The following is a 43943-nucleotide window of genomic DNA, read 5'->3' as shown; positions in this document are numbered from 1 at the left end:
CTGGGGCTGTCAGAGTCGGCGTACTACGCGCGCAAGAAGCGGCCGAAGTCGGCCCGCCGGCTGCGCGACGAGCAGCTCATGCCGCTGATCGAACAGGTCCACGCCGAGTCCGGCGGCACCTACGGCGTCCGCAGGATCACCCGCGCACCGCGGCGCAAGGGTGTGCACGTGGCTCGCTGCACGGTCGAGCGGCTGATGGCCGAGCTGGGTCTGGAGGGCGTCATCCGCGGCCGGCGGCGCCGCACCACCGTGCCGGAGCCGTCGGCACCCAGGCCGCCGGACCTGGTCGACCGCGACTTCACCGCGAACCGGCCCGACCAGCTGTGGGTGGCCGACATGACCTATGTCCGCACCTGGACGGGCTGGGTGTACGTGGCGTTCGTCCTGGACGTCTTCTCCCGGACGATCGTCGGCTGGCAGGTCGCGAACCACATGCGCACCGAACTTCCGCTGGACGCACTGGAGATGGCGCTGTGGAGACGCCGGATCAAGAAGGGCCCCGGCCTGATCCATCACAGCGACCGCGGCTCGCAATACGTGTCCATTCGGTACACCGACCGGCTCGCCGAGATCGGCGCCGCCGCCTCGGCCGGTTCCGTCACTGACAGCTACGACAACGCGATGGCCGAGGCGCTCAACGGCACCTTCAAGGCCGAGCTGATCGAGATGCAAGGGCCGTGGCGGGACTTCGACCAGGTCGAGCGGGCGATCTTCCAGTGGGTCACCTGGTACAACGAGGAACGGCTCCACTCCGCCCTCGACTACGTACCACCCGCCGAGTACGAACGCGAATGGTGGCGACAACAGGAAGCCACCCCGCAGTCCGCCTGAAACAAGATCACAGGACTCTACGAAACGCGGGACATCTCAGGATACAGAGTGGCGGGATCTTGGGACGCGGCCATGAGTCACGATTGTGCCCCAGCCGCTACCTGCCGCGTACTCCGATTCGAGGCATCGCCGCGACCCAACCCGGACCGCCTACCGCCACCGACCACACTCGCGTCCTTCGACACGATCGATTCGGCGGCCTCATCCACGAATACACGCAGGCCGCATAGGGTGACACCGTTGACGCCGACGAGTGCCGTTCGGCCCGGAACACGCAGTCGCCCCGGATAGCGGCGGCGGCGCTCGGGAGCCGGCGGCAACAGGGGAGCCACCCGCTCCCACAGGCCGTCAGGAACAAGATCAGCACGCATCCGGGACAGCCTGCCGACCAAGATCAGCGAGAACACGACCCGCAGCTCAATTCATTCTGAAACGATCAGTTAACGCCCTCTGAGGTCGGAGGCAGGTTTGAGGGACTGTAGGCGCTGGGCGATGGGTAGGTGATGAAATGCTGTCTCATATCCGTGTGCTGAGTGCTGTGTGGAGACTTCACGGTGGCTAGACAGGGGGATCCGTGGCGGGCGACAAGGGCTTGTCCATCGGTCGTGCGGGGTTGCTGGGGCTTGGAGTCGGCGCCCCCTTGGTCGTGGGAACGCAGCTGTGGCCGAAGGTGGAGAGTCATCCCCTATTAGCCGTTGGACTCCTCTTCGCCTATGAAGCGGTTCTGGCTGTCCTCGCGTTCGTCTCAGCCGTTTCGAAGGAGCTGGAGAACCGGCTGGCGAAGCGGGTGGCTGACGGGACTGAGCGGCTGCTGTTGGGGCGCCTCACACGGTACGAGCGAAGGTATCGTCGGTATTTGGTCGTGCGGCACTCGGCCGGCGGCGTCAAGGGCCTGACCATCCAGGGGGCGCGGAACCCTCGCCTCGAGGACGTGTTCGTCGACGTGAGCCTGAGGTCAAGCCCATTGCACCAGGCGCAGAACGTCTCCCTCGCGGACGCCGAGCAGGAGGTTCCGGACGGCGAGCGTAGATCTCTCCAGGACATCCTGGACCATCCAGGCCTGCGGCCCCTGGTCGTCATCGGCGCTCCCGGTACGGGGAAAACAACGCTGCTGGAACACACCACGGTTGTGTACGCCCGACGCCGGGAGCGGCGGCGGGCGAAACGCTGGCTTCCGGTCTTTGTCACCCTGCGCGACCACGTTCAGCAGATAGTCGGAGGCGGCGTCGCTGGTGTGGGGTTGACAATGGCCGACGTCGCGCGACTGCCGCTCTCGGCCGCCGCTTTGGGGGACGCGCCCGCCGGATGGTTCGAGGATCACCTGGAGAACGGCCGCTGTGTGGTGCTGCTCGACGGCCTGGACGAGGTCGCCGACCCGCACACACGTCAGCGCTTGGTGCGGTGGGCAGAGACTCAGGCCGCCCGCTACCCGGACAACCGCTGGGTGCTCACCACCCGGCCACAGGGTTACGACGCCGCGCCAATGGACGGCGCCGAGGTGCTCGTGGTCCGCCGCTTCACGCCGGATCAAATCCGCCGCTTTGTGCACGGCTGGTACGGCGCCGTTGAACGCCTCTCGGGCAGCAGGGACACGGGCGCGGCAGCATACGCCTCGGCTGCAGATCTCATCGACCGGCTACGCGCCCAGCCCAGTCTCTACGATTTGTCCTCCAACCCCTTGCTGCTCACCATGCTCTGCAACGTGCACCGCTACCTCGGAGCGCTGCCCGGCACTAGGGCGGAGCTGTACGGCCAGATCTGCCAGGTGCTGCTGTGGCGCAGGCACCAGGCCAAGGGGCTCTGGGAGGACGCCGACGCGGGACCGACGCGTGAGACAGTGCTGCGGGAACTGGCGTACGGGATGATGGTCCATCGTACCCGTTCGCTGCCCGTTGGCGGTCCGCTCGCCACAGATCTGCTGGTTCCGGCGCTCGCCCGCGAACTCCCTGGTGTGTCTGCGGACGTCTTCCTGACGTCCGTCGCCCGCACCGGACTGCTGGTCGAACGCGAACCCGGACAATTCAGCTTCGCACACCAGACCTTCCAGGAGTACCTGGCAGCATCCCACATTCATCGAAACGGAATGAGCCACCTGCTGAAGCAGAGGATTAGCGACGCCTGGTGGCGCGAGAGCATTCTGCTGTGGTCGGCGGCCAACCCGCCCGTTCAAATCATCGAGGCGTGCCTTGAGTTGGATACGGCCGATGCACTGGGGCTCGCGCTCGACTGCTACGACGAGGCCCAGGAGAAGCCGCATGAGCTCGGTCAGCGCCTGGAGCAACTGCGCCTGGAAGCGCTGCAGTCGCCGGCGGACTCACCGCGTCGACGGATGATGACAGGAGCCACGGTCGCCCGTCATCTGCGCCAGGTCGTCTGGCTGGCGGACGGAGTACTGGTCAGCGCGCTGCCGGTCAACCACGACGTCTACCGTCTGTTCTCCGACGCCCACCCGGAGTTCCGCCCCGAAGGGTACGAGTGGGAGAGGGGGCCTACACGGTCACAGGACGCCAACACCATTTACGGCACCACGTTCCTCGGTATTCCGCCGGGTGCGCCGGAGGCCCTGGTCCGGTGGGTGAATGACGTGCTCGACGGCTCTGCCGTTTTCCGGCTGCCCACCTGGGACGAGGCATGCGATCCCGCCATGCGGCCGCTGCTGCCTCCGGCGTGCTCCCTATGGAGCCAGCCTCCGCGTGACTGGAGCAACCGCGAACCAGTCTGCTGGGCGCCGGAGGGCGTGTCTCATCCCTGGTCGGTGTCCCTGGAGCGGGTGTACGAGCGAGCCGTGAACGGAACCATCGCCATTGAGGACTTCGACAGAAGCACCGGGTTCCCGTATCAGCACACTGACCCACGGTTTCACGACTTACTAACTGATACAGCCCGTGAGGTTTACAGGCACGGTGTTCCCTTCGACCCCGTCATCACCTTCCCCTCGATCAACATCAGTTCGAGTCAGGCACTGATCCGCCCCTCGTCCCCTGAACTTCTCATAGAGCTCCTCACGTCCCTTCCCAACTTGGTGGCGGAACAAGCACGACGGCTCTTCGGCGGTCACGAACCCTCTTCGGCCAGGGGCGATCGCCGCCTGGCGAACAGCATCGCTGCCCTGGGAGCGGAGATGGTCGCCCGTGGTGTAGGAGCAGAGCCAGAAGCCGCTGATCTACTGAGGGTGGCGGCCATAGCCCTCGCAGACCGCAGTGGCGGGATTGAAGTCGAAGCCACGTGCCGTGACATCGCTCTCGGCATCACCACCCTTCAAGACCGCGCTGACGGCATCATCCCGGCACGCGAGGTGGTCCTCCTGGTACGCGCATGAGTGCCTCACAACCCTGTGCCGCTCGAAAAGTCATCGCTGCATGTCATGCTGCATATCTGTACTCGTTGATGAGGCCGCCGGGATCCGGGCGCGCAGGACTTTGCTGGTGCTGAGGCCATACGCCGCGGCGGGTTGTTCGTGGGCGTCGGGTGGTAGCTGATTGCGGGCCTGGTGGGGTCGGTGTTCGTTGTAGTGCCGCTCGTAGGCCGCGAGGACGTGGCGGGCGTGGGCCTCGTTCATGATGAGGACGCGGTCGAGGGCTTCGCGTCGGATGCTGCCGATCATGCGTTCGCAGTGCGCGTTCATGAGGGGAGCCTGTGGCGCACTTTTGAGGATCTTAGGCCCCGTCGTGCGGGCCACGGAGTGCCCCGGGGTATCGGCATAGCGTTTGGACACTACGGATGTCGAAAATCATCTGCGCAGCTCAGGCGGCGTGTGCTCGAATAATCACCGCTCCTGTTCAAGAGGCATATGTGTACTCGTTGATCGCACCGCCCCAGGAGGCGAGTGCGCAGGACTTTGCAGCTGGCCGGAATCAGGGCTGGAGGTGGTTGTCCGTGAGCTTGGGGAGGTAGTTGGCGTCGGGCCCGGTGGGGGCGGTGCGCGTTGTAGTGCCTCTGATACACGGCCAGGACCTGGCGCGCGTGACCTTCGCCAAGGATGAGCATGTGGTCGAGGACTTCTCGGCGGAGAATGCCGATCACTCGTTCGCAGTGGGCGCTGGCCTTCGGCGCACGGGCCGGCGTCTTGATGACCTCGATGTCCCCGGCCTGGAACACGGCGTCGACGGCGTCGGCGTACTTGCTGTCGCCGTCCCGGATGAGGAAGGGCAGCGTCCACCCGTATGCCCAGGTCGGTGGCGAGGTTGCGGGCCTGCTGGGTTGTGGGTGCCGGAAACGCTGTCAACCTATGCAACCTGCTTGTATTCGCGGATGAGGCCACCAAGTCGATCACGCCGGGAGACCGATGTGGAGGCGCTGGCTGGCCGCGGTTCAGGTGTGATCAGCGGGTCTGGTGGCCGTTGGCCGAGGGATCGGTGTGGCCGGTGTCTGTTGTAGTGCTCCGCGTACTCATTGACGACGAGGCGGAGATGTCGCTGTCCGGTGATCAGGATGCGGTCGGTGGCCTCGCGGCGACATGATCCGATCCAGCGTTCTGCGATTGAGTTCATCCGGGGTGCCTGGGGCAGTGTCGGGATGACCCGCACGCCGACCGCTTGGAAGACGGCGTCGAAGCTGTCGGTGAAGTACGCGCCGCGGTCCCGGATGAGGAACCTGATCGACTCCGCGCGGTCGCCGAGGTCCATAAGGTAGTTGCGTGCCTGCTGAGCTATCCACGGGCCAGTCGGGTGTCGGGTGATGCCGGCGATGTGCACCCGCCGGTTGCCATGGTCGATGAAGAACAGCACGAACCAGCGCCGCAAGAAGGCGGTCTCGATGTGAAAGAGGTCGGTGGCCACGATCGCGGAGGCCTGGGCCTTGAATAAGGTAGCCCAGGAGCGATCCGTGCGCTGCGCCGACGGGTCAATCCCGGCCTCCTTCAGGATCGACCAGACGGTCGAGGCGGCGACTTCGCGTCCCAGGCCGAGGAGTTCTCCTTGGATGCGGCGGTATCCCCATGCGGGGTTCTCCCGCGCCAAACGCACGACCAACTGCCGCAGCGCCTCTGGTTTCGGTGGTCGACCGGGACGACGGGAGAGATAGGTCCATTTCCAGGCGATGAGCCGTGCGTGCCAGCGCAGAATCGATCGCGGAGTGACCAGCAAGGCCACCTGGGTACGCCGTTCCTTGCTCACGATCCGGAGCAGAGCTGCCATGACGGCCCTGTCGCTCCAGGAGAACCGAGGCCGAGGCCGATTGCGCTGCGCGATGGCGAGCTGATGCCGGAGCATCAAGATCTCGACATCTTTCGCCGCACTCGAGCGGGCCAGGAGGACAAGCCACCGGAACGTCTGACAGGCGAGCAGGTAGATCAGCCGTATCACCACGCCCCGCATGTTGCCCCAGAACAGCTCGCAGCCACCCGAGCTCTGGCAAACTCGAACCAGCAGGTCAACCTGGGTGACATACTTTCCGGCACCCACAGGATCGGCAGCAGATCAGGAGAACCGTCAAGCTGCTCCAGCATCGCCGCAGACGGGTCCACACACAGCACCCTGTGCCGTGGGCGCAGAGCATCCGCGATGCCTTTGGCGAACAAGCCCGTGCCACATCCGACATCGGCCATCCGGTCGTCAGCGGTCAGCCGCAGCGCGGCAGCGATCCGCTGGGACATCCACTCCACGAAGTCAGGGCTGTATGCCCAGTTATCGTCGTATGTGCTGGCGAGGTTCTGGTAATGCTCCCCCATGTCGCGCCGCACTGACGCCTCCTGCCCGCCCCTTGATCGTTCACCCTGCTCTGCCGTCCCAGAGTACCCGGGTGAGCACTCCTGGCAACGAGGCGGTGAGAACGGCCCCGTAGTCTCCCCGCCACCGGCCAAGCGTTCGGGACGGTGCCGGGCGACGTACGGCACGCAAATCTCTCCGCGATGCCGTCGATCTGCGCACCGAAGGCGTGACGGGCAGGACTTCCTCCCGTGGACCGTCGCACCGCTATCTCGGTCGCGACTATCCGCCCGGCAACCGAGAGGTCGGTCAGGCGCCACTGATAGCTGTGATGTGTTACCTCTGAGCGCCAGTCGGCTTAAAGCGTGCCCTGGCCCCTATGATGCGGCGCCGGACGCGCTTCGAGCCGCCGGTCATCACGCTAGCCTGTCTGGCGCGGAGCGCGCTTAGGGGAGGGCGTCAGTGGCAGATCTGGATGTCAAGTCAGACCAGTTAGTGGGCATTTCTGGCGGGTTTAGCACCCATATGAACTTCCTCGTTGAGGTTGTCAACGCCTTGGTGGTGGCCCTGGAGAGCTCCAAAGGCATGGCTGGCGACGACGCAGGTGGTCGAAACTTCGCAAAGTTGTATAAGGATGCGGCCAGTGAAGCTGTGGCTCAGATGGCTTTCTCCACCTACACCATGGGGAATCTCTCTGCTTCAGTGATGAAGATGGCTTTCGATTTTCTGGCCGCCGACAGCAAGGTGGCCGCCTCTCTGATCGGCAAGTACTCACCCGATGAAGCCATCAGCAGACTCAGGGGGCCTGCCGCCAACAGCCAGTGCAACCCATTGGGTAGCGAGCAGGATCTACCTGAGGCTGTCGCTAAAGAGGATTGGCTTGACGACTTCACCACCCAGGGGCCGCGGGGAAATTCTGGAAAGGTCCGCGATACCGGCAAGGCCTGGCGCAAAGCGGGAGAGCTGCTGGACGAGACTCGCATCAGCGCCCAGACAGGGCAGAGAGTCTTGGTCAAGGACTGGTCAGGCAAAGCTGTCACCGCCTTCGTCGACTACTTCGATCTCTTCATCGGCAGGAGTGGCCGCCCGGCGCAAACCGCGCAAGGCGAGGCGCTTTTGGCAAACTTGGCCACGGCCTGCCATGAGATCGCCGATGCCTGCTATGCCTACGCTGGTCACAGGCCCTCGGGGAGTATCCGAACGGAAATCAGCGGTAGCGGAGCGATCTTGATTCCGGTTCGGTGACGTGCCCGTTTTTCCTGGTCAGCGGGCTCTACGGTCCTCAGCATGCCTGTTGAGTACCTGTCTGCTGAGCAAGAGGCCCGCTACGGCCGGTTCGCCACGGAACCTTCGCCCGGGGAGCTGGAACAGTTCTTCCGCCTGGACAAGAAGGCCCTGAGCCTGGCGCGAGCTAAGCGCCGTCCGGCGACGAGGTTGAGGTGGGCGGTGCAGTGGGGCACAGTGCGAATGCTCGGCACCTTCATGACTGAGGATCCCACGGCGGTCCCGGCCGCCGTGGTGCGGTTCGTTGCCGAGCAGCTCGGCGTCGACGACGAGCACTTCGCCGGGTATGGGGCGCGTTCGCAGACGGCCTACGAGCACGCGTGGGAGATCCGCGACGAGTACGGCTACCGGGACTTCGGTGCGGGTGAGGCGGAGCTGCGGGAGTTTCTGGCAGCACGGGTGTGGTCGTCGCTGGAGGGGCCGCGTGCTCTGTTCGACCGGGCGGTCGTGTGGCTGGTGAACAACAGGGTGCTGCTGCCCGGCGTGACGACGTTGGCCCGGATGGTGGCCGCGATCCGCCAGGAGGAAAACGACCGGCTGCATGCCTCGCTGTACGAGGCGGTGCCGTACGACTTGCGCACTGAGATGATCCGGTTGCTTGAAGTGCCTGAGAAGAAGCGGGTGTCGGAGCTGGAGCGGCTGCGGCTGGGCCCGATGCGGGTGTCGGGCAAGGCCATGGAGCTGGCTCTGGACCGTGCCCGCGAGGTTCGCGGTCTGGGTGCTGGAGCCGTCGACGTCGGGCGGGTCCCGGCTGCCCGGATGACCGGGCTGGCCCGGTACGGGCTGACCTCGAAGGCGCCGACGCTGAAGCGGCTGGAGGTTACGAGGCAGACCGCAACCCTCCTGGCGGCGGTGCGGCACCTGGAGACCGCGACGGTGGACGACGCGCTCGATCTGCTGCATGCGCTGATGGCCACCAAGCTGCTGGCGAAGGCCGAACGGATGGGCAACGTCGCCAAGCTCAAGGCCCTGCCACAGCTGAGGAAGGCGGCGAAGAAGGTCGCAGCGGCAGTCGACGTGCTGATGACGACGCCTCCGGCGACCGAGTCAGGCGAGATGGTCTCCGTGGTGGACGCGTGGTCGGCAATCGAGCAGGTCGTTCCGCGCGAGCAGCTGGCGGAGGCGCTTGCCACGATCGCTGCGGTGGTCCCGGACACGGACGGGGACGACGACGCGGAGTGGCGGGCTGAACTGGTCGCCCGCTACGGCACGGTCCGCGGCTTCATCCGCCTTCTGGTCGAGGTCATTGACTTCGGCGCGGTCGAGGCCGGCGCCCCGGTGGTGAAGGCGCTCAAGCAGCTGCCTGACTTGATCGGCCGTAAAAAGGTCGGTGTGGAAGAGGTCTCCATGGAGCTGGTGACCGGCTCGTGGCGGCGGTTGGTGTTCGCCAACCCCAACGTGCCGCACGGCCTGGTGGACAAGGCGGCGTACTCGTTCTGCGTCTTGGAGCACCTCCATCGCTCGCTGCGGCGGCGGGACGTGTTCGCAAGGGACGGCGACCGCTGGGGCGACCCCCGGGCGAAGCTGCTGGCCGGGGAGAAGTGGACGGCCGCCGAGGCGAAAGTGCTTACCGCGCTCGGCCTGGAGAGCGAGCCGGCCGGGCACCTCGCCGAACTCGTCTCCGCCCTGCACGCCGCGTACGTCCAGGTCGCCGCCGGGCTGCCGGGCAACAGCGCGTTGGAGGTCGTGGGCGGGAAGCTGAAGCTGGCCAAGCTCGGCAAGGCGGAGGAGCCCAGGCTCATGCCGCCGTTCCGTCAGCTGGTCAACGGCATGCTGCCGAAGGTGGACTTCCCGGAGTTGCTGCTGGAGGTCGCCGAGCTGACTGGCATGCCGGAGGCGTTCACGCACATCTCCGGTTCCGACTCCGGCATGGAGGGCTTCACTACCAGCCTGTGCGCGGTACTGCTGTCCGAGGCGTGCAACGTCGGGATGACACCGGTCATTAAGCCGGACGTCCCGGCGCTCACCCGGGGGCGCCTGGTCCAGGTCGACCAGGGCTACTTCCGTGCCGAGAACATCTCGGCGGCGAACGGCCTGTTCATCGAGGCGCAAGCGAAGATTGACGTCGTACGGGCGTGGGGTGGCGGCCTTGTCGCCTCCGCCGACGGAGTCCGGTTCACGGTCCCCGTGCAGACTCTGTACGCGGGTTCGAATCCCCGGTACTTCGGCCTGCGGCACAAGGGCGCCACCTGGCTGAACGTCGTCAACGACCAAGTGATGGGGCTCGGCGGGGTGGTCGTGCCGGGCACGCTGCGCGACTCGCTGTTCATCCTGGACGCCATCCACGCCCGCGACGGCGGCCCGAAGCCGGAGACAGTCATCACCGACACCGCGTCGTACTCCGACATCGTCTTCGGCCTGTTCGCCATCTGCGGTTACCAGTTCTCCCCCAGGATCGCCGACATTTCCGATGCCAGGCTGTGGCGGACGAACACCGCAGCCGACTACGGCCCGCTCCAGCCCGTCTCGAACCACACTATCCGTTTGGACCGCATCCGCGCCCACTGGGGCGACATGCTTCGCGTGGCCGGCTCCCTGACCCTGGGCGAGGTCCGTGGCCACGACCTGATCCGCATGCTCTCCCGCGACGGCAAGCCGACCGGGCTGGGCGACGCGTTCGCCCATTACGGTCGGATCTTCAAAACCCTGCACCTGCTCCAGTTCGTCTCCGACGAGGGATACCGGCGGATGATCGGCGCCCAGCTCAACGTCACCGAGGCCCGCCACCGCCTCGCCCGGAAAATCTTCTTCGGCCAGCGCGGCGAACTGCGCCAGCACTACCGCGAGGGCATGGAGGACCAGCTCGGCGCCCTCGGCCTGGCACTCAACGCTGTAGTGCTGTTCAACAGCCTTTACATCGACGCCGCCGTCAAGCAGCTCGCCGCCGACGGCTTCCCCGTCACCGACGAGCTGCTCGCCCGGCTCTCCCCTCTTCAGTACGACCACATAAACTTCCTCGGCCGCTATGCCTTCACCCGGCCCGCGGCGCCTGGCCTGCGCCCGTTGCGTGACCCCCACGCCCACGACGAGTCAGACGACGGCGAGGCCGAGTAACGGAGGCGTCGCACGATGCCTGATCACTTCCACCAGCACCAGGGTGGTGGCCGAGGCCATCCGCGCTCGCCGCACGGTTCCTGGCCGGGCTTTCCTCGAATGTGTACAGCGCCAGTAGGTGGCGGGCGAGGGCGAGTGCGGCAAGCAGCGCGACGAGCACGCACACGCCCCACCAGCCAGCCTGGCTCCAGACGCGTATCCCGAGCCAGGAACCTGCGCTGCCGCCCAGGTAGGCGCAGGTCATGTAGGCGGTGTTGAGCCGGCTGCGGGCGTCGACGCGCAGGGCGTAGACGCGGACTTGATTGGCGACCATGCCGGACTGCATCGCGGTGTCGAGGAGCAGCGTGCCGAGTGTCAGGAAGATCAGACCCAGCGTGCCGCCCTGGGCACCAAAGGTGAGGATCGCGGCCGAGACGAGGACACCAAGCATGCAGACCAGGTTCACTGGATCGGGGCCGTAGCGGTCCACCAGGCGGCCGGCGAGCGGGGTGCAGACCATGGTCGCCGCGCCGACCAAGGCGATCATTCCTACCGCCTGGGCACCCAGCCCGTAGGCCGGACCGGCGAGCAGGAGCGCCAGGCAGGTCCAGACTGCGGAGAACCCGGCGAAGACGGTTGCCTGGTAGAAGCACGAGCGGCGCAGGTCTGGCTCGATGCGCAGCAGGCGCAGCGGCTCGGCCAGGAGCGCTGTGTACGGCTGGCGGGAGGACGGGGTTGTGGTCGGCACCGCGAACGCCAAGACGGTGGCGAGTATCAGGGCCAGGACCGCGGCGATCAGGTAGGGGGCCCGCCAGCCCAGCCACTCACCGAGCGTGCCGCTGAAGGTCCGGGCCAGCAGCATGCCGCCGGTCGATCCGCTCAGCAGGGTGCCGATCACCGCTCCTTGGCGGTCGGCGGCCACGAGACCAGCCGCCAGGGGGCCGACGATCTGCGCGCCCACGGTGGTCAGGCCGACAAGGGTGCTGGCGGCAATGAGGGCCGGCAGAGCCGGTGCGCAGCCCGCTGCGAGTAGTGCCAGGCCGGTCAGGGCGAGGAGGACGACGAGGAACGAGCGGTGCGGGAGCCGGTCGCCAAGCGGCACCAGCAAGACCATCCCGGCCGTGTAGCCGGTCTGTGTGGCGGTCACCACGGCAGCGGCCGAATCGGGCGACACGTGCAGCCCGACGGCGATCAGTGGACCGATGGCCTGCGGAAAGTAGAGGTTGCCCACCGCCACGGCGCATGTGACAGCCAGGATCAAGACCATCCGGCGGCTCATCCTTCAGTCCACCGGCCCGCCCGCTACGTAAATGACCTGGCCGGAGACGAACCCCGCCCCGGGGCTTACGAGGAAGGAGGCGGTATGTGCGATGTCGTCAGGAAGGCCCACCCGGCCGACCGGGATGGACTGCTCCGCCCTGTGCCGGAACTCCTCGAAGCTCAGGCCGAGCCGCCGAGCCGAGGCCCTGGTCATGTCGCTCACGACGAATCCCGGCGCGATGGCGTTCGCGGTCACGCCATGCGGGCCGAGTTGGAGAGCGAGGGATTTGGTGAATCCGATCAAACCCGCCTTCGCGCTGGCGTAGTCGACGCGGCCAGCGTCACCGACAGCGGAGATGCTCGACATGTTGACGATGCGTCCCCATCCGGCCGTCACCATGTGCGGGCAGACGGCCCGGGCGGCGAAGAACGGGCCGCTGAGGTTGATCCCCAAGACCGTGTCCCACTGCTGCGTGGTCATGTCCACAAGGTCGGCCCGGGGTCCGATGCCAGCGTTGTTGACCAGCACCGTCGGCGGCCCGAACGCGGCGGCGATCCGGGCGACGGCCGCAGTGACCGCGGCCTCGTCGGCGACATCAGCGGCGACGGCCAGCGCTGCCCCGCCGACACTTGTGATGGCCTCCACGGTTTCGGCGCAGTCCGCCTCGTCCAGATCGATCACGCCAACCGCCAAGCCGTCGCCCGCCAGGCGCCTGGCAACAGCGGCGCCGATACCGCGGGCAGCACCGGTGACAACCGCCGTCCGCTGCACATGAGTTGTGGGTGTCATGGGAGGAAGTCCACGGCATCGACGTTGCGTCGCCAATCGATGTAGCGTATGGCTTAATGATCAGCTTTGTGCTCGGCGTCGAGGACCTCGCGGACACCCGCTTCGCCCTCTCACCCCTGCACGAAACCCTATTCAGCCTGCGGGTGTTACAGGATCCGGGCCTGTCCGCGCTGCACCTGCCGTGGCGCAGGTCCGTACTCGGCAGACTCGACACGCTCGACACCGGTCTACTGATGTCCCTGGTCGCCCAGCGGCGCACCCTCCCCGACTTCCTGACCCCGAATCCCGCGAGCTTCGCACCGGCCTTCGAAGAAGAACTCTCCGTCGTCCGCCAGTCGTCCTGCGCTCGGGTCCGTCACGACCTGCTGCTTGCGCACGCGCCCGACCCTGTTCCCGAAGCGCTCCGCGACGCCACCGCCGCCGAAGACGCACCTGTCGCCAGACTCCGCGACGCCATCTGCGATCTCCTGCGGCAGTACTGGGCGGTGGCCATCGAGCCGGTGTGGCCGCAGATGCGGCTGGTGCTGGAAGCCGACATGACCTACCGCGCCCGCCAGCTTGCCCTGGGGGGCGCGCGACTGCTGTTCGCCGACATGCACCCGAACCTGCGCTGGCAAGGCGGAGAGCTGTACATCCACAAGATGATCAGCAGGCACCGGGTGGCGGCATCTGGCCGGGGGCTGCTGCTCCTGCCGTCCGTGTTCGCACACAAGCCCGCGCCCCCCGTGAGCCCGGACGAGCCGCCGAGCCTCGTCTATCCCAGCCGGGGAGTAGCCACTCTGTGGGGCTCGGGGATGCCGACCGTCGTCTCAACCGCCCTGGTGTCTCTGCTCGGTTCACCCCGAGCAAGACTGCTCAGCCTCCTGGAAGAGCCGCTGCCCACCGTAGAACTCGCCCGCCGTCTCAGGGTCACCCCAAGCGCTGTCTCCCAACATCTGCGTGTCCTGCACTCCACAGGACTGGTCACACGGACACGTGACGGACGGCATGTGTTGTACCGGAGAAGCGCACTCGGCGACCGGCTCACGGCCACCGCTACCAGACCGCGAACTCACGACAGCTGAGGATCAGCAGTCCGCCTCCGCCCAACCCCGCCCGGCCGGGCGACTGCCCACTCCACCAAGCCGCTGACTGGTACCCCACCCGTCCACTGACCGGCTCGCCCTGTCGGCAAACGAACGAATGACGACAGGAGTGACAGGCGTCCAATGAACCTGGACTTTTCGGGTCCTGCCGGAGGCTCAGATCCAATCAGATCCGATTGCAGCTGATGACAGGGTTTGCTGACAGCTAGGGCCGAATGCGACCACGAGAACGGGGACCGGCATGGCCAACCTGGTCTACAAGCGGGTGTCGACCGACCAGCAGTCGACGGCCCGGCAGAACCTCGTCCTTCACGAGGCCGGGATCGACGACCCGGTCGTCTTCGAGGAGGACGCCGGCACTTCCAGCCGCCTCCACCCGCTTCAGCGGCCGAAGTTCAGCGAGCTGCTCACGTACGCGCGGCCCGGCGACACCGTGCACATCTCCGAGATGTTCCGCCTCGTACGCGGCACCCAGCACATCCTCGACGTGCTTGACGTCCTCCACCGCGACCGTCTCGCCCTGCGCATCCACGACGGCGCGTTCTCCGCCATGGACCTCACGGCCCGCCACCTGCGCACCGGAGAACTGCTGTCCACCGTGAAGTTCATGGTGCAGACCCTCGCCGCAGCCGGAGAACTCCAGCGCGACCTCCAACAGGAGCTGACCTACGACGGCCTGCGGGCCGCCGAGGCCAAAGGCAACAAGGGCGGGCGCCGTCCGGCCATCCCCTCCGACAAGACCGACGCCGTGCGTACCGCGTACCTGGAGGGCCGGTCCATCGCCGCCCTGGCCCGCGAACACGGCGTCAGCCGCGGCGCCATCCGGACGGCCGTCGCCGACCTGATGCCCGAGCACACCACCGCCGGCCACGAGGACGCCCCGGCACCGGAGCTGCCGGTCACCCTCGACATGCCCGGCAAGGTCGCCGACTTCCTCCGCACCACCGAGCTGGAGCCCGCCGAGCGGGCCGCGCTCGACCACGGGGTGACCGTACGGCGCGGCCGGGGCTACACCCTGCGTATCAGCGCCGTCCCTGCGGTACACCGCGGGCTCCTCGCTCGATGCCAGCCCCTCGATGGCGCCCACGGCCTGCCGGTCGTCCCGGCCCAGCGCAAGGCCCGCCGTGAGTACGAGAACCGCGTCAGCGCCCTCGGCACAGCCGGACCTTGATCCGGGTCAGCCACTACCGCTAATTACCGTTCGGATACTCCCCGAGGGCCTCACATCGACGACGCCAAAGCTGACTGGGAGGCAGGCGGCATGTCATGGGGTGACGGGTTGTTCGACAACGATAACGACCACGGTCTCAATGACGCCGTCTGCGCTGCTACGAAAATCAACGGTCTCGGGCGCATACCAGGCATTCTTGACGGCTCGGGGCGCAAAGTGAAGCTGCCTGAGCCCTCGGGCCCCTGGGACCCGGACCTCCCGTCGGTATTCCCGACGACTCCTCTACCCGTGCGCATTCCCCTGGTCCCGGCGGTAGCCAAGGCCCCTGGGAAAAACAGCATCTTGTACGCGATCTACGAGGGGCGTACGCCTCCGAAGCCAGGTCCGCCCCGCCCTGGCGTCAATCCGAAGGGACCGTTGCCGCCCGAGGGCACGAACCGGCTCAGCCCCAAAGAGCAGGCCGACTTCCGGAAGTGGATGTCCGGTCTGCACCGGCATGACTTCGCTAATAACAGGACCGAAAAAGATCCGGCAAACCGGTACCAGGCCGACACCGCGGGCTACCCTGAGTATGATCTGCCCCTGCCTCCCGTGGATGGTGAGAAGAGCATCCAGCAGGCCGACGGCCTGCGGGCGGCGGATGGATATGCCATTGATGCCAAATGCGTCAAGGATCCGGATTCCTGCAAGACCGCGCGCACCCTGGAGAAGCTTCAGCTTCCCGACGATGCCAAGAACCCCTGGGAGACTGGACCGCACAAGGCCGATCAGAAGGAGGTCCAGGACTATGGTCGTGCAATCAAGGCTGACGGCAGCAAGGTCAGAGGGCTTGAGATCATCACAAACGGTCCGGAGACCATGGCTTATTGGCAATATCTGATGGCGAAGGAAGGCGTACCGGGCAGCGTCCGCTATCACCCGGCCCATAACAACTGAGAAGGAGCGTTCAGTGACTCCCGATGAAGCCGCCAACGTCATCACGAACTACTACTTCGCCCCGATGAGGGGCGAACGGTGGAACATCACACCAGAGCAGTTCGCACAGGCAGCCCAGAGCCACTGGCCTGACTGCAGCACGCGCCTGATCGAAGACAATTCCGGAACCGCGCAGCGGACTCGGTTTGCCATGACATTCGAAGACGGCACCGAGCGCTCCGGAGAGTACAGTCTCCGGAGCAGACTGATCCTTAGCGGGTACGCAGCGTTGGACGCGGCCGAATTCGTCTCCTGGTTCCTCACCATGCTTGACCCCGAAGTAAGTATCTTGTTCAACAACCAGGAAGCGATCGAACGCGGCGACTACGATGACCACGTACTGCCGCGCGCTATGGGACTACGCCCGATGGCCGAAGCCTTGGCCACGCATCTGGCTGCAGCGATCGGAGATGAGTAAGAGTTTTGCGCCGCCGACCTCCATCGCCCGGCCATCCCCGCTCTGAGCCCTGCCCTGGTCGAAGGCGACTCCCTGGCGTACCTGGTTCTCCAACCGGTGGACGTTCAGGGCAGCAAGCGATATCGGCTGGGCGCCGCCGGGTACGGGCGGACCGGCCAGGAACTGGCCGAGCGACTGGGTGTGCAGCTGCGCGCCTGGGACGACGACCGAACCCTGCCACCGTCGATCACCGCCTACCCGGCGGGGACTCCCGACGAGAAGATAGCCAGCGGACACGTCATCGCCAAGCCATCAGGCCGCTTGGTGATCACGTACTGATCGTCCCCCTTGCCCTGGCACGGCAGTTGGCACAACGGATGCGTCCGCTGCCACGTCATGGCTGCGAACTTCACGCTCACCTGGTCGCTGCCTACGACGCTGACTTCAGGCAGCGCAGGGCGGGGTGAAAGTCACCACCCGCAAGGGCGAGCCGTGGATCACCGTCCCAAAGCTGGAGCCGCTCGCCGAGCCCACCGGCCTGGCGGCCCTCAAGGAGGAGGTCGCACGCCGCTGGGGCGTCCTGCCGGTGGAGTCCTCTGGCTCGCGCGGTCGGACGGGAGGGTCCTTTGGGTAAGACCGTCGACCACATTGGGGATGGGGTTGGGATGAGTGGCGTGACGGGACGTCGTCAGATGCAGACCGTGATGCGGGCGGTGGGCCGGCGTACCGCGTTGCGGTACTTATCTGTCGGCATCGGAGCCTCGGTTCTTGCCGCATGCAGCAACGGCTCTGGTGCCGGAGGGAGTACCGGTCTTGTCGGGCAGGCAGTCAGCGCCTTCGTGAAGGGCAAGTGGCGGGTCGAACTCTCCTCCGATAGGTATGGGAATCAAGGAGGGGTTGCTCTGGTCGAGATCACCGCGAGAAGCTGGACCGTCGAGCCGCAAGCGGAACACAGCTGGGAGCAGGATGACGTCTGGTCCTGGAGAGGCCAGTGGGCCATCCAGGGTAGTGAGTTGACTCTCAAGGGCCCCTGGCGCGCCGGTGAGTCGGGCCCCATGAGGCGATGGGTTGCACTGGACGTTCCTGGCAGGATCGTCGAAGCGAAGTCGATTCGGCTTCCCTGGAAGATTTTTAGTGGCGGTTCCCCCGACACTGACGAGCTGAGAGTCAAGTACGCAGAGAGTACGTTGCACATCGTCCATATCGATGGTGATGGGACCCGTACAGCGTTGACCTGTACGCGGGCGTAGGCCCCGGTCCGACCCCTCGGAACCTACCGACTGGTTACTTGCTCCCCGGTGTCTGAGCTAGGACTACGGGGCCAAGTAGCCGACCTCAACTCGGCCTCGGAAGAGTGAACCGTTGGGGGGTGATGTTTCACCCGCCGATCCCTTCCGCATACGTTCTCTTGTTGGACCCGACGAAGAGATAGGCAAGCCGTTGCCCGTGCTGAAAATGTCCGTTGCCTCCGCGCTGTCGGCCGCTGTCCTAGCATCGGGACTGGCACTCGGTACAGCAAGCCCGGCTAGCGCCGCCACCTGCCCCTCCGAGGCGTCCCCCGTTGCCCACGGCGGCAAGGCCCACTGGAAGATCGCCTGCACGAGTAGGGGGGTGAAGGTCTACGGCTGGGTCCAGGACACGGCCACGGACGGACGATGCGCGACCGTAACCGCCACATCCGACGGCGGTCCCGGGTGGATCGACATGGTAGAGGCGTGCGGCTCCGGTATCCGCACCAACTTCGACTGGTCCATCCCAGGTACCAAGGCGGCCAAGGTCTGGCTGCGCATTATCGACACGGACTGACTCCCTGCGATCTTGTGAAGCCTCGGGCTGCGCGTAGCGCGCGAGCGGCGCCTGCTTGACGATGTTCCCCCGCTGCTGCGTGTCAATATGCCGATCAGGCTGCTGAGCTGGGTATTTCTTGTGGATGGAGGGGTCGTTGGGGTGGCATGGTGTGGTACTCGTTGAGCAGGCCGCCGAGTAGCTGTCGCCGTCGGACTGCACAGCGGGCAGGGGGACGACGCTCGGGTGGTCGCCTGGGGCTCGTAGGTCGAGGCTGCGGTGGGCCCGTCCGGTGTTGTAGTGCTCGGCGTACGTGGTGAGGACGGTACGGAGGTGTAGTTCGCCGGTGATGAGGAGCCGGTCAGTGCACTCTGCGCGGGCCGTGCGTATCCATCGTTCGGCGAACGCGTTCGACCGCGGGCTTTGCGGCGGAGTCGGAATGACGGCTATGCCGTTGCCGGCGAAGACGGCGTCGAACGCTGCAGTGAACTTGCTGTCACGGTCCCGGATGAGGAACCGGAAGCACCCAGCTCTGTGCTCGAGGTCCATGAGCAGGTTACGGGCGAGCTGAGTGACCCATGCGCCCGTAGGGCGGGCGGTGACACCCAGGACATGAACGCGCCGAGTCTTGATCTCCATGACGAGGAGAACGTAGAGACGCTTGAGGAAGACGGTCTCCATGTGCATGAAGTCGCAGGCGAGCAGCGTGTGGGACTGCACAGGACGCGCCGGATCGTGGCGGCGGCGCCCCGATGACCGAGCCGAAGCAGCTCACCCTGGATCCTGACGTACCCCCAGGTCGGACTCTCCCTCGCCAGGCGCTGGATGAGTGCGACTGTCTCTTCCGGCAACGGTGGCCGACCGGATCCGACCGCCGTCTGGCGCCACTTCCAGCGCACCAGACGGCGGTGCCAGGCCAGCAGCGTGCCGGGGGTGACCAGCCGATGGCGACGTAAGACGGGTGGCAGGTGCCGCGCGAGACCGGAGAGCACGGCACGATCAGCCCATGAGAGCCGCGGCCGCTCCACCTGCCGGCGCAGCACAGCGACCTCATGACGAAGAGCAAGGATCTCGGCGTTGTTCGCCGCGGTCGATCGGCCCAACAAAAGGAAGCAGCCCAGCAGTCGGCAGAAGATCAGGTAGAGCAGTCGCAGACCCACGATCAGAGATCATGCCCATACATGGGTGATCACAAAGCCCCAGGTCAACCACCGTACAGCAATAAAGACACCCTTCAGGCCCAGCGGCCTTTTGTTGATCTCGCTCGGGCAAGGGGTCGTTTGCGAGAGGCCCCACTGATCAAGGACTCGCCCGATCCTCGATCACTCCTCGGCGGTCAACCCTTGCAGTGGGCCGGAGGCCAGGACTCTGGTGACGAAATTCGCCAACTGTGCCCGTATTCTTTCCCGCGGAATACGTGCTTCTCCGGCCAGGTACTCGACGAGGTCGGCTCGTGTGGCGGCGAGCAGGGCATGGGCGGTGAAGTCGCTGTCGGTCAGGCCGGGGATCTGCTCCAGTACGGCTCGGAGCAGGCTGTGCCACCGCTCGTAGTGCTCCGCCCGGTACGGGCTGCTGCTCCCGCCTTCCTCCAGGGCCAGCGCGAGGCGCCGGTTGTCGAGTTTGAAGCACAGGACCGCATCTAGCAGGGCGGGTACGCGATCGTGCGGTGGGGCCGCGGGTCCCAGGGGTGGTGGGCCGGTCTCGACGGCCTGCCTGATCGGTTCGAGCCGTGCCTCATACAGCGCGTGGAGCAGCCCGGCGCGATCGCCGAAGGCCCGGAAGAGTGTGCCCTTGCCGACGCCGGCCGCAGCCGCGACGTCGGCCATGGTGACGTCTTCGGGACTCTCGCGGCGGGTGAAGAGGGCGTCGGCGGCCGCGAGAACGGCCTCCCGGTTACGGATGGCGTCCTTACGAGACGACTGGCGTTCGGGCATGCCGCTCCTTCCCTTTGCAAAACGGACCCGTGGTCCATATCGTTGAAGCGGACCCAGGGTCCGGATTCTATGACTGGAGGATACCTATGTCCGCACCGACCTCTCCGGCGGATCTGTACCGCTACAGCCTGCGACTGCTGCTCGACAAGGACATTCCCGCGTGGGTCGCCTTGTGGGCCGAGGACGGCCTCATGGAGTTCCCCTTCGCCCCCGACGGCTGGCCCCGGCGTCTGGAGGGCAAGGCGGCCATCGCCGCCTACATGCGCCACTACCCCGACCACATCGACCTGCACGACTTCCCCGACCTGCGGATCCACCAGACCACCGATCCGGCGACGATCGTGGTGGAGATGCGCGGTGTCGGCCGCCTGGTGGAGAGCGACGCTCCCTTCGATATGACCTACATCGCCGTCGTGACCGTCCGGGACGGGCACATGTCCTCCTACCGCGACTACTGGAACCCCCTCGCCGTCCAGGAGTCCGGCGCCGACTTCGCCGGGAGCAGCCGATGACCACCGCCGGCACCACTCTGGTCATCGGCGCCACCGGCACCACCGGCAACCGCACCGCCGCACATCTGACGGCCGCGGGGCACCGCGTCAAAGCCGCCAGCCGCCGGGCCACCCCGGTCGCCGGCACCGTGCCGGTCCCCTTCGACTGGTACGACCCCGCCACCCACGCGGGCGCCCTCGACGGCGTCGACCGCGTCTACCTCATACCGCCCCTGGGCGACTCCGACCCCGCGGCAATCATGCTGCCGTTCCTCCATCAGGCCCGCATGGCCGGCGTGCACCGCGCGGTGCTGCTGAGTTCATCGGCCATCCCCGAGGGCGGCCCGGCGGTGGGAACGGTGCACAGGGCCCTGCCCGACCTGTTCGAACAGTGGGCGGTACTGCGGCCCTCGTGGTTCATGCAGAACTTCACCGGCACGCACGCGCACGCCCGCAGCATCCGCGACGAGGGCATCATCCGGACCGCCACCGGAAGCGGCCGGGTCGGCTTCGTCGACGCCGAGGACATCGCGGCCGTCGCCGTCCGCGCTCTGACCGACGAACAAGCCCCCAACACCGATCTCGTCCTCACCGGACCCGAGGCACTCAGTCACGACGACATCGCCGCGATTATCACTGAGGTCACCGGTCGGCCCGTGGCCCACCGCCGTCTGTCCTACGAGCAGATACGCGATCGCCTCACGACACAGGTGCCGGTGGAGTTCGCCGCAATGCTGGCTGGCATGGACCGTGCCATCGCCGAAGGGGCAGAGGACCGCATCACCGACACCGTCCAGCGCCTCACCGGTCGGCCCCCGCACACCTTCCGGGCCCTCGTTGAGAGGGAGATGCGATACAGCAGCTGATGTTCCAGGATGATCAGCAGTTCTGGTTCGAGACCCTGCGTAATCTCGGCCTGGCCGTCTACGGAGGCTCGGACGTCGGTGAAGTCGTCGCAACCGCCTCCCAGGTCACCTCCGGCGACTACGACGGCTGGCACGACGCCTGGCTGTCCACCGCCAAGCGTCTGGAGGCCGACGCCCATGCAAGCCACCCCGTCAGCGCGCGGGACGGGCTGCTGCGGGCCTCCACCTACTACCGGGCGGCCGAGTTCTTCCTGCATGGTGACCCTCGCGACCCGCGCATCGACCACGCCTACCAGCGCGGTGTCGCCTGCTTCCGTGATGCCATCGCCCACCTCCCGGGTATCACACCCGTGGAGATCCCATATGAGGACGCCAAATTGCACGGCTACTTCTACCGGGCGGCAGGCGAGGGGCCGAAACCGACGCTGGTGATGCACAACGGATTCAACTGCGCTGCCGAAGAGCTGCACTTCTTCGGCGCCGTCAGCGGACAGGAACGCGGCTACCACGTCCTGACCTTCGACGGCCCCGGGCAGCCCGCGGCCATCCACCGGGACGGGCTGGTCTTTCGACCGGACTGTGAGAACGTGGTCGGCCCCGTCCTGGACTTCCTCGCCCAGCACGCGCGAACCTGCCCAGCTTCCTCCAGGCCAAGGAGCGCCTGGTCAAGGCCCCCTACCCGGCTTGGTCGATGATCGGGGTGGACGGTCTGGCGAGCCCGGAACTGCTCGTCGAGATCCGCGCGACCGCCGCCTACCCCGACGGCCCGGCCCGATAGACCGATCAGACCCCGAAATGGGCCCGGCATCGCGAAGAAGTGGAGTTCCATGAAGACCGCGACTCGGCGAAGTCCCGAACTCTCCCCGCTCACGCGGCGTTCCGGCCTCGCCGATCTCGCGCTGCCGGCGTCCATGGTCGTGTCGTTCCTGGCCGCGTCGACCGCGCCGACCCCGCTCTATGCCACCTACGCGGCCGAATGGCACTTCTCGCCGCTCACCACCACGCTGATCTTCGGCGTCTACGCCGTCGTGATCCTGACCGCGCTGCTGGTGCTCGGCCGGGCCTCCGACCACCTCGGTCGCCGGCCGGTGCTGCTGGCCGCGCTGCTGGCGCAGATCATCGCCATGGTCCTGTTCAGCACCGCCGGCGGCGTCGGCGCGCTGGTGGCCGGGCGGGTGGTGCAGGGCATCGCGACCGGCGGCGCGCTGGGCACGCTCGGCGCGGCGATGCTGGACGTCCATCGCGAGCACGGGACACGGGTCAATGCCGCAGCACCCGGACTGGGCTCGGGCATTGGCGCCCTGCTGTCGGGGGTGGTGGTCCAGTACCTGCCTGCACCCACCCGGCTCGTCTACCTCGTGTTCGTCGGGGTCTTCCTCCTCCAGGCGCTAGGGGTGGCGCGGCTGCTGCCGGAAGCAGCCGGACGCCGGCCAGGCCTGCGCATGGCACTGGTGCCGCGGCTGTCGGTACCGCGGCGGCTGCGCGGCCCGCTGCTGACGGTGGCGCCGGTTCTGTTCGCGGTGTGGTCGCTCGGCGGCTTCTACGGCTCGCTCGCACCCGCGCTGACCAGCCGGCTGTCGGGTTCGACCTCGCCGGTGCTCGGCGGCCTGGGGCTGTTCGTCCTCACCGTGGTCTCGGCCTGACCACCGTCGCCCTCGGCCGCACCGCGCCCCGGACGGTAATGTACCTCGGCGTCGCCCTGCTCATATGAGCTCACTGGCAACCATGCCGGCCACCGAGACCTCCTCGCTCGCGGGCTTCTTCGCGGCAACCTTCGTGGCCGGGATCGGCTTCGGCGCCGGCATGCAAGGCGGGATGCGCACCGTACTGCCCCTGGTCGCCGAGCATGAGCGTCCGCGGGTGCTGTCGGTGCTCTACCTGATCTGCTACGTGGCCATGGGGCTGCCCGCGGTCGCCGCCGGGTCCTGGTCGTGCACGGCGGCGGCCTGGCGGCCGCCACCCGGGACTACGCCCTGTTCGTGGTGGCCTTCGCACTCGCAACGCTGATCGCGCTCATGCGCATCGGCCGCGCGGCACGCCCGGAGTGCGGGAGTTCTCCGCCGTGCGAGGGCGACGCCTGATTTCGCCGCTTGGCCTGCTCCTTCTCCAGATCCGGGTCATCCAGGAGGAGATACCGCTCCAGCTCCGCACGAGACGGCACTCCGTTGAACGCCGCGTACCGGGCTGCCTGTTGACCGGACAAGAACTCGACCGGCACCAGGGCCTCCGAACACGACAGCGTCGACCCGTGAAGGCTCCGCAGTACGATCATCCCAGGTCAAAGGGCCAATTTGAGAGGTGGTACTGCCCGGTGGGTCGTGACCTGCGGATCGTGATCGCCGAGGACGACCCGCTGCTGTGCGAGGGCCTGCCCTGCTACGGGCCGAGTCGATCAAGGTGGTGGCCACGGACGGCCTCGGTTGGCAGTGGCCTCGGGCGTGGGTCTTCGTGGGTGGGTCGTCCGCGAAGACATCGACCCGTCTCCCGGGACGGCCTGACGTCCGGTCCCTTTCACCGATAGCCGGCCCCCGCCCGCCCGCGGAGGCGATCCCGCCTCATACCGTCCGTCGTTTCCTCAGAGGACCTCCCAGTGCAGTTCGGCCCGCTCGACGACAGGGAGGCAACCGTCCAGGACGTCCCCGGTCTCCAGGGCGGTGGCAGTCGCTTCCAGCAGAGCCGGGAGCGAAGCCCACATCGGCTGCGACTCGAACGAGCACCCCAACTCGTGATCGGCCTTGCCGATCCTTCCCACCCAGCGGTGCTGCCGCTGGTCGATGACAAGGTGGTTGGCGGCGCCGTCGGCGGCAAAGGGAAACCACATGGAGTGCCACCACAGACCGTCGTCGCCGTTCGCCTCCCCTTCCTCCTCGTCCCCGAACACTTTGGCGTTGATCTGTGTGCAGGTATCCCACGTCTCGACGATGCCCCGGGTGTCCAGAAGCGACCAGAACGGCGGCAGCAGGTGCTGGTGACCCGTGCCGTCATGCCGCAGCAGGCACTCGGTCAGCGACTCGGGGAAAGGCCGTCCGACGGCCTGCTCAGCCGCGACGATCGCCGAGCGGTCCGCAGGTGGTGCGAGAGCGGCGAAGGTCCTCGGGGCGAGCTGGGCGAGCCATCTCTCGATACGGACCCAGGAAGCAGTTGTCGTCGAATCAGCCACACACCAATCCTGCCAGCCCGACTCCACCAGTCCGAAGCTGAGTTGCGTGGAACGCGCAGCGGGGCTCTGACCCCGGTCCCGGGACACGAGTCACGCGGCTTCGACCGGCTCCGGCTCACGTCCAACGGCCCCGAGCACGATGATCGTCATGCGTGGTCATATGGGTCGTGAACGCCCGTGTGGGAGGCACGGAAGGTGCGCCGGTGCGCCGGTGCGCGGAGGGGGCGACCCCCGCCTCCGCCGCCAGGTGTCGCCGCAGCGAGGTGGCGGTGGCGAAGCCGACCTCGTGGGCGACCCGTTCCACCGGCAGGTCGCTGGACTCCAGCAGGTGCCGCGCCCGCCGCAGCCGCTGCTGGGTCAGCCAGCGGCCGGGGCTCAGACCGGTCTCCTCCCTGAAGCGCCGTGCGAAGGTACGGGTACTCATCGCCGCGTGCGCGGCCAACCCGTCCAGCTACAGCGGCAGTTCCAGCCGCTGCAGCGCCCAGTCGCGGGTCGGTCCGGTGCCGGTTCCGCTCGCCGGCGGCAGCGGCCGCTCGATGTACTGGGTCTGCCCCCGCCTGCCGTCCCGGGGGTGACGGTCAGATCCGAGTCGGTACGCACCGGCTGCCCGTCCACGCTCGCGGACAGCACCTCGTAGCGGCCGTCGGCGGAACCCAGCACCCGGTGCGGGATGCCGAGTTCGAAAGGATAGACGCCGTCGAGTGCGAGGACGACGACCTTGTGGGCGCCGCGCCGCGGGTCCGGGTCTGGTTCGGGCGCACGCCATGGACTCCCCGAACCCTGCCGTCCCGGACGGTGCTCCCGTGATGCTCGCCCTGCACCAGACGGCCCTCGGCGGCCCCGAGGTTCTACGGCTGACCGAGCTTCCGCGGCCCACGCCCGGCATCGGGGAGAACCTCGTCGCCGTGCACGCGGCCGGACCAACCCCACGGACTTCATGCACCGCGCCCACAGTGGCTTCCTGCCGCCCCCACCGCTGACCCTCGGCTGGGAACGTCTCCGGCACCGTGGTGGAGATCGGCCACGGCGTCACCCTCTTCAAGCCCGGTGACGAGGTGTTCGGCATGCTCCCCTACCCGTACGGGGCCGGCTCCCACGCCGAGTACGTCACCAGCCCCACCCGCGCGTTCGCCGCCAAGCCCGCCGGGAACGACCACGTCCAGGCGGCCGCTCTGCCGCTGACCGCGCTCACCGCCTGGCAGGCCCTCGTCGACACCGGGGGCCTCCGGGCCGGGCAGCGGGTGCTGATCCATGCCGCGGTCGGCGGTGTCGGTCATCTCGCCGTACAGATCACCAAGGAGCGCGGCGCGCACGTCACCGGGACGGCGAGCGCCCTCAAGCACGACTTCCTGCGCGAGCTCGGCGCGGACGTCTGCGTCGACTACCGCTCCGCGGACTTCACCGACACCGACACCGACGCGTTACGACGTTGTCCTCGACGCCCTCGGCGGAGAGAACGCCATTCGTTCCGTGAGCGTGCTCCGCCCCGGCGGTGTCCTCATCACCCTGCTGCCGAGCGCCGAGGACACCCGGGCCGCGGCGGAGAAGGCACAGGTCTGCGCCGCGCACCTGGCCGTCGAGCACGACCAGGCCGGGATGCGCGCCGTCGCCGAACTCGTCGACCGGGGCAGGCTCCGCGCCCACGTCTCCGGCACCTTCCCCCTCGCCGAAGGCGCCCGGGCCCACGCCCTCGCGGAGACTGTTCGGCAGGGCGCCCAGTTCACTCCGGCGCGCGATGATCCACTGCCGCTCCAGCGTCCACGCCGGGCCAGTGGCACGTCGGTGCGAGAGCCCGCGCCGATACCGAACTCGAGCCGACCACCGGAGACGGCATCGACAGTGGCGGAGATCTTGGCCAGCATGGCCGGTGGGCGGAACCTGTTGCTGGTGACCATCACCCCGAGCCGCAACCGCTCGGTTCGGGCCGCGAGAGCGGACAGAAGCGTCCAGCCCTCGAAGGTGGGCCCGTTCGGGTCGCCACCGAGCGGCATGAGGTGGTCGAACAGCCAGGCGTGCTCGATCTGAGGGATGCCGTCCGCCTCGTGCCAGACCCGCAGGACGTCGTCGTAGGCGACCTGCGCCGGGGCGGTCATGATTCCGAAACTGGATTTACCGGCCGGTGCCAGGTGGTTGGTCACTTCGAGTCGATGCTTCCCAGCGGGTCGGCGGCCGCAGCCAGAGTCCGACGGGCGGTGGGCCACGCGTCGTTGTCCGGGCCCAGTGCGGTACGCAGATACGCCAGGGTGGCGTGGTGGACGAGCGCGACACGCTCGGGGCTTTCGTCGGTGGTGCGCGTGTCGTTGGCTCCCTGAATGCCGCCGAGTCCGTGTTCCGCGCCGAACAGGGTCAGCAGATCGGTGGCGCCCGGGCTGAGGCGGTAGCCGTCGGTGAACCAGTCCGGACCGCGCACCGTGAGCGGAGACTGGTCCGCGTCGCCGGCGACCATAAGACTGGGTGTCTTCAGCTCGGCGAAATCAGGGTTCATGAACGGGAAGTACTGGGTGGCGAGCGGGCTCAGGTCGGCGCCGCCGGTACCGGGCAGGCACAGCAGCACGGCCGCGCTGACTCGCGGGTCGGCCAAGCTCTCACCAGGAGTGCCGTCGGCGCCGACGACCCGTGCGCCCGCCAGGGTGCTGGCAGTCTGCGCACCCCAGGAATGTCCGGCTACCGCAATGCGGTCGTGGTCGATGCGGCCGGCCAGCCCGGGCACGGCGGCTTCAAGCATGTCGAGCTGGTCCAGGACGTGAGTGAGGTCGTCGGTGCGGATGCGCCAGATGAGCGGGGTGCGCGGGTCGTCGGGGGCGAGGCCGAGGGAGTCGAGATGTGTGGGCTGGATGACGACGAAGCCGCGGGCGGCCCAGAAGCCGACCAGAGGTGCGTAATCGTCCATGGTCAGGGTCATGCCGTGCGAGAAGACGACGACGGGCAGGTTGTGGCCGGTCGTGGGCGCCGTGACCCGTACCTGCACGTCCTGGCCGCGGTCCGGGGCGGGCAGCGCGATCGGGCTGACGGAGATGACTGAGGCGGTGAAGGCGTTGTCGCCATCGACTGACGTGGTGCCGCTCATGTGGTGAATACCTTTCTCAATATGCCCAGTGGGCTCGTGCAGCGCGACGTCGGGCATCATAGAAATACGGAGCAGCGCTCCGGATCAGAATACGGAGCAGCGCTCCGTTTTGCAATGGGAGGTGTTCACGATGTCCACAGCCGACACTCCGCCGGCAGCTGCAGCTCGCAAGCGAGCCGACGTCCACCGAAACGAGCAGAAGCTCCTGGCCGCAGCTGCGGCCGTGTTCGTCCGTATGGGGGTCCACGCTCCCGTACGGGAGATCGCAGCAGAATCAGGCCTCGGCATGGGCACCATCTACCGCCACTTCCCCACCCGGGCGGACTTGGTGGTCGCGGTCTTCCGCCACCAGGTTGACGCACTCGCCGCAGCCGCCCACCCGGCGCAGACTGCCGATGCCCCTTACGAAGTCCTGCGGCAGTGGGTCCACCGATTCGCCGACTTCCTCGTCACCAAACACGGCCTCGCCGAGGCGCTGCACTCGGACCAAGCCGGATTCGAGACCCTGCACAACGAGTTCGTCGAACGCCTGCTGCCCGTGCTCGACCAACTGCTGAAAGCGTCCGCCTCCGCTGGCTACACACGCGCCGACGTACGGGCCTACGACTTCATGCTGGCCATCGGCAACCTGTGCATCGGAATCGAAACCTTCCCCGACTACCAGGCCCGCCACATGATCGACCTGATGCTCGCCGGCCTTACCCAGCCCGCCCCGGCACCGACAGACAATGAGGTCAGCAACTCGGCCGTGAACGACCGAGCGTGTTGACCCGGCTTGCACTCGCCTCGGGGGATACCGTCGAGGACACCCAGAAGCGGCAGACCGGCTGCGTGATGGGCTTCGTCGGCCCCGTACGTGCAGCTCCGCTCCATCGGCGGCGGCAAGGAGTAGAACGCGGGACCGGACACCTTCCGGCCCATCACAGTGACCGAAGCGCTCAGCGCGGGTGTGGCCCTGGCCAACGCCCGGTTCCGAGGGGAGTGCCCGTGACGGCCGCCGAGCAGGCGACGGACCTGTCTGTCGAGTGCACGCTGGCACGCAGCCTGGCTACGAGGGCGTGCACGCCCAGTGCCGCCAGACCAAGGACGTGCCCCTGCCGTACGGTCGCGGAATCCCGCTCGCTCGCCGCTGCCCCTGACACCGTCAGGCCAACGAGCCCTCGTGAAGACCATCGCCCGGCATCGCCCTGTACGTGGCGGTCGTGACCGGCCCCGTCCTCGCCCTGGCGCTGGCGCGGACCCCGCACTGACGCACCCCCATGGCGGCCGCTCCGGGTCAGGGCCGTACCCAAGACAGGCGTCGGGGGTGGGTGAATCAGCCGCAGCCGACAGACGTCTCCAAGGCAGTCGTGCTGCCGTTCGCCACGTACGACGAGGAGTTGCAGATGCCGGTCTCCTGCACGACGGTCCGCTGCCGTGGATGCCGACGCACACCCCGACCGTCCACGACGGCAGTGTGTCGAATCCGCCGCTGCTCGTCGAGGGCCCAAAGGACTGATGCCGTGATGCCCGCCGTTCTCCTGATCGCGGCCCGCCACGCGCCCACGATCTGTGCCTCGCGCTGGACCTGCCGTTGATGCCCAAGCATGTCGAAGGCACCCGCGCGAAACTCAAACGCCTGGTAAGTCTCGGATTCCTCGACGAGACCGAACCCGGAGTGTTTGCACAGCCCCGGCATTCAGGCCCCGACAGGCGCCGCCGACCAGCAATCCTGATCCAGACCAACGGGCAAAACGTTAGAAGACGCGCCTATTGCCCGCTGAGCTCGCGCGTTGGCGTCAGGAACGAAGGGTGCGCAGGCCGGTGCGGATTCCGCTGACAAGGATCTCCGGCTGTTCCAGGGCCGCGAAGTGCCCGCCCTTGTCGGCCTCGCCGTAGTGGATCAGATTGCTGTAGGTGTCTTCGATCCAGCTGCGTGGCACGCGTGGGATGTCCCTCGGGAAGACGGTCACCGCGACCGGAAGCGTCACCTTCGGGCCGGCGAAAGTGAGCGATCTGTTCTCCCAGTAGATACGGCCGGACGACGCTGCGCTGTTGGTGAACCAGTAGAGGGAAATCGTGTCGAGCATGTCGTCGACGCTGAGAGCGTCCTCGGCGAGCCCGTGGTTGTCGGTCTTGGACTGGAACTTCTCATAGATCCAGGCCGCCTGGCCCGCGGGAGAGTCCGCCAGGGCGAATCCGACAGTCTCCGGCTTCGTGCCCTGAAGGTGGTTCGACCCGCCGAGATCACCAGCGTAGAGGGCGAGGGTCTCCACGGCGTAGCGCTGTTCGGGCGACAAGGTGTCGGGAATCTGTACGGGAAAGGCGTACTGGGTGTTCAGATGAATTCCGAGAAGCCCCTCAGGTTGCATGGCCCCGAGGGCGGTGGTGACGACGGCACCCCAATCGCCGCCTTGCGCGGCCCATCTCGTGTAGCCGAGACGCTTCATCAGCTCCACCCATGCGCTTGCGATGCGCGCTACAGTCCAGCCGGTCTTCGTGGGCTTCTGGGAGAATCCGAACCCGGGCAGCGACGGGACGACGACGTCGAATGAATCGGCGGCATCCCCTCCGAACGCAACCGGATCCGTCAGCGGGCCGATCAGCTTCAGGAACTCGACGATCGATCCCGGCCATCCATGCGTGAGTATCAGCGGCATCGCGTTGGGATACTTGGACCTGGCGTGGATGAAGTGGATGTCCAGCCCATCAATCTCGGTCAGGAACTGGGGGAAGCGATTGAGCTCGGACTCGAAGCGCCGCCAGTCGTAGCCGCGCTCCCAGTAGTCGACCAGGGACCTGGCGTTCTCCAGGCGAACCCCTTGCGACCAGTCGCCCACCGTTTCCGGATCCGGCCACCGGGTTCTGGCCAGTCGCTGCTTGACGTCGTCGATCTCCGATTCCCGGATCGAGACGGTGAACGGGCGGACGAGGGCCGAGGTCGGCGGCGTCGGTGCGGCCATTGCCTTCTTCTCTTCTCTTGAGCTTCGAAGCGCAGCGCAACTCTCCACTGCACACTGCTGTACAGCCAATCTCACTGTACACCGATGTGCAATACTGGTGCTGTGCCCACCGAGACCTCCCGCGTGCGCTCGATGATGGAGACACGCGATCGCATCCTCGACGTCGCCCTCACTGTGCTGGGAGAGAACCCCGACGCCGGAATGGGCGACATCGCCTCCGCTGCCGGCGTCGTCCGTCGCACGGTCTATGACCACTTCCCCTCGCGCCTCGACCTGGTTCGGACACTCACGGAACGGGCCGTCATCGAGATGACGGCCGTGCTCACTGAAGTCAACGCCTCCGGCGCGGAAGCGGACGCGACGTGGGTCGAATTCATCGCCCGCGTCTGGCCGGTGGCGCACCGGTACCGAGTGCTGTTGGCGCTGCGCCGTGGCGAGTACGGCGAGGCGATCCACGGCCTGCTCGGGCCGGTCGACGACCTCCTCGCCGACCTGGTGAAACGGGGCCAGGACGGCGACGTGTTCGCACGGCACCTGCCGGCGGGCATTCTGAGCCAGGTTGCCTACGGCGTCGTGTTCGCCATCGCGGACAGCGACCTGTCGAACGGGACCCTTGGCGCCCGAGCAGCGACGATCACGAGCCTGCTGATGCTGGGAGTTCCCGAGACGCGCGCAATCGCTCTCATGGGCGACCAGCACTGACCCGCAGCACTCGAGCGGAGCCGCGGACCGCCCCGCTCCGGACACGACATCGTCACCGCACCCCTGAAGGGTGTCAATATTCCGATCAAGCTGCTGAGCTGGGCGTTTCCTGTGGATGGTGAGGCAGTCGGGGCGGCAGGGTGTGGTACTCGTTGAGCAGTCCGCCAAGTGCTTGGCGGCGCCTGACCGTGGGCGCGGGCAGGTGGACAACGTTCGGGTCGTCGTCGGGTACCCGGAGCCCGAGGCTGCGGTGGGCGCGTCCCGCGTTGTAGTGCTCGGCATACGTGGTGAGGACCGTACTCAGGTGGCGTTCGCCGGTGATGAGGAGGCGGTCGGTGCACTCTGCGCGGGCTGTGCGTATCCATCGTTCGGCGAATGCGTTGGACCGGGGGCTTTGCGGTGGCGTCGGGATGACGGCTGTGCCGTTGCCGGCGAAGACGGCATCGAATGCGGCCGTGAACTTGCTGTCCCGGTCACGGATGAGGAACCGGAAGCACCCACCCCTGTCGCCGAGGTCCATGAGCAGATTGCGAGCGAGTTGGGTGACCCATGCGCCGGTAGGGGATCAGGATGCGGTCGGTGGTCTCTCGGCGACATGATCCGATCCAGCGTTCTGCGATTGAGTTCATCCGGGGTGCCTGGGGCAGTGTCGGGATGACCCGCACGCCGACCGCTTGGAAGACGGCGTCGAAACTGTCGGTGAGTACGGGCCGCGGTCCCGGATGAGGAACCTGATCGACTCCGCGCGGTCGCCGAGGTCCGTAAGGTAGTTGCGTGCCTGCTGAGCCATCCACGGGCCGGTCGGGTGTCGGGTGATGCCGGCGATGTGCACCCGCCGGTTGCCATGGTCGATGAAGAACAGCACGAACCAGCGCCGCAAGAAGGCGGTCTCGATGTGAAAGAGGTCGGTGGCCACGATCGCGGAGGCCTGGGCCTTGAATAAGGTAGCCCAGGAGCGATCCGTGCGCTGCGCCGACGGGTCAATCCCGGCCTGTGGGTGCCGGGAATTATGTCACCTGGGCTGACCTGCTGCTTCGGATCTGCCCAGATCTCGGGAGCAGCGAGCCGTTTTGAGGCAGCGTGCTGGTCATGGTGATACGGCTGATCTACCTGCTCGCCTGCCAAGCCTTCCGAGGGCTTGCCCTGCTCGCCCGCTCCAATGCCTCGAAGAACGCAGAGATCTTGATGCTCCGGCATCAACTCGCCATCGCACGCCGTACCCAGCCACGGCCCCGCTTCTCCTGGAGCGACAGAGCCGTCATGGCGGCACTGCTCCGGCTCGTCACCAAGCAGCAGCGTACCCAGGTGGCCTTGCTGGTCACTCCGCGATCGGTCCTTCGCTGGCACGCACGGCTCATCGCATGGAAGTGGAACTACCCCTCCCGTCATCCGGGCCGACCACCCAAACCAGAGGCCCTGCGCCAACTGGTCGTGCGTCTGGCGCGGGAGAACCCTGGATGGGGATACCGCCGCATCCACGGAGAGCTCCTCGGCCTGGGTCGCAAGGTCGCCGCCTCAACCGTCTGGTCCATTCTGAAGCAAGCAGGGATCGACCCGTCGCCGCGGCGTGTGGACTGCTCCTGGGCCGCTTTCCTCAAAGCCCAGGCCTCCGCGATCACAGCCACCGACCTGTTCCACATCGATACGGTCTTCCTGCGGCGCTGGTTCGTGCTGTTCTTCATCAACCACGGCACCCGGCGGGTGCACATCGCCGGCATCACCCGCCATCCGACCGGCCCCTGGATCAGGTCAGCAAGCACGGAACTACCTCATGGACCTCGGCGACCATGCCAAGTCGATCAAGTTCCTCATCCGGGATCGCGGCGCCTACTTCACCGACAGCTTCGACGCCGTATTCCAGGCGATCGGCACGCACGTCCTTCCCACACTGCCCCGAGTACCGCGCATGAACGCCATCGCGGAACGCTGGATCGGATCATGCCGACGCGAGGCAACCGACCGCATCCTGATCACAGGAGAGCGCCACCTACGCCTCGTCGTCAGTGAGTACGCAGATCACTACAACCAACACCGGCCACACCGAACCCTCGGACAACGGCCGCCGGACCGACTCACCGAACCCGAACCGCCCACCGCCACCGACAACACTCGCATCCATCGACGCGATCGACTCGGCGGCCTCATCCACGAATACACGCAGGTCGCATAGAGTGACACCGTTTCCGGCACCCACAGGCAACGAGGGAGAGCCGGCCTCAGGCACAGCTCAAATGACGAGGGTCACGCGCAGGAGGTACTGATGGAGAGGATAGGTTCCTCCCACAAAGAGGCACTGGTAGAAGACCCTGTACCCCTGCGGCGAGTAATAGGCCACGTAGTAATTGCCGCGGGCTACGCATTCCGGATAGAGGTACACGCCCACGTTGTACGTCCGCGACGCGTAGCTTGCTGCGTTGGGCGCGGCTACGGCTGCAGGAGCCGAAATGGCGACTCCTCCGAACGCGATGGCAAGCGCGGACAGTGCCGCGGCAATCCTTTTCTTCCTGGCCCTTGTTCCTTTGGTGCTCATGGGGGTGCCTCCAAACGCTCGTGCACGCCATGGCGTCCTGATGATGTGCCGCTGCGGCAGCACACTCCTTCTGCCACGGGTGATTGACAACTGTGACAGGAAAAGACGAGCTGGGGCTCTTTCCGGGACCGGAGCCCTGTGTTCCCCCGCATGGCCCGCTTCCGAGTCACTGAGATGCTGCAGCCCCACTGTCACATGCGCCGGGCGGCCTGGTCCTTAGCCGAGAGCGCAGACATCCTGCGCATTCAGCGCACGGTGGCCCGGACGTCGCTCGGCGAGACCCCGTACGTCCTGCGGCAGGCCCGACTGAAGTCCGCAGTACGGAAGAGGTCCATGGCCCCGGTGTCCGAGGTGGGATCCGGGGCCCACCGGGGTGAAGGCTGGCTGGCGGGAACTGCATGCGGCCGACCCCATGGCCACATGGCCCTGAACCTACTACTCAGCCAACTCCTTTGCCGGGCAATATCGTTGTATGTCAAGTCTCAGGGAGATGGCAGCGAAGGACGCCAGGGCGGCGGGGCCAGTGGTGGCGGTGGACACCGACGACATTGCGGTGCCGGACCGCTTCGGCTGGTGGAACGACATGGTCGGCCACGAGGTCATGCCTGTGTCGATCCGGAGTCCGCACGCAGACCGTTTCCGGGGCTGGGTAGAAGCCGTGGGGCTCTCGCACAGCCAGGTCGCGGCCTTCGACTTCTCCCCGATGACCGCCCGGCGCTCCCCCGCCCACATCCGCCGTGGAAACCCCGAGGACTACTTCCTGCTGTTGGTCCGGGAAAGCGCGGTCCGCCTGGAGCAGGCGCGCGGCGTCGCGTGCCTCGGTCCCGGCGATATGGCCCTGTTCTCCAGCTGGAGGCCGCTGACCTGTGACTTCCTGGACAATAGCGGCCCCGTCCGACTAACCCTCCTGCGCATCCCCCTCGCTCTCCTCCCCTTGGCCGGAGGCCGCGCCGACCGCCTTCTGGCCGAGCCGCTGCCCATCAAGTCCGGCTCCGGCGCCCTGCTGGGCCCGTATCTGACCTCCCTGCCGAAGGCCGCCCGCACCGCGGGCCCCGTCGAGCTTGCCCGGCTCGGCGCCATTGGGGTGGACCTGGCCGCGTCCCTTCTTGCGGCGCGGATCGGCGACCAGCACTCGCTCCCCGCCGAGACCCGCAGAACGGCACTCCTCGCCGGGATCAGCGCCTTTATCGACCACCACCTCACCGACCCGTTACTGGACCCGGCAGCCGTCGCCGCCCACCACCACATCTCGGTACGCACCCTCCATCAGCTCTTCCAGGGCGAGCCGGAGTCCGTCGCCGCCACCATCCGGCGCCGCCGTCTGGAGCGTTGCCACGCCGATCTGACCGAGCCCCGCCTGCGTCACCGCACGATCGGCGAGACCGCCCTGCGCTGGGGATTCCGCCACCCGGCGGACTTCAGCCGGGCCTTCCGCAGGACGTACGGGGTCTCGCCGAGCGAGGTCCGGGCCACCGTGCGCTGAATGCACAGGAAGTCTGCGCCTCTCGGCTGAAGACCACGCCGCCCGGTGCAGGCGACAGTGGGGCGTGCCGCGCTGAATGTGCTCATTGATCAGGCCACCAAGGATACGGGCCTGGAGTAGCCGTCCTGGGGTTTTCAAGCCGCTCAGCAGCGCGGTGTGGTGGTCAGCGAGTGGGGGTAGTTGCTCTCGGGCCTGATGCGGCCGATGCCCGTTGTAGTGTCCGGCGTAGGTGCTGAGAACGTGGAGAGCCTGACGCTCGCTCCAGAGCACCAGGTGGTCGAGGACCGCGCGCCGTAGCGTCCCGACAGCCCTCTCACCATGTGTGTTCATCCGCGGGGACTGCGGGGCGGTCTTGAGGATGGCGATGTGGAGGCGGCGTGTGCCGTGCTCGAGGAAGATCAGTGCGTAGACGCGGCGAAGATCCACCAGGTCGATGTGCAGGAAGTCGCAGGCGATGATGGCTCGGCCTGGGATGTCAGGAACTCACGCCCTGTCGGCCCGCCGCGGCGGGGAACAGGGTCGACCCCGGCTGCCGTCAAGATCTTCCATACCGTGGCCGCGCCGATCCTGTGCCCCAGCCGGGCGAGCTCCCCCTGGATCCTGCGGCAGCCCCAGCACAGGTTCTCCCGCGCCAGCCGCAGCACTAACTCCTTCACAACTTCCGCCGTCGCTGGCCGGCCCGGCTTGATCCGGCACGCACTGTAGCCCCACCTCCGTGCAACGAGACGCCGATGCCAGCCGAGCAAGGTCCCCGGTGTCACGGGGAACACCTGCGCCCAGCCACGCCGAGGTATCAGCGAAGACAACGCCGCGAACCACAACGGGTCCGCCCACTCATACCGCATCGGACTCGACAGTTGCCTGGGCAGCACCGCGTTCTCATGCCGGACCACGAGCAACTCGGCGTCTCTGGCCATCCGCCGACGCAGCAGCACCGCTGGGACCGACAGAAGCGTCCGCGTGACCTGATACACCTATGAGACGATCACTGCACATGGTCCCAACGAGCCCGCAGATCCCGCCAGACCGCCTACGACCTGCAGCGACGCATTTCTGAACGGCACACGATAAGGCGTACGGCTCCCGCGGGAACTGCGCCTACCTGCGCAGACGCGGCATAGGCTCCACCATCCCGGAGAAGGCTGACCAGGTCCGCAACCGCAAGAAGCTCGGCTCTCGCGGAGGCCGTCCGCCGAAGTTCGACAAAGCCGATTACAAGGAGCGCCACGCGGTGGAATGCGGCATCAACCGCCTCAAGCGCCACCGCGCGGTGGCCACGAGATACGACAAGCTCGCCGTCCGCTACGAGGCGACCCTGCTGATCGCAGCCCTCAACGAATGGCTCTGACCTGCAGATGGCCTTCCGGTCGTCGCTCACCAGTCCCGGGTGGCGATCAACTCCTCTACATCCACATCCGTGAACCCGTATGCTGACGCGACAAACCAGAAGTCCTCAGCGATCACCTCGCGCGCGACCGTCTCGATCTCACTCCCGGCTGCCTCGAACTCCGCTTCCAGACTGTTGAATTCCTCCGTTGCGGCCTGGGTGAGCGCATACAGAGCCTCCAGACCCGACGGCTGCTCAGCCTCAATCCGCTCGCAGAGCCGCAACAGGATCGACCTGCCCCGGTCGACGACGTGATCGGGGAAGTACGAGTCCGCATACATCTGCCGCAGGAACACGTGCCCTGCTACCTGCTGGTTCGTGATCGGCATGGCGCTTCCCCATCCCCGTAGAAGAACTGACGCGCCGATCATGCACGACACCACTGACAACGACGCCGCCCACGTACGCCAGGCCGGTCGCCCAGCACTTTCACAACAGGTCGTAGATTCAGCGAGTGTTCGAACGAGTGAGTGCTGAAGAGTCCGCGGCACTGGAGGCGCTCGCCGGGAAGGTCCGCAACGAGCTGGCGGCCGCGGGACTGCCCGTGCTTGCCCCGGGGCTGGACCCGGTCCTGGCCGGTGGCGCCGAGGTGGACATCGACGACGGTGCCGACGCGGCAGGCGGCGTGTTCGTGGCCTGGCAGGCAAGCCCTCGCCTGCGGGCTCGCGCGCGCCGCGCGTTCGGGCTGAAGCAACTGGACGAGCCGGTCCTGCGGCACTCCAGTGCGGTCGGGGCCGCGATGATGCAGGCGATGGCCGCGGTGTTGGCCTCGGCGGGCTTCAGTGTCGAGGACGCGCCCGACGAATACCGCCCGCAGCAGCTGCGGGTCCTTGCCGGACCGTCGTCCAAACAGCAGCCGGTCTGGTCGCTTCGCGACGACGGGTTGGCCTTGCCCGGCTGGCATGACGCTCCCGTCGGCGGTGCCGACTGAGACCACCGCGGATCACGGTGTCGTGAACCCGGACCAGGCGGAGGTGCCCGGCTGCAGGCTGTGGGTCTCACCGTGGCGGATCGGCTCGACCCGGTCGTGCTCACCCTGATGGTGCAGGATCGAAAGCGGGTCGCCCTCGGCGAAGCGGCCCACCGTCGCCGCGGTGCCCAGAGCCCGGTCGACGTCGGCGCTCCCGTGCAGCTTCGCCAGGGCGACAGCGTCGGCCATTTCGCCCAGGTCCGGCGGACGCCAGTCGCCGCGGCCTCGACCAGCCAGGCCGCGCCGCCCCCGGGCCGATCGCCAAGAACTGGGCCTCGGCCGGGTTCGTCGCCCAGGGCGTGCGCTCGCCGCGCGGGGCGTCTGAGTAGTGCTCATCGGCAATCCGCGGACTGTCCGGCGTCGAGCGAAAGTAGCGGGCGACCTCGATCGCGCTGCCCGCGACCATCGCGGTCACGATCAGTTCGTCGCCGTGGAAGCGGACCCAGACGCTCTCGTCGACGAACTCGTGCGGGACCGAGTAGCGGACCGACTCGACCGAGATCGTGGAGTCCTTGCCGACCCTTCGGATCTCGCCGAACGTGGCCTTGAACGGCTCCTCGGGCACCGGGTACAGCCGCAGCCACTCCTCGGCCGGGATCCGGCGGTGAACGCGGCCGTTCACCCCCGTCATGAAGTCCTCGCAGGCAGATCCGCCCATAGCAGGGCACGTCCCGCACAGCCACCTGCATGGGTTCTCGTCTACTCGGTTCGCTCTACCTCAACCATGCCTCACCATCGCCTCCTGTACTTGGTCCTGCTCGTCCATCTCAAGCTCAGCGAGTGACTGCTTTACGTTGGCGATCAGCCGACGCACTCTACGGATCGGCTCTGGTCCACTTTCCGTGGAGGCTCACGGAAAGTGATGTCGGTGGTGTGTGGTGGGATGGCCGGACTCTGCCGTCGATCTGCTGGGAGACCGTCGTGACGTCTTCGTACTCGTCCCTGACTCGTGCCCTGGCCGAGGCTTTGGTCGATGTCCTGTGGTTCATCGACGGCAGTGAAGACGAGCAGATGGATCAGGACGAAGCGGTCAAGGTCATGGAGGGCGTCGCCCACGTGGTCAGCACGCTGCCGAGTGATCAGCAGCAGGAGCTGATCGCCCTACTCGGGGAGATGGCAGCTGCCGAGACCAACCCCGCTCGCCGTGAGTTCCTGGAGGAGTTCCCGGAGGGCTTCGGGCTCATCGACGATCTGTCCTGAAGGATCTCAGCTTGCCGCGCAAGGCCGGCACCAAACTGTGCCGCGGCGGGTGATCCTCCACCCAGACTCATCACCATGAACTCGACGATGTTGGATAGCGGCATGGTGAGACGCAAGAAGGAGAAGAAGAAGCGGCCCGCCTGGGGCATTCCGAAGGGGATCTTCCTGTTTGCGACGCCGGAGGGCTGGCGCACCAGCGTCCTCACCGAAAGCGGAAATCTCTGTGGGCGGCTGGACGTGCCGATCCACACCGACCCGCAAGACGCGCGGGCTGCGGCAGCGGTGATGGTGACGGAACTCGCGCGCGACTTCCACGACACCGACGTGGAGGTGAGCTGGGATCCGCCCCTGGAGCCCTGGTCATGGACCGCCCAGGTCACCCTCGCCGCCGAAAACGAACCACTTTTGCCGGACGCTGAGAGCTGAACGACAAGCTCAGGAGTAGAGCAGGACGCGCTTGCGGAGGAGTTCGAAGCCGGCTCGGCCGAACATCTGGCGCTTGAGCATCTTGATCCGGTTGACATGGCCTTCGACGACTCCGGAGTTCCACGGCTGCGAGAGTCCGGCAGTGACGGCGTCGAGGTCGCGTTCCAGGTGCCGGGCGAAGCGCTGGAGGCTGGGCAAGTCGGCGTTGGTTGCCGCTTCGATCCATGCCGGCAGTTGGTGGCCTTGCAGCTGGGTCAGCATGTGGGCGAAGGAGCGCACATGCTCGGCGAGTGCGTCCAGTTCGGGGCAGTTGGCCAGCACGGCCTTGAGCTGGAGTCGGTCGCTCTGGGCCAAGGCGTCGGGGTGGGTGAGGATCCAGCGAGTGACGGCGCGGGCGGTTGGCGGCCGACGGCCGACCGGCTGGGGCTTGCCGCGTAGGTTCCGGCTGACGTAGGCGCGGACGTTGCCGTAGCTGTCCGGGTAGCCCTGCGCCTTGATCTCCTCCCACAGTTTCCAGGCGTTGGTGCAGCCTTCGTGCCATCTCTGGTCGAGGTAGGGCTTGTAGGCGTCGAGCTTGCTGGGGCGACTTTGCCACTGGCCGGTGAACAGCCGCTCCGGCTCGGTGGCGCGGGAGAAGCGGAGAACGGTGTTGAGGCCCATGCCGAGCTGCCGGGCGATGGCCCGCTTGCTGTGGCCGGCGGCCAGCAGGGCGTGGACAGTGGCATGCTTGGCGCGGGTGCGTTCGGCGAATCGGTGTCCCGTTGGCCACGGCGAGGATGCGGGCGATTCCGACACCTGGTCTGGCTCCTGCGGTGACTCAGGTGCGGGCCGCAGACAAGCGCGGTGCCGGTAGACACACTTCTCGGCGGCTTCGCCGAGGTTGTGCCAGAGGTGCCATCGGTCGGCGACCTGGAGGGCTTGCGGGGCGCACGGGTGGCGCCCTCCGCGTAGAAGAGGGCGCGGTCCCGGCAGATGATCTCGATCCCGGGTCGCTCGGACAGCCAGGCCGCGAGGGTGTCCGCTTCCCGGTCCGGCAGGAGGTCCACGGGCCGGCGTGTCTCGACGTCGACGAGTACGGTTCCGTAGATCCGGCCCTTGCGCTGGGCGTATTCGTCGACGCCGAGCACGCGGGGAGTGGCGATGGGCGGATCCGGAAGCGAGGTGATCAGCCTCAGCAGGGTGTTCCGGCTGACTCGGACCCCGAAGGCGTCCGACATTCGGGCGCCGGCCCGTCCCGCGAGCGCGAGACCGACCGAGACGAGCGTCGATCGCAGCCGTTCCGTCCGGCGAGCGAATCGACGGGTGAGGCCGGGCACCTGCTCGGCAAACGTCTGACGCGGGCAGGAGCCTTCCGCGCAGACGAACCGGCGCACCCGCAACGACATGACGACGAGCTTGCCCGACGTGGGTAGATCGCGGGGAAAGCGCAGGTAAGAGCCGTGTATTCGACTCGACCAGCACCCGCAGCCCGGACAGGCCGCCCGCTTGGCCGTGGACCGGGCCTCCACTCTTACGACAGCGTCTGCCACGTCGACCGACTCCACCGACATGTTCTCCACCGACCCGAACAGCAGCTCGTCCAGCTGCGGCCGCACGTTGTTCACGGCGCAGAACTGTCGATGCCCTCATTCTCGGGCAGGTCGATTTTTGGGCGATGTCACCCGCCTTCGAACGACGACCAACCGTCACGCTGCGTACGCGACCACAAGAAGTGGACCAGAACCTCAGAAGCGAGAGCACTTGTCGGTGGGTTTCGGCATCACTCGGTGTCCGTAGAGCGCATGAAAGTCGATGAGAAGTAAGAGCACCCGCTGTGGTGCAGTGCACCGACCAGCTCCTGCGGTTCCGCCGGCCAGACCGACCCACCCCTTCGTAGAGGAGAACACCGTGTCCCTTCCCCGCCAGCGTGGACTCACCGAGCAGGCCGCCACCACCGCCGTCGACCAGGCATGCCGCATGCTCCGCCTCCCCACCATCCGCTCTCAGTTCCCCGACCTCGCCGAGACCGCGAGCCGTGAGCAAATGTCCTACCTCGGCTTCCTCGCCGAGCTCCTCCTGGCCGAGTGCGACGACCGGGCCCGCCGCCGCTCCGAGCGCTGCATCAAGGCCGCAGGCTTTAACGGAGCATCGCTACCGAAGCGGACCGTATCCGTGGCATCTTCCGAGCCGAGTGGGCCCGCCACTCGCCGCTGGTCGAAGAAGCCCTCGGGAAGCAGATGCTCGCCCTCCTGGTGCAGCTGGAGGCGGCCTGCGTGGCTGCCGACGACCTCACCGGGGCGGTCGAAGACGCTTTCCCTCAGCACCCCGACGCTGGCATCCTCCTCAGCTTCCCTGGCCCCGGCGTCCAGCTCGGCGCCCGGGTGCTTGCCGAGGTCGGCGACGACCGCAATCGCTTTGCCGACGCGCGCGCCTGAAGGCATACGCAGGCTCATCGCCCATCACCAGAGCGTCTGGGAAGAAGTGGAGCGTCTCCCGGCGATGGGTGAAGAACGACCGACTCAACCACGCCGGCTACCTCTGGGCCTTCGCTGCCATCACTCGATCACCCGGGGCCAAGATGCACTACCGGCGACGCCGCGACCACGGGGACTGGCATTCCGCGGCTCAGAGGAACCTCTTCAACCGCATGATCGGACAGCCCTACTGCTGCCTGCAGCACAACCGGACCTACGACGAGGCCGTGGCCTTCCCAGAGAGCGGTGCCGCCGCGCCGGCAGTTGCGGCCTGAACCATCGAGCCTTCACCGAACAACACGAATGTCTGGCAACACCAAGGCGTCCACGCCTTCCCGGGCGAGAACGGTCCGCGCCAGCTCGCGTACAGCACTCCACCCGGGGTCGCTGCCAAGAGCCGCTGTCGTCCACCGGTTCGTGGTCTCATCGCGTGTCATCCCGTCGAAGATGGAGTCGATCACCCGCAGGTCGGGCAGCGCGTCACGGCGGAGGAGCCCTTCCTCCACCAAGCGGTCGGCCATACGGAAGGCGTGCTCGAAGTCGAGGGCGATCTCGTCCGTCACGACACCGTGTTTCTTCAACCACGTTGTCTGGTCCGATGCCGGTGCCGCCATCACCGTCAGCGACTCGATCAGGAGGCGCCGACGAAACGAAGAACCGTGAGTATCCACAGCGGGATCATCCCACTCGCTCGGAGAAAGATCCGCCCGTTCGACCGGCCCCCAGCAGCCCGCTTGACGCGTTAACCGCCTGAGGTGTCTCGAAGTAGGGCAGGGGCATGACGTGCATCTCCTCTCGCTCTCCGTGGTTGAGGGGCCACTGCGACCGCCCCGGCCCGGCAGGTGCGGGTCCGGGGCGGCACAGAGTGCGCTCAACTCGGGGCGGGGGTCAGCTGGCCGTCGCGATGCCGTCGCGCAGGTGGGTGCGCGCCCAGTCCAGCAACGAAGCCTGATCGGCGTCCGAGCTGGTCAGTGCGTCGGTGAGGTAGCCGACGGCGCGGTCCAGTTCCTCGCTGGCGTCCTGCCAGACGCCGATGCTGGACCAGCCGAGGACGTCGCGGACCTCTTCGACCAGGTTGATGGTCCGCCGACTCAAGGAACTACGGGCTCCCGACGCAGAGGAGATCGCCCAGCTCAAGGGCGACGTCGAGTCACTGGTCGGCGCACTGCACCAGTCGATGGCAGAGAACTGCCAGCTGCGCCAGCAGGTGGCTGAGGGCGTTGGGGTGGTCCGGACGCTCCCCACGTAGCGAAGGGTCGGAGTAATCGGCACCACCACTATCCAGGCGGCTGTGGCAGAGCGATGGGCATCACTCGGTTGTTGTCCAGATGGAGAAGCCCCCGCCCGACCCGCCGGTTGAGCTCCACTTCTTGGCGAGGTACCCGTGCTCCAATGACCTCGCCATCATATGCTCCGCGAGGCCCCAACAGGACGCCACGCCGCGCACGTTGGGCATACGCTCCGAAACCCCGATAGGCGCTAGCAAAGGCCTCTTCCGTATCTCCGGCTACCACGAAGGCCAGGTCACCGGGCCGCTGCTTCAGAACGTCATCCATCCACTCGTCAGCATTGGTGACATCAAACAGAACCTCGATGTCGTCGAGCAGGATCACAACGCTGGAGCCGCAGGCCTGTGCTTGTGCCGCGCGCAGATCCTCTGCAGTGAAATCGGGGTCGGTGAAGACTTTAAGTACGCCCGCTTGCCCCATCAGGGTTCGCACTGGTGACTGGCGCGGCGCGGCCACAATGAGATGAGTGCCGTCTTTGAGCAGGGAGAGCCCCATTGTGAGAAGCAGCGTGGATTTACCTGAGCTGGCCGGGCCTGCAATTACGAAAGCAGGCACCCCATCAGACAGATCGACGCCGATCGCTTGTAGTTCGTCACCGCCGAGACCGATCAGAGCCGACATCCTCCCCGGGTCGGTGGGCCATAGACGCCAGACGTGATCGGCTGACACTGCTCCACTACGACGCGGACTTCGAAACCATCGCCAAAGTGACCGGACAACCCCACCAGTGGATCGCCCCACGCGGCAGTGTCGACTGACAAGGACAACGGCCACCATGGACCACACC

General features: G+C 67.0%; 40 protein-coding genes and 10 pseudogenes. 25 read left to right on the top strand and 25 right to left on the bottom strand.

Annotation, left to right across the window (positions count from 1 at the left end; translation table 11 throughout):
• On the top strand, positions 1 to 831 hold an 831-nt coding region (locus ABFY07_RS38610; protein ID WP_346178943.1), incomplete at its 5' end, for an IS3 family transposase.
• 574 nt (positions 832 to 1405) lie between these two features.
• Complete coding sequence (locus ABFY07_RS38600) at positions 1406 to 4150, top strand: NACHT domain-containing protein (protein WP_346178942.1); 2745 nt, start codon at positions 1406 to 1408, stop codon at positions 4148 to 4150.
• A gap of 30 nt (positions 4151 to 4180) precedes the next feature.
• Here ABFY07_RS38600 and ABFY07_RS38595 read toward each other — a convergent pair whose 3' ends face one another.
• From ABFY07_RS38595 to ABFY07_RS38580, 4 genes are all read right to left on the bottom strand, one after another.
• Entirely contained in the window at positions 4181 to 4456 is a 276-nt protein-coding gene (locus ABFY07_RS38595; RefSeq protein ID WP_346178941.1) for an integrase core domain-containing protein, read from the bottom strand.
• 89 nt (positions 4457 to 4545) lie between these two features.
• Positions 4546 to 4854 carry an integrase core domain-containing protein gene (locus ABFY07_RS38590; protein WP_346178946.1) on the bottom strand — a complete coding sequence of 103 codons (309 nt, stop codon included), beginning with the start codon at positions 4852 to 4854 and terminating at the stop codon, positions 4546 to 4548.
• Between the two features lie 203 nt (positions 4855 to 5057).
• Positions 5058 to 6146: an integrase core domain-containing protein gene (locus tag ABFY07_RS38585; RefSeq protein ID WP_346178940.1), complete on the bottom strand. Its 1089-nt coding sequence runs from the start codon at positions 6144 to 6146 to the stop codon at positions 5058 to 5060.
• Positions 6131 to 6511, bottom strand: a complete 381-nt coding sequence (locus ABFY07_RS38580) for a methyltransferase domain-containing protein (RefSeq protein WP_346178939.1) — start codon at positions 6509 to 6511, stop codon at positions 6131 to 6133. Before ABFY07_RS38580 ends, ABFY07_RS38585 begins: the two co-directional genes overlap by 16 nt.
• Positions 6512 to 6938: 427 nt before the next feature.
• Between ABFY07_RS38580 and ABFY07_RS38575 the strand changes: the two genes are divergently transcribed.
• Both ABFY07_RS38575 and ABFY07_RS38570 read left to right on the top strand, forming a co-directional pair.
• Positions 6939 to 7721, top strand: coding sequence for a WXG100-like domain-containing protein (locus tag ABFY07_RS38575; RefSeq protein ID WP_346178938.1), 783 nt, complete (start codon positions 6939 to 6941; stop codon positions 7719 to 7721).
• 42 nt (positions 7722 to 7763) lie between these two features.
• Positions 7764 to 10814, top strand: a complete 3051-nt coding sequence (locus tag ABFY07_RS38570; RefSeq protein ID WP_346178937.1) for a Tn3 family transposase — start codon at positions 7764 to 7766, stop codon at positions 10812 to 10814.
• On the opposite strand, the gene ABFY07_RS38565 is transcribed toward ABFY07_RS38570, so the two are convergent.
• Together ABFY07_RS38565 and ABFY07_RS38560 are read right to left on the bottom strand one after the other, a co-directional pair.
• Positions 10732 to 12060: an MFS transporter gene (locus ABFY07_RS38565; RefSeq protein WP_346178936.1), complete on the bottom strand. Its 1329-nt coding sequence runs from the start codon at positions 12058 to 12060 to the stop codon at positions 10732 to 10734. The two genes, ABFY07_RS38570 and ABFY07_RS38565, sit on opposite strands and share 83 nt — an antisense overlap.
• A 15-nt stretch (positions 12061 to 12075) precedes the next feature.
• Complete coding sequence (locus ABFY07_RS38560) at positions 12076 to 12843, bottom strand: SDR family NAD(P)-dependent oxidoreductase (protein ID WP_346178935.1); 768 nt, start codon at positions 12841 to 12843, stop codon at positions 12076 to 12078.
• Positions 12844 to 12899: 56 nt separating this feature from the next.
• Here ABFY07_RS38560 and ABFY07_RS38555 point away from each other — a divergent pair, with 56 nt between their 5' ends.
• The 5 genes from ABFY07_RS38555 (at position 12900) to ABFY07_RS38535 (ending at position 16810) form a co-directional block, all read left to right on the top strand.
• The gene (locus tag ABFY07_RS38555; RefSeq protein WP_346178945.1) at positions 12900 to 13907 is read left to right on the top strand and encodes an ArsR/SmtB family transcription factor; all 1008 of its coding nucleotides are present in this window, start codon (positions 12900 to 12902) and stop codon (positions 13905 to 13907) included.
• A 262-nt stretch (positions 13908 to 14169) separates the two neighbouring features.
• Entirely contained in the window at positions 14170 to 15099 is a 930-nt protein-coding gene (locus ABFY07_RS38550; protein ID WP_346178934.1) for a recombinase family protein, read from the top strand.
• Between the two features lie 108 nt (positions 15100 to 15207).
• Positions 15208 to 16035 (top strand): restriction endonuclease fold toxin-2 domain-containing protein, encoded by an 828-nt coding sequence (locus ABFY07_RS38545; protein ID WP_346178933.1) that lies wholly within the window; start codon positions 15208 to 15210, stop codon positions 16033 to 16035.
• Between the two features lie 13 nt (positions 16036 to 16048).
• The gene (locus ABFY07_RS38540) at positions 16049 to 16492 is read left to right on the top strand and encodes a hypothetical protein (RefSeq protein WP_346178932.1); all 444 of its coding nucleotides are present in this window, start codon (positions 16049 to 16051) and stop codon (positions 16490 to 16492) included.
• 96 nt (positions 16493 to 16588) lie between these two features.
• Positions 16589 to 16810, top strand: a complete 222-nt coding sequence (locus ABFY07_RS38535) for a hypothetical protein (protein ID WP_346178931.1) — start codon at positions 16589 to 16591, stop codon at positions 16808 to 16810.
• A 1561-nt stretch (positions 16811 to 18371) separates the two neighbouring features.
• Here the strand turns inward: ABFY07_RS38535 and ABFY07_RS38530 are convergent.
• Together ABFY07_RS38530 and ABFY07_RS38525 are read right to left on the bottom strand one after the other, a co-directional pair.
• Positions 18372 to 19416, bottom strand: a pseudogene (locus ABFY07_RS38530) (integrase core domain-containing protein).
• A 162-nt stretch (positions 19417 to 19578) separates the two neighbouring features.
• A complete protein-coding gene (locus tag ABFY07_RS38525) occupies positions 19579 to 20190 on the bottom strand; it encodes a TetR/AcrR family transcriptional regulator (protein WP_346178930.1) in 612 nt (203 codons plus the stop codon).
• An 86-nt stretch (positions 20191 to 20276) separates the two neighbouring features.
• On the opposite strand from ABFY07_RS38525, the gene ABFY07_RS38520 reads away from it, so the two are divergent.
• From ABFY07_RS38520 to ABFY07_RS38500, 5 genes are all read left to right on the top strand, one after another.
• On the top strand, positions 20277 to 20702 hold the full coding sequence (locus ABFY07_RS38520; RefSeq protein ID WP_346178929.1) for a nuclear transport factor 2 family protein: 426 nt from the start codon (positions 20277 to 20279) through the stop codon (positions 20700 to 20702).
• On the top strand, positions 20699 to 21547 hold the full coding sequence (locus tag ABFY07_RS38515; RefSeq protein ID WP_346178928.1) for an NmrA family NAD(P)-binding protein: 849 nt from the start codon (positions 20699 to 20701) through the stop codon (positions 21545 to 21547). The genes ABFY07_RS38520 and ABFY07_RS38515 overlap by 4 nt, the downstream gene beginning before the upstream one ends.
• Complete coding sequence (locus ABFY07_RS38510; protein WP_346178927.1) at positions 21547 to 22242, top strand: alpha/beta hydrolase family protein; 696 nt, start codon at positions 21547 to 21549, stop codon at positions 22240 to 22242. Before ABFY07_RS38515 ends, ABFY07_RS38510 begins: the two co-directional genes overlap by 1 nt.
• 132 nt (positions 22243 to 22374) lie before the next feature.
• Positions 22375 to 23190, top strand: a complete 816-nt coding sequence (locus tag ABFY07_RS38505; protein ID WP_346178926.1) for an MFS transporter — start codon at positions 22375 to 22377, stop codon at positions 23188 to 23190.
• Positions 23191 to 23254: 64 nt separating this feature from the next.
• Positions 23255 to 23554 (top strand): hypothetical protein, encoded by a 300-nt coding sequence (locus ABFY07_RS38500; protein ID WP_346178925.1) that lies wholly within the window; start codon positions 23255 to 23257, stop codon positions 23552 to 23554.
• Between the two features lie 568 nt (positions 23555 to 24122).
• Here the strand turns inward: ABFY07_RS38500 and ABFY07_RS38495 are convergent.
• Positions 24123 to 24707, bottom strand: coding sequence for an SMI1/KNR4 family protein (locus tag ABFY07_RS38495; protein WP_346178924.1), 585 nt, complete (start codon positions 24705 to 24707; stop codon positions 24123 to 24125).
• A gap of 115 nt (positions 24708 to 24822) precedes the next feature.
• Positions 24823 to 25469 (bottom strand): annotated as a pseudogene (locus tag ABFY07_RS38490) (helix-turn-helix domain-containing protein); the annotation flags it as partial.
• Positions 25470 to 25471: 2 nt separating this feature from the next.
• Between ABFY07_RS38490 and ABFY07_RS38485 the strand changes: the two are divergent.
• Positions 25472 to 26414 (top strand): annotated as a pseudogene (locus ABFY07_RS38485) (NADP-dependent oxidoreductase); the annotation flags it as partial.
• 53 nt (positions 26415 to 26467) lie between these two features.
• Here ABFY07_RS38485 and ABFY07_RS38480 read toward each other — a convergent pair.
• Both ABFY07_RS38480 and ABFY07_RS38475 read right to left on the bottom strand, forming a co-directional pair.
• Positions 26468 to 26800: pseudogene (locus ABFY07_RS38480) on the bottom strand (LLM class flavin-dependent oxidoreductase); the annotation flags it as partial.
• Positions 26801 to 26841: 41 nt separating this feature from the next.
• On the bottom strand, positions 26842 to 27774 hold the full coding sequence (locus tag ABFY07_RS38475) for an alpha/beta hydrolase family protein (RefSeq protein ID WP_346178944.1): 933 nt from the start codon (positions 27772 to 27774) through the stop codon (positions 26842 to 26844).
• Positions 27775 to 27904: 130 nt separating this feature from the next.
• Between ABFY07_RS38475 and ABFY07_RS38470 the strand changes: the two genes are divergently transcribed.
• Positions 27905 to 28543: a TetR/AcrR family transcriptional regulator gene (locus ABFY07_RS38470; protein ID WP_346178923.1), complete on the top strand. Its 639-nt coding sequence runs from the start codon at positions 27905 to 27907 to the stop codon at positions 28541 to 28543.
• A gap of 1009 nt (positions 28544 to 29552) precedes the next feature.
• Here the strand turns inward: ABFY07_RS38470 and ABFY07_RS38465 are convergent.
• Positions 29553 to 30716 (bottom strand): epoxide hydrolase family protein, encoded by a 1164-nt coding sequence (locus ABFY07_RS38465; RefSeq protein ID WP_346178922.1) that lies wholly within the window; start codon positions 30714 to 30716, stop codon positions 29553 to 29555.
• 102 nt (positions 30717 to 30818) lie between these two features.
• On the opposite strand from ABFY07_RS38465, the gene ABFY07_RS38460 reads away from it, so the two are divergent.
• Positions 30819 to 31418, top strand: a complete 600-nt coding sequence (locus ABFY07_RS38460) for a TetR/AcrR family transcriptional regulator (RefSeq protein ID WP_346178921.1) — start codon at positions 30819 to 30821, stop codon at positions 31416 to 31418.
• 85 nt (positions 31419 to 31503) lie between these two features.
• Here the strand turns inward: ABFY07_RS38460 and ABFY07_RS38455 are convergent, their stop codons facing one another.
• Together ABFY07_RS38455 and ABFY07_RS38450 are read right to left on the bottom strand one after the other, a co-directional pair.
• Positions 31504 to 31938: an integrase core domain-containing protein gene (locus ABFY07_RS38455; protein ID WP_346178920.1), complete on the bottom strand. Its 435-nt coding sequence runs from the start codon at positions 31936 to 31938 to the stop codon at positions 31504 to 31506.
• Between the two features lie 105 nt (positions 31939 to 32043).
• Entirely contained in the window at positions 32044 to 32334 is a 291-nt protein-coding gene (locus tag ABFY07_RS38450) for a hypothetical protein (RefSeq protein WP_346178919.1), read from the bottom strand.
• Between the two features lie 855 nt (positions 32335 to 33189).
• On the opposite strand from ABFY07_RS38450, the gene ABFY07_RS38445 reads away from it, so the two are divergent.
• Positions 33190 to 33588, top strand: coding sequence for an integrase core domain-containing protein (locus ABFY07_RS38445; RefSeq protein WP_346178918.1), 399 nt, complete (start codon positions 33190 to 33192; stop codon positions 33586 to 33588).
• Between the two features lie 57 nt (positions 33589 to 33645).
• On the opposite strand, the gene ABFY07_RS38440 is transcribed toward ABFY07_RS38445, so the two are convergent.
• Positions 33646 to 33948 carry a hypothetical protein gene (locus ABFY07_RS38440; protein ID WP_346178917.1) on the bottom strand — a complete coding sequence of 101 codons (303 nt, stop codon included), beginning with the start codon at positions 33946 to 33948 and terminating at the stop codon, positions 33646 to 33648.
• Positions 33949 to 34438: 490 nt separating this feature from the next.
• Here ABFY07_RS38440 and ABFY07_RS38435 point away from each other — a divergent pair, with 490 nt between their 5' ends.
• Positions 34439 to 35431 carry an AraC-like ligand-binding domain-containing protein gene (locus ABFY07_RS38435; RefSeq protein ID WP_346178916.1) on the top strand — a complete coding sequence of 331 codons (993 nt, stop codon included), beginning with the start codon at positions 34439 to 34441 and terminating at the stop codon, positions 35429 to 35431.
• 231 nt (positions 35432 to 35662) lie between these two features.
• On the opposite strand, the pseudogene ABFY07_RS38430 reads toward ABFY07_RS38435, so the two are convergent.
• Positions 35663 to 35761, bottom strand: a pseudogene (locus ABFY07_RS38430) (integrase core domain-containing protein); the annotation flags it as partial.
• Positions 35762 to 36497: 736 nt separating this feature from the next.
• Between ABFY07_RS38430 and ABFY07_RS38425 the strand changes: the two are divergent.
• A pseudogene (locus tag ABFY07_RS38425) lies at positions 36498 to 36779 on the top strand (IS5 family transposase); the annotation flags it as partial.
• Between the two features lie 26 nt (positions 36780 to 36805).
• Here ABFY07_RS38425 and ABFY07_RS38420 read toward each other — a convergent pair.
• A complete protein-coding gene (locus ABFY07_RS38420) occupies positions 36806 to 37147 on the bottom strand; it encodes a DUF5713 family protein (protein ID WP_346178915.1) in 342 nt (113 codons plus the stop codon).
• A 125-nt stretch (positions 37148 to 37272) separates the two neighbouring features.
• Between ABFY07_RS38420 and ABFY07_RS38415 the strand changes: the two genes are divergently transcribed.
• Complete coding sequence (locus ABFY07_RS38415) at positions 37273 to 37749, top strand: hypothetical protein (protein WP_346178914.1); 477 nt, start codon at positions 37273 to 37275, stop codon at positions 37747 to 37749.
• Positions 37750 to 37761: 12 nt separating this feature from the next.
• On the opposite strand, the gene ABFY07_RS38410 is transcribed toward ABFY07_RS38415, so the two are convergent.
• Entirely contained in the window at positions 37762 to 37977 is a 216-nt protein-coding gene (locus ABFY07_RS38410) for a hypothetical protein (RefSeq protein ID WP_346178913.1), read from the bottom strand.
• Positions 37978 to 38206: 229 nt separating this feature from the next.
• A pseudogene (locus ABFY07_RS43315) lies at positions 38207 to 38419 on the bottom strand (Mu transposase domain-containing protein); the annotation flags it as partial.
• Positions 38420 to 38709: 290 nt separating this feature from the next.
• On the opposite strand from ABFY07_RS43315, the gene ABFY07_RS38405 reads away from it, so the two are divergent.
• Both ABFY07_RS38405 and ABFY07_RS38400 read left to right on the top strand, forming a co-directional pair.
• Positions 38710 to 38988, top strand: a complete 279-nt coding sequence (locus tag ABFY07_RS38405; RefSeq protein ID WP_346178912.1) for a hypothetical protein — start codon at positions 38710 to 38712, stop codon at positions 38986 to 38988.
• 75 nt (positions 38989 to 39063) lie between these two features.
• Positions 39064 to 39414: a hypothetical protein gene (locus ABFY07_RS38400; RefSeq protein ID WP_346178911.1), complete on the top strand. Its 351-nt coding sequence runs from the start codon at positions 39064 to 39066 to the stop codon at positions 39412 to 39414.
• A gap of 9 nt (positions 39415 to 39423) precedes the next feature.
• Here ABFY07_RS38400 and ABFY07_RS38395 read toward each other — a convergent pair whose 3' ends face one another.
• Together ABFY07_RS38395 and ABFY07_RS38390 are read right to left on the bottom strand one after the other, a co-directional pair.
• Positions 39424 to 40074: a transposase gene (locus tag ABFY07_RS38395; protein WP_428837082.1), complete on the bottom strand. Its 651-nt coding sequence runs from the start codon at positions 40072 to 40074 to the stop codon at positions 39424 to 39426.
• Positions 40075 to 40400: 326 nt separating this feature from the next.
• Positions 40401 to 40964 (bottom strand): annotated as a pseudogene (locus ABFY07_RS38390) (transposase family protein); the annotation flags it as partial.
• Positions 40965 to 41301: 337 nt separating this feature from the next.
• Here ABFY07_RS38390 and ABFY07_RS43310 point away from each other — a divergent pair.
• Both ABFY07_RS43310 and ABFY07_RS38385 read left to right on the top strand, forming a co-directional pair.
• Positions 41302 to 41532, top strand: a pseudogene (locus tag ABFY07_RS43310) (IS21-like element helper ATPase IstB); the annotation flags it as partial.
• Between the two features lie 2 nt (positions 41533 to 41534).
• Positions 41535 to 42142 (top strand): annotated as a pseudogene (locus tag ABFY07_RS38385) (transposase); the annotation flags it as partial.
• Positions 42143 to 42154: 12 nt separating this feature from the next.
• On the opposite strand, the gene ABFY07_RS38380 reads toward ABFY07_RS38385, so the two are convergent.
• The 3 genes from ABFY07_RS38380 to ABFY07_RS38370 form a co-directional block, all read right to left on the bottom strand.
• Complete coding sequence (locus ABFY07_RS38380; RefSeq protein WP_346178909.1) at positions 42155 to 42538, bottom strand: hypothetical protein; 384 nt, start codon at positions 42536 to 42538, stop codon at positions 42155 to 42157.
• 217 nt (positions 42539 to 42755) lie between these two features.
• On the bottom strand, positions 42756 to 42962 hold the full coding sequence (locus ABFY07_RS38375; RefSeq protein ID WP_346178908.1) for a hypothetical protein: 207 nt from the start codon (positions 42960 to 42962) through the stop codon (positions 42756 to 42758).
• A gap of 182 nt (positions 42963 to 43144) precedes the next feature.
• The gene (locus tag ABFY07_RS38370; protein ID WP_346178907.1) at positions 43145 to 43777 is read right to left on the bottom strand and encodes a hypothetical protein; all 633 of its coding nucleotides are present in this window, start codon (positions 43775 to 43777) and stop codon (positions 43145 to 43147) included.
• Positions 43778 to 43943: the final 166 nt, after the last annotated feature.

Source organism: Streptomyces sparsogenes subsp. cuspidosporus (assembly GCF_039532705.1).
Taxonomy (GTDB): domain Bacteria; phylum Actinomycetota; class Actinomycetes; order Streptomycetales; family Streptomycetaceae; genus Streptomyces; species Streptomyces sparsogenes.
Note: the sequence above shows the minus strand (reverse complement) of the source record. Positions and strands in the feature narration are given on the sequence as shown.

What these genes read in the sequence shown, in the direction of transcription:
- ABFY07_RS38595 (WP_346178941.1), bottom strand. Translation starts at nt 4,456, where the DNA reads ATGAACGCGCACTGCGAACGCATGATCGGCAGCATCCGACGCGAAGCC.
- ABFY07_RS38585 (WP_346178940.1), bottom strand. Translation starts at nt 6,146, where the DNA reads ATGCGGGGCGTGGTGATACGGCTGATCTACCTGCTCGCCTGTCAGACG.
- ABFY07_RS38570 (WP_346178937.1), top strand. Translation starts at nt 7,764, where the DNA reads ATGCCTGTTGAGTACCTGTCTGCTGAGCAAGAGGCCCGCTACGGCCGG.
- ABFY07_RS38565 (WP_346178936.1), bottom strand. Translation starts at nt 12,060, where the DNA reads ATGGTCTTGATCCTGGCTGTCACATGCGCCGTGGCGGTGGGCAACCTC.
- ABFY07_RS38560 (WP_346178935.1), bottom strand. Translation starts at nt 12,843, where the DNA reads ATGACACCCACAACTCATGTGCAGCGGACGGCGGTTGTCACCGGTGCT.
- ABFY07_RS38555 (WP_346178945.1), top strand. Translation starts at nt 12,900, where the DNA reads ATGATCAGCTTTGTGCTCGGCGTCGAGGACCTCGCGGACACCCGCTTC.
- ABFY07_RS38550 (WP_346178934.1), top strand. Translation starts at nt 14,170, where the DNA reads ATGGCCAACCTGGTCTACAAGCGGGTGTCGACCGACCAGCAGTCGACG.
- ABFY07_RS38525 (WP_346178930.1), bottom strand. Translation starts at nt 20,190, where the DNA reads ATGCCCGAACGCCAGTCGTCTCGTAAGGACGCCATCCGTAACCGGGAG.
- ABFY07_RS38520 (WP_346178929.1), top strand. Translation starts at nt 20,277, where the DNA reads ATGTCCGCACCGACCTCTCCGGCGGATCTGTACCGCTACAGCCTGCGA.
- ABFY07_RS38515 (WP_346178928.1), top strand. Translation starts at nt 20,699, where the DNA reads ATGACCACCGCCGGCACCACTCTGGTCATCGGCGCCACCGGCACCACC.
- ABFY07_RS38510 (WP_346178927.1), top strand. Translation starts at nt 21,547, where the DNA reads ATGTTCCAGGATGATCAGCAGTTCTGGTTCGAGACCCTGCGTAATCTC.
- ABFY07_RS38505 (WP_346178926.1), top strand. Translation starts at nt 22,375, where the DNA reads ATGAAGACCGCGACTCGGCGAAGTCCCGAACTCTCCCCGCTCACGCGG.
- ABFY07_RS38500 (WP_346178925.1), top strand. Translation starts at nt 23,255, where the DNA reads ATGAGCTCACTGGCAACCATGCCGGCCACCGAGACCTCCTCGCTCGCG.
- ABFY07_RS38475 (WP_346178944.1), bottom strand. Translation starts at nt 27,774, where the DNA reads ATGAGCGGCACCACGTCAGTCGATGGCGACAACGCCTTCACCGCCTCA.
- ABFY07_RS38470 (WP_346178923.1), top strand. Translation starts at nt 27,905, where the DNA reads ATGTCCACAGCCGACACTCCGCCGGCAGCTGCAGCTCGCAAGCGAGCC.
- ABFY07_RS38465 (WP_346178922.1), bottom strand. Translation starts at nt 30,716, where the DNA reads ATGGCCGCACCGACGCCGCCGACCTCGGCCCTCGTCCGCCCGTTCACC.
- ABFY07_RS38455 (WP_346178920.1), bottom strand. Translation starts at nt 31,938, where the DNA reads ATGGACCTCGGCGACAGGGGTGGGTGCTTCCGGTTCCTCATCCGTGAC.
- ABFY07_RS38445 (WP_346178918.1), top strand. Translation starts at nt 33,190, where the DNA reads ATGGACCTCGGCGACCATGCCAAGTCGATCAAGTTCCTCATCCGGGAT.
- ABFY07_RS38440 (WP_346178917.1), bottom strand. Translation starts at nt 33,948, where the DNA reads ATGAGCACCAAAGGAACAAGGGCCAGGAAGAAAAGGATTGCCGCGGCA.
- ABFY07_RS38435 (WP_346178916.1), top strand. Translation starts at nt 34,439, where the DNA reads ATGGCAGCGAAGGACGCCAGGGCGGCGGGGCCAGTGGTGGCGGTGGAC.
- ABFY07_RS38420 (WP_346178915.1), bottom strand. Translation starts at nt 37,147, where the DNA reads ATGCCGATCACGAACCAGCAGGTAGCAGGGCACGTGTTCCTGCGGCAG.
- ABFY07_RS38410 (WP_346178913.1), bottom strand. Translation starts at nt 37,977, where the DNA reads ATGGCCGACGCTGTCGCCCTGGCGAAGCTGCACGGGAGCGCCGACGTC.
- ABFY07_RS38400 (WP_346178911.1), top strand. Translation starts at nt 39,064, where the DNA reads ATGAACTCGACGATGTTGGATAGCGGCATGGTGAGACGCAAGAAGGAG.
- ABFY07_RS38395 (WP_428837082.1), bottom strand. Translation starts at nt 40,074, where the DNA reads ATGGGCCTCAACACCGTTCTCCGCTTCTCCCGCGCCACCGAGCCGGAG.
- ABFY07_RS38370 (WP_346178907.1), bottom strand. Translation starts at nt 43,777, where the DNA reads ATGTCGGCTCTGATCGGTCTCGGCGGTGACGAACTACAAGCGATCGGC.